We start from the raw sequence: 55,161 nt of genomic DNA on the forward strand, positions 1-55,161 counted from the left end.
GGTTTGTTTTTTTTTTTTAATAACCATATTATCGGTAACTTAAAAAAAAAAAATATGGTGGCGCGCGCGCGCCGGCGGGGGGGCGGCCCCCCCCCCCCGCGCTTGGTATTATCGCACCAGCAGAACCGGGATCTTGCAGGCGCGCAGCACCGCCGTCGTGGTCGAGCCGATCACCAGCGTGCGGATGCGCGAATGGCCGTAGGCGCCCATGACCAGCAGATCGGTCTTTTCCTCCGCCGCGACCTCCTCGATCACCTTTTCGGCGTGGCCGGGCCGGATGACAAGCCGGGCGGCGACATTGGCGGCCTCAAGGCGCTTGACGGCATCCGCCGCCTTTTGCGCCAACTGGTCGTTTTCCTTGCAAACCGCAAGCAGCGTGACGTCGGTCTTTTCCAGGATGGGGCTCGAGGTCACCCGCTCCACTGCCTTTTCAGCGCTGGCCCCGCCATCATAGGCGATCAGCACCTTGTGGATCGGCTTGAACGCGCGGGCGGCAACGAAGACCGGACGCCTGGCGGTGCGCACCGCCCGCTCCAGATTTGAGCCGAGATGGCCGGAGGCGAAATCCGCGCCTTCGCCGCGCTTGCCGATCACGATCAGCCGCGAATCCGCGCCGACGTCTTCGATCGCCTCGACGAAATCGCCATTGCGCATCTTGGTGGTGACGGCGGTGACGCCTTCCACCGAGAGCCGCTCGACGGCGGCTTCCAGCAATAGCCGGCCGCGTTTTTGCGCAAGCTTGGCATTTTGCGCATCGGCCTCCGCAAGCTCCTCCAGAAGCGCCGTACGCGCGCCAAGGCCGATCGAGCCGGAGAGGTTGGCGTGCGCCTGGCTATCGCGGGTGCGCCCCAGGACATGCACAAGCTCGACGGAGATGCCCAGTTGCCCGGCAATCCACGCGGCATGGTCGCACACGCTTTCGGCATAATTCGAGGCATCGATGAAAGCTGTCAGCTTTTCCATTTCCGTATCCTCCTAGTGGCCCTGTTGCTTCATGAATTCTTCGAGCGCGTCCGGCTTGTCGTGAACGGCGAGACGGTCGACGATGGTGGCGCTCGCCTCGTTGAGGCCGACGACTTCCACATCCGCGCCTTCACGGCGGAATTTCATCACAACCATGTCCAGCGCCGCAACACTTGAAATATCCCAGATATGGGCGCGGGTCAGGTCGATGACCACTTCCTCAAGCACTTCGCGGAAATCGAAGGCGGCGTTGAAATCCTCCACCGAGGCGAAGAACAACTGTCCCTCGACATGATAGGTGCGGGTCTTGCCGTCCGCCGAAAGTTCGGAGCGCACGCCGAAGAACTGGGCGATCTTCCAGGCAAAGAAGATGCCGGAGAGCAGCACGCCGACGAGCACGCCGATCGCGAGATTATGGGTGGCGACGACAACCGCGACCACCGCGACCATGACGATCGAGGAGGAGCGCGGATGATCCTTGAGGTTCTTGATCGAGGACCAGGAGAAGGTGCCGATCGAGACCATGATCATCACGGCGACCAGCGCCGGCATCGGGATCTGGCGCACCCATTGGTCGAGCACGACCACCAGGATCAGCAGCACGACGCCGGCAACGAAGGTGGAAAGCCGGCCTCGGCCTCCGGATTTGATGTTGATCATCGACTGGCCGATCATGGCGCAGCCCGCCATGCCGCCGATGAAGCCGGTGCAGAAATTGGCGATGCCCTGGCCGGCGCATTCCTGATTGCGGTTGGAGCGGGTGTCGGTGAGGTCATCGATCAGCTGCGCGGTCATCAGGCTTTCCAAGAGGCCGACCACGGCGACGGCGAGCGAATAGGGCAGGATGATCAGCAGCGTTTCAAGCGTCAGCGGCACCATCGGCAGATGGAAGAACGGGAAGCTTTCCGGCAATTCGCCCATATCGCCGACATTGCGGACATCGAGGCCGAAAGCCACTGCGACAATCGTGATCAGCACGATCGCGACCAGCGGCGAGGGGACGGCCTTGGTGACGTAAGGCAGAAGGTAGATGATCGCCAGCGCGGCCGCGACCAGAACATAGGTCATCGGCGTCACGTCGATCAGCTCCGGCAATTGCGCCATGAAGATCAGGATCGCCAGCGCATTGACGAAGCCGGTCATCACCGAGCGCGAGACGAACCGCATCAGCGCGCCGAGCTTCAATATGCCGAAGATCACCTGAATGACGCCGGCAAGCACGGTGGCGGCCAGCAGATATTCCAGCCCGTGGCCGGCGACCAGCGGCGTCATCAACACGGCGGTGGCCGCCGTGGCGGCCGAGATCATGCCCGGACGACCGCCGACGAAGGCGATGATGACCGCGATCGAGAACGAGGCGAACAGGCCGACCTTGGGGTCGACGCCGGCGATGATGGAAAAGGCGATGGCTTCCGGAATGAGCGCCATCGCCACGACGAGGCCGGAGAGAATATCGGCACGCGGCGTGCCGAACCACTCGCGGCGGTACGTGGAGAGCGAGAATGACATGTATGGTCCCTGAAATACTGTTTGCGGCGGGCAGCGCCCGGCTTGGGAGGAAACAGGTTTCAACGGTTGTCCGGCGGATCGGCGGCCGGAAGAGCCACCCGGATTTTCACCGGGTCCGGGGTTCATTGCGGCTTTCAATAGCGGGGAGCCGGGCCGGGGGCAAGGTTCGGGCGCGCAAAATATGGCGGAAAAAAGTACGGTTACTTCGACAGCAGCGCTTCCAACACTTCAATAACAAGCTGCTTATCTGAACGTGTTAGCGACCTGACGGATTGAGCAAACGTGAACATCTCATGGATGATATCATCCGGCATTTCACCAAGAACTTCCGCTTGAAACAATTCCAGTCTCTCAGTGTTGTATCGCGCGACGCTGGTGAAGCTGACCGCAGTTTTCCCCGTTCTCGACGGAGGCAGAAATGGAATGCGGCTACAATCGATAGAGAGCGTGTCGCGGTAGTCAGGATCGGAGTTGAGATAAAGAAACTTCCCGGCCGTTTCGTTTTCGGGAATGCAAACGCAAAAGTGGTATTTATTATACCCGGCGACAGGCGCGTAGATTTTCACTACATCGCCCGCTTTCATCAATTATGCGTTTTCCGCAATGAACTTCACTTCCATTGCCTTTTCGATATCGGGCACGTCAAAAAGCATCATGTAGCTCATATCGAATGCCTTCTGATTTCCATCGTCCTCCCAAGCATCAATGTAAGCCGGATCCTCATGCGTGAGCTTCCTGATCTGGCTGAATCCCAGCGACTTTACGGTGATGAATGCCTCCTCAAGTGCTTCAAAGTCGCTTTGTGACAGGATGTCCGGATCTGCTTCGCGTTTGGCCGCGAAGTAATTCCAAACCTTGGGCCCCGCCTGTTCCCTCGACCAGGGAAGGTCCTCGGCGGCGGGATCCTTCTTCAGCAAATCGTATACATGAGAGGGAACCGGGCCGTGCTCCATGGCGACATACTTGTCAAAGGTTATGGGCCGGCCGTACTCGTTGAGGTGGCGCCTGTCCGCAAGGAACACAGATTTAACAATGTCATACTGCGAAGCATTCTTAGATAGTCTGTCGGCTTCGCAGACGAGGTAGACAACGGACTCCAGGATTTTGGGTCGGTTAGCCTTAAGCTCAATGATGGGGGCTTTCGTGCGCATCATATCGCCTCACAAGCAATGATCGCGGTCTTGCGCCAATTTCTTGGCACTAAAACCAATTTGCAATCTAGATAGCATAAGTTTCCAATTTTTCAATCAGCAGCTCGCTGGAACCAAACCCCCTGCCTCGCCGTTGCAATCGCGTAGAGAGTATTTGTATCCGGAGCGTGGAACATGGCTTCAAGAGCGATTTGGAAAGGGCAGATGCGGTTGTCGCTGGTGTCGATTGCCGTGGAGCTTCATTCGGCCACCAGCCGGGCGTCCAGCATTTCCTTCCGCCAGATTCACAAGCCGACGGGCAAAAGGGTGCGCTATGAGAAGGTGGTCGAGGGCGTCGGGCCGGTCGATGCGGACGAGATCGTCAAGGGCTACGAGCAGAACGACGAGTATATCCTGATCGACCCGGAAGAGATCGACGCGATCAAGCTCGAGACCAAGAAGACCTTCGAGCTGGTGCAGTTCGTCGGCTCCTGCGAAATTCCGCCGATCTATTACGACAAGCCCTATTATATCGTGCCTGCCGATGATCTGGCGGAGGATGCCTACCGGGTGATCCGCGATGCGCTGAGGCGTTCGGAGAAGACCGCGCTCGGCCAGCTCACCATGCGCGGCAAGGAATATCTCGCCGCCGTGCGCCCCTGCGGCGACGGGTTGCTCTTGGAAACGCTGCATTACGCCGACGAGATCCGCAATGCCGACCCGCTGTTCTCCTCGATCGAGGACGAGGCGAGCGATGATGATCTGCTGGAGGTCGCCACCTCGCTGATCGACCGCAAGACCGCGCCGTTCAAGGCTGAAAACTACCATGATCACTATCGCGAGGCGCTAACGGAGCTGTTGAAGGCCAAGCAGAAGAACCGCAAGACCCCGCGCGCCAGCGCCGACGAGAGGAACCGCGCCTCCGGCACCAGCGACAATGTGGTGGACCTGATGAGCGCGCTGAAGAAGAGCCTGGACGGCGCGAAATCCGGCAAATCCACCGCCAAGCGCGGTTCGGCGGCGAAGAAAACCCCCGGAACCAAGTCCACCACGAAATCCTCAGGCCGCAAGAAGGCGTCGTGATATGGCCGCCCCCGACAAGCTTGCCGAATACGAAACCCGCCGCGACTTTGAAAAGACCAAGGAGCCGAAACGCGGCCGCGCCCGCAAGAGCCGCGCGGGCGATCTCAAATTCGTCGTGCAGAAGCATGATGCCCGAAGGCTGCATTTCGATTTCCGGCTGGAGTGGGACGGCGTGCTTCTAAGCTGGGCCGTGACCCGCGGCCCGAGCGATGACCCCGGCGAGAAGCGGCTGGCGGTCAGAACCGAGGACCATCCGCTGGATTACGCCGATTTCGAGGGCACCATTCCCAAGGGGCAATATGGCGGCGGCACGGTGATGGTGTGGGACGCCGGAAGCTGGGAGCCGCTGCACGACCCGGAGGAGGGGCTGAAGGAAGGCAAGCTGCATTTCCGCCTGAAGGGCGAGCGGATGCAGGGCGGCTGGGCGCTGGTGAAGATGCGCGGCCGGCGCGGCGAGAAGCGCGAGAACTGGCTCCTGATCAAGGAGCGCGACGACAAGGCCGGCGAGGAGCCCGACCGGCTGACGGAGGACTTCGAGGAAAGCGTCACCACCGGCCGCTCCTTCAGCGAGATCGAGGCCGGCCATGATGTGTGGAAACGCCGCACCAAAAAGCCCACTGACAAGCAGCACCCGCAGAAGAAAAAGCCGCGCGGAAAGGCGAAATTCCCCGCCTTCCGCAAGCCCCAGCTCGCCACGCTCTACGACGAGGCGCCCGACGGCGAGGACTGGATCCACGAAACCAAGTTTGACGGCTACCGCTGCATCGCCGCCCTCAGCAATGGCCAGGCAAAGCTCTACACCCGCTCCGGCAAGGACTGGACGGAGAAATACGGCGATCTGGCCGAGGCCTTCGCGCCGCTTGAGGGCGAAAACCTGCTGATCGACGGCGAGATCATGGCGGCCTCCGTGCCGAAGGATGGCTCGGCCTTCTCCGCCCTGCAGGCCGCCCTTCAGGAGGGCGCGCCGCTGATCTTCTACGTCTTCGATATTCTGGAGCGCGACGACAAATCGCTGACCGACCTGCCGCTCAGCGAGCGCAAGCAGCAGCTTGAGGAGGCGCTGGCGCCGCTCGACACCGAAGCGGGCCCGATCCGGCTTTCCACCTTTGTCGAGGGCGATGGCGGCGATATCCTGACAAAAATCTGCAAGGCCGGCGGGGAGGGGATCGTGTCGAAGCGGGCGGATGCGCCCTATCGCCACACCCGCACCAGCGCCTGGCGCAAGATAAAATGCTCGCGCCGGCAGGAATTCGTAATCGGCGGCTATTCGCCGTCCGACAAGAAGGGCCGGCCCTTTGCCTCGCTCCTCATCGGCCAGTATGATGATGACGGGGTGTTCTGCTATCGCGGCCGCGTCGGCACGGGGTTTGACGAGAAGACGCTGGATGATCTCGGCGACCGGCTGAAGCGCCTTGCCCGCAAGACCGCGCCCTTTGCCGAGGTGCCGCGCGAGATCGCCCGCGATGCGCGCTGGGTGACGCCGAAACTGACGGCGGAGATCGATTTTGCCGAGTTCACCGCCGATGGCCATGTCCGCCACGGCGCGTTTCTGGGCTTGAGAGAGGACAAGGAGGCAGGCGCGGTGCAGGCGGAGAAAGCGAAGGGCGACACGGTCGCCGGCATCGAGATCACCCATCCGGACCGCCAGCTTTTCGGCAAGGCCGGCGTCACCAAGGCCGATGTCGCCCGCCATTACGCGGCTGTCGGTAGCCGCATGCTGGAAATCGCCGGCCACCGCCCGGTCTCGCTGTTTCGCTGCCCGTCGGGCATTGATGGCGAGAGTTTCTTCCAGAAACACGCCGGCAAGGGCTTTCCCGACGAACTCGCCCGCATCGATATCGAGGAGAAGGACGGCGACACCGGCGAATATCTCTATGCGAAGGATGTGGCGGGCTTCGTCGCCGCCGCGCAGATGGGCACGATCGAGTTTCACGGCTGGGGCGCGCGCGCCGACAGGATCGAGGCGCCCGACCGGCTGATCTTCGACCTCGACCCGGATGAGGGCCTCGGCTTTGCCGAGACGAAGAAGGCCGCCTTCGAGATGCGCGAAGCGCTTTCCGAGATCGGCCTCCAATCGACCGCCATGGTCACCGGCGGCAAGGGTATCCACGTCATCGTGCCGCTGAAACGGACGGTGCGCTGGGAGACGGTCAAGGCCTTCGCCAAGACCTTCGCCCATATGATGGCCGAGGAAGACCCCGCGCGCTACATCGCCACCATGTCGAAGGAAAAGCGCAAGAACCGCATCTTCATCGACTGGCTGCGCAACGAACGCGGCGCCACCGCCATCCTCCCCTATTCGCTGCGCGCCCGCCCCAACGCCCCCGTGGCAACCCCCGTGACCTGGGAGGAACTGGACGCCCTGAAAAGCGCTGCTGCGTTTACGATCGACGATATGGCAGGGCGGCTGAAGGGCAGGGACCCGGCACTGGCGGTGAAGCCGCAGACGCTGGGGAAGGCGGTGATTGGAAGGCTGGAGAAGCGGGTGGGGTGAGGGGGGGAGATGGCGTCAAGGATCCACTAGCAACCATACGAATCGACTGATCACTTCCGACCTGCTTGCCGCTGATCGAAGGTTATTCGGCGCATGCCGAGAGCTTCTCGCACCATGTGGCCAGAAGCAAATTAGATTAACGACAGTTGGTCGGTCGGGTCGCTAAAGGTTGCTTCCGTGAAGGTCATACCCTTGATAGTGCCGATGTCATGGACCACCCTCGTAATGTGGTGGGTCGTATTGATTTGACGCCACGTCGTTCCATTGCCCGGCCCGTCCCACCCCTTGGCAGTTTTGTAAATATAGTCATCCGCCGAACTGAAGCTTCGCCCGGCAAACTTGCCGCTCCTGAGGATACGTTCGCAGACAGCGCGCATGACGGCTCCGGTCTTTCCCTCTTTTGAACCCCTTACCACGAGCCAGCTGTCGGAGGTCGTGTATCGGTAGTGCCGGATCGGAATGGCACCGGAGGATTTCCTGAACTCAAATGTTGAGCAATCAGCTCCATAGTCGCCGAAAATTAAATGTTCGGGCGAGGTCCCGTCGAGCTTAATCGCTTCTTTCCAAGCCAGCCACTCGTTGCGGGGGATGGTCGCGTTGCCGTCAGCAACAGCGGGATTCTTCCCAGGGTAATTCGAGCCTTGGAAGACCACCTGACGCCAACGACCGATATCTTGCAAGTCCTCAAGTGCGGCTTGTGCGATCCCGGCTACTGCGAGCGCATCGGAAAAGTCGGCATCTGAAAAGTCTGCTAAGATCGCGCACGCTTCCGGGGATACGCCGAGCGCGGAGATCGCGCCTGCCAAACGACCGCCGAGGTCCCTGTCGATTTCGCCGGATTCCACCCGTAACGCGACTTTAGTTTCTGCTGCGGGCAAAATAGCTGAACGAAAGGCTGCTGCGCGAGACCCGAGGGCGTCTGATAGCCCTATCACAGGTGTCAATTGGGCATGGGCCTGGCGTGCAACCTCGAACATCCTAGGCAACCATTCGACGCACTCCGCCTCGCCGAACTCCGAAAACAAGAAGCGCACATCAAGTAAGGCGTCGCGCATTTTCCAGTGATCAGCGATGCGGCGCCCCGTTTCGTATACAATCTCGTCCTTAGTGAGGAGTCGTTGCTTTTCCGGGTCGTGCTCCTTTGGTGGAGGAACTACAAGTTGGGGAACGATCTTATCTGCCACATCGGGAGCGAGCCCTTGCAGCCCTCGGTACTCGCCCTGCTTCAGGCGAAGTGTCGGAATGTAGATGGGGCGATTGCGAGTCATGGTCCTAAGTTCCTTTCGAAGACTCGATCAGGTGCTTTCTAACCGCGCCTCTACCGATCAAGTTGGAGAAGATTGCGAAGTTTCGCCTCTCTTTTTGGATCCTGCCGAAGACGATGGCGGGGTTTATCCCCAATTCTTTTGCGAATTTCTCGACCACCGCAGGAGATTTGGTGATGCGGGCTGGCGAGCGCTTCCATCGCTCTTCAGGGATCAATACGTTCGAGGCGAAGTCGTTGGCTTCCTGCTCGATCTCGTCAACGCTGGTTGTGTCGGTATCGTCGAAGAAGCCAGTGCGGAGGCCAGTGCGGTAATGGAGAATGACATGCCCGACCTCGTGCAGCAGTGTGAACCAAAAGTTGTCGACAGTATCTCGCCGCAACGTCAAGCCAATAACCGGCACGCCTTCTAACAGGAAAGCAGCGCCATCAACCTTCATTCCAGGTATTTGCGGCTCGGCTACCAGCACGATCCCTTTACTCAGCAGAAAATCGCGCGCACGCGCCGGTCCGTCTTTGTGCTGGCTGAGTCTCGCTAATTCCATGATCCAAGCTATGTCGAGAGGCCGATAGGCCACGGCGTAGGTGGAGATGATCTGCTCGGCGCGCCGAGTCACCCGAGCTTTCCAGGCCAGTAGCAAAAGGTCCTCTGAGTGGTCCTCCACATTCAACCCAGTTCGCAGCAAAGAAGGGCTACCGTATTTCAGTATGTGATCTGACACGTAGCGCTGAAGATAATTGAAGCTTTCTTCGGTAGCTAGAACTGCTGTATCTTCATTCCCGAACCAGCCGTTGGCGCGAGCATGTTTCAATATTTTCTTAACTTCAGCCGCAGAGACGTCATGCGCGATGTTCCAGCCGCCTCCGAACCACTGGGATAAGCCCATTCTCCAATCAACGCCCAAGAATCTCGCAATACGTCGAAAGTTGGCGAGGCTAATGGAATTATATCTGTCGGCTTCGTATCTTTGAACCTGCTGCTCTTTTAGGCCCAGTTTTCTTGCTAATTCCTTTTGTGTTAGCCCACGAGCTATACGAGCTACTATTAGCGTGAGACCAGGATCGTTCTCGGTCCTCCGTTCAAGCTCTCCAAAGTCCCCGGCCTTCGCTGCCTCGTACGCCTTAACGAGGGCTTCAAGTTCTTTTCTCTCGGTTTTTATTGCGTTTCTGAAGCCTGCAACTACCTGAGGAGGAAGGCCAGCGACTACGGGCTGAAACGCCTGTGCCGATGACAACAGTTCATCAAGCTCCGAAGCTATTGCTCGTGCTTCTCGCGCTTCCCGCTCGTTAAGAATCAACAAAAAATCGGACATGCCCCATAATACACAACAAAAATGTTGTGTGCAATGTGGCCGGAATTTTCGGCGTTCTCACCCTTGTTATTCGTCTTAGCTATCCCCCCCAAGCGCCGCCCCCACCAGCGCCTTGGCATCCGCGCTATCCCACTCCGCCGGGCCGTTCATCGCGCCGAGCAAACACCCGTTCTCGTCGATCAGCACCGTTGACGGCAGGCCGAAGGCCAGGCCTTCCTTTTTCAGGGTGTTGAAGGTCGTCATGGTTTCGTCGCGGTAGAAGGCGAGCGCGTTTATGCCGATGTCTTCGAGGAAGCGGAGCGGTTTTTCGTCGGTGCCTGTGTCGATGTTGACGGCGACGACCTCGAAGTTTTCGCCGCCCATATCGGCTTCCAGCCGGTCGAGCGCCGGCATTTCCTCGCGGCAGGGAATGCACCATGTGGCCCAGAGGTTCATCAGCACGGTCTTGCCGGAAAGGTCTGCAAGCGTGGTTTCGCCGTCGCTGTCGCGAAAGGCGAGGTTCGGGAGCTTTTGCGGCTTTTCGGCGGGGATGAAGGCGGCGACCTCGCCTATTGCGAGCGGCTTCAGGCGTTCGGCGGTCTCGACGGCGGGTTTGCACTGGCTTTCGGCGAGATCGCCCATGCCATTGCCAGTCACGGCGTTTTTCACGTATACCGCGACGGCGCCGGCAATCAGGCCAGCGGCAAGCGCGATTAGAACCAGTTTGGCGGAGACCGGGCTTTTGCGGCTCTTCTTCTCTGTCATGTCATTCTCCAGATAGGCACTTCATGGCTTCCGACAACAGCACCTCGAACAAGATGTGGGGCGGACGTTTCGCCTCCGGTCCCGATGCGATCATGGAGGAGATAAATGCCTCCATCGATTTCGACAAGGCGCTCTATAGCGAGGATATCGACGGCTCGATTGCGCACGCCACGATGCTTGCCGAAAAAGGCATCGTTTCGAAAGAGGACAGCGCCTCAATTATCGAGGGTCTCAATACAATTCGCCGTGAGATCGAGGCTGGCGATTTCGCCTTTTCGCGCCAGCTCGAGGATATTCACATGAATATCGAGGCGCGGCTGCGCGAGCTGATCGGCCCTGCCGCCGGTCGCCTCCATACCGCCCGCTCGCGCAACGACCAGGTCGCGCTCGACTTTCGCCTGTGGGTGAAGAAGGAGCTGCAGCGCACGGAAGCCGCGCTCACCCGACTGATCGGCGTGTTTTTGACGCGCGCGGAAGAGCATGCCGGAACCGTGATGCCGGGCTTCACCCATCTGCAGACAGCCCAGCCCGTCACCTTCGGCCATCACTGCATGGCCTATGTCGAGATGTTCGGCCGCGACCGCGCCCGCGTGCGCCACGCCATCGAGCATCTGGACGAAAGCCCGATTGGTGCTGCGGCGCTGGCAGGCACCGGCTTTGCCATCGACCGGCACATGACGGCGGAAGCGCTCGGCTTTTCCGGCGGGCCGACGCGCAATTCCATCGACACGGTGTCGGACCGCGATTTCGCGCTGGAGTTTCTGTCGCTCGCCTCGATCTGCGCCACGCACCTTTCTCGATTGGCAGAGGAAATCGTGATCTGGTCGACGCCGCAGTTCAATTTCGTGCGACTGTCGGATAGTTTTTCCACCGGCTCCTCGATCATGCCGCAGAAGAAGAACCCGGATGCCGCGGAACTCGTGCGCGCCAAGACCGGCCGCATCAACGGCGCGCTGGTGGCGCTTCTGACGGTGATGAAGGGCCTGCCGCTCGCCTATTCCAAGGACATGCAGGAAGACAAGGAACAGGTGTTCGACGCCGCCCGCAGCCTCGATCTGGCAATCGCCGCGATGACCGGCATGGTCGGCGACCTGACCGTCAATGTCGATGCGATGAAGGCCGCCGCCGGCTCCGGCTTTTCCACCGCCACCGACCTTGCCGACTGGCTGGTGCGCGAGGCGGGCCTGCCCTTCCGCGACGCCCACCACGCAACCGGCGCCGCCGTGGCGCTGGCGGAGAAGAAGGGCTGCGATCTGGCGAAACTCTCGCTGGAAGAATTGCAGGGCATCAACCCGGCGATCACCGGGGGCATTTTCGACGTGCTGACCGTGGAAGCCTCCGTCGCCAGCCGCAAGAGCTTCGGCGGCACGGCCCCGGACGAGGTGAGAAAGCAGATCGCCTGGTGGCGCGAGCGCGTCTGAGGGAGGCCGCATAGCCCCCCAGTCTTCTCGCCCCGGAGGGGAGAGATGTCGCGAAAGCGACAGTGAGGGGGGAGTCTATCCCCGCGAGCGCTCTCACGTTTCGAAATGCTGCATCACCCTCACTCCCCCTTTCGGGGGTATCTCTCCCGCAAGCGGGAGAGAATATTGGGAGCGAGCTTCGACTGCTCTATGCTCAGAAGCGTTCGCCCGCGCGGGTTTGACACGGTCCCGTGGGCGGCGACTTTCTTTCAGTCGCGCAATTTGGGGTGCACAAAGCGGTTCTGATCGGTTATCAGGGTGGCCAGGGCGTTTGCGTTTGCGGGGCCCGTATCCGGTTCGGGGCTCTTGATGAAGACGATCACGATTGCAGTTGTTGCGCTGATGGCGCTTTCCCTTGCTTCCTGCGGGCGACGCGGGCCGCTGGAAGTGCCGCCGCCCACGCCCGAGCAGCAGGCGCGCGCCGCCAAAACCCAGTCCGAGCCAACCATCCGGCTTGCGCCCAACGACAAGCCGATCGTGTTTGACGGCTCGGGCGACGATGTCGTCAATGACGGGCCGGATGCCGCCGTCGATGGCGAGCCCTTCCTTCTCGATCCACTGCTTAACTGACGCAGGCCAGACGTGAACCATTTCGAATATCGCGACGGCGTTCTCCATGCCGAGGGCGTTTCCATTCCGGCGATCGCGGCGGCCGTCGGCACGCCGTTCTATTGCTATTCCACCGCCACCTTCACCCGCCACTACAAGGTCTTCGCCGAGGCTTTCGCGGGTACGGACGCGCTGGTCTGCTACGCGGTCAAGGCCAATTCCAATCAGGCGGTGCTGAAGACGCTCGCCAATCTCGGCGCGGGCATGGATGTGGTTTCGGAAGGCGAATTGCGCCGGGCGCTGGCCGCTGGCGTCCCGGCCGAAAGAATCGTGTTTTCCGGCGTCGGCAAGACCGTGCGCGAGATCGATTTCGCGCTCGATGCCGGCATCTACTGCTTCAATGTCGAGTCCGAGCCGGAACTGGAGGTGCTGAACGCGCGCGCCGTGGCGAAGGGCGTCGTCGCCCCGGTCTCCTTCCGCATCAATCCGGATGTGGATGCGAAGACACATGCCAAGATTTCGACCGGCAAGAAGGAAAACAAGTTCGGCATCGCGTTTTCGCGCGCGCATGCAGTCTATGCCCATGCGGCCAGCCTGCCGGGCATTCGGATCACCGGCATCGACATGCATATCGGCAGCCAGATCACCGAGCTTTCCCCGTTCCGCGACGCCTTCCGGCTGATGCGCGAACTGGTCACGGAGCTGCGCGCCGCCGGCCACGCGATCGACCATGTCGATGTCGGCGGCGGGCTCGGCATTCCCTATCAGTTTGACAACAACCCGCCGCCGGAGCCGCTCGCCTATGCCGCCGTCATCCGCGAGGAACTGGCGGGTCTCGATTGCCGGATCGTGGCGGAGCCGGGGCGGATGATCGCCGGCAATGCCGGCATCTTCGTTACCGAGGTGATCTATGTGAAGGATGCCGAGGCCAAGAGCTTCGTCATCGTCGACGGCGCGATGAACGATCTGATCCGCCCGACGCTTTACGACGCCTGGCACGATATCCGCCCTGTGGCCCTGAAGCCCGGGGCGGAGCGGATCACCGCTGATGTCGTCGGCCCGGTCTGCGAAACCGGCGATTATCTGGCGCTTGCCCGTGAAATGCCGCGCCCCGCGCCCGGCGATCTGTTCGCGGTGATGACGGCGGGCGCCTATGGCGCGGTTCAGGCCGGCACCTATAATACCCGCCTTCTGGTGCCGGAAGTGCTGGTCGATGGCGACCGCTTCCACGTGGTGCGCCCGCGCGGCAGCTATGACGAGCTGATCGGCCTCGATTCGCTGCCGGATTGGCTTTAGGCCGGTCGCGGGAATGTGAACCGGGAATTTCCCGGCCTCACCTCGCTATCGACACAAAGCGTGCTATTCTGAAGCCACAACGCCGCGCGACCACAGGGGCTCATGACCGGGCAGAAACACACTGCGGGAAAACGCAAGGATGCAGTGGATGACGCGCTGACGCGCCGCATCCGCCGCAAGCGCGCGCTCACGCGCTTCAACCTCTTCGTCGAACAGCTCGCGCCGCTTCTGCTGTGGCCGGTCGCAGTGGTGGCGCTTTACGTCGCGCTGTCATGGCTCGGCGTGTTTCTGCTGCTGCCGTTCGCGGTCAGGATCGCGCTGCTGTTTTTCCTTGTCATCGGTTTCGTCGTCAGCCTGTGGCCGCTGCGCCATCTGCGCATTCCCTCGGCCCATGCCGCCGAGTGGCGGCTGGAGGCGCATAACGCGCTTGCCCATCAGGCGATTTCGGTGCGGCTCGATCGCCCGGCGCGGGAAACGCCGGAGGCGATGGCGCTGTGGCAGGCCCATCAGCGCCGCATGGCCGAGCGTCTCAGCGCAATCGACAGCTCCCCGCCGAAGCCGGATCTTTCCGCCGTCGACCCGTACGCCCTGCGCGCAATCCCCGTGCTGCTGCTGTTCGTCGCCTGGTTTTATTCCGGTCCCGACAGCGCGTCGCGGCTGGCCGATGCCTTCGCCCCGCCAGCAGGCGAGGGGGAGACGCAGGTGGCGCTCCGCTTCGACGCCTGGATTTCGCCGCCCGGCTATACCCGCAAGGCCCCGGTCTATCTTCAGGCCGATGGCGGGGAGGCGATCACTGGCATTCCCGAAGGGTCGGTGCTCACCGTCCGGCTTTCCGGTGAGGGCGCGGACCAGCCGATTACCTTCACGCCCGACGGCAATGACGAGGCGCAAGCACCTGCCGAGGCCGAACAGGGCGCGCTCGCCAACAGCGCCAGCTTCTCGCTCTCCTCCGGCGGCCGGCTGGACGCGGCCGGGCGAAGCTGGGAGATCACGGTCGATCCCGATGAAGCGCCGGTGATCGCCTTCAAGGGCACGCCGAAGGCGGCGGCGAACGGGGCACTGGAACTCGAATATACCTTGACCGACGATTACGGCGTCACCCGCGCTTATGCCGAGATCGCGCCGGCGGGCGATGTCGATCCGCATGCCGAGCCGGTCTATCCGCTGCCGGAATTTCCGCTCAACATGCCGGCGCGCTCGTCGAAGGATCATTCCGCCTTCACCAGCCGCAATCTGACGGAACATCCGCTGTCCGGCACGCCGGTCACGATCACGCTGGTGGCCGAGGACGCGGCCGGCCATGTCGGCAGAAGCCCGGCGCTGGAAATGGTGCTGCCGGAGCGCACCTTCCGCAATCTGCTTGCCGGTTCGGTTGCCGAGCAGCGCCAGATTTTTGCGCTCGACACGCGCCGCATGCCGGAGGCGCTGCAATATAGCGCGGCGATCACGCTCAGGCCGGAGGAGACGATCCCGGACCTCACGCAATTCCTGCTGATCAAGTCGGCGCAGACCCGGATGACGCTTGCTCACGATGAAGACAGCTATCGCGATACCGCCGACTACATGTGGGATATTGCCACCGGCATCGAGGACGGCGCGCTGTCGGATGCCGAGCGGCGTCTGCGCGAGGCGCAGGACGCGCTGAGCGAGGCGCTGGAAAATGGCGCATCGGACGCCGAGATCGCGAAGCTGATGCAGGAATTGCGCGAGGCAATGCAGCAATTCATGTCCGAGATGGCGCAGCGCATGCAGCCCTCCGAGCAGATGCCGGGCGATCAGCAGACGCTGCGCCAGCGCGATCTCGACAATCTCCTCAATCAGCTCGAAAACCTCGCCCGCTCGGGCAATCGCGATGCCGCCCAGCAGTTGCTGTCGGAGCTGCAGCGGATGATGAACAATCTCCAGCCGCCGTCCTCCACCGCCCAGCAGCAGGGCGGGCAACAGAATTCCGAGATGCGCCAGCAGATCGACAAGCTCGGCGAACTGATCCAGGAACAGCAGCGGCTGATGAACGAGACCTTCGACCTCGACCAGCAATTGCAGGACCGGGAACGCTGGGGCGATCCGCAGCCTTCGCCCGGGGAGCAGGGTGAGAACGGCGAGAAAGCGCCGCGCGACATGACGGCGGAAGAGTTGCGCGAGGCGCTGAAACAGCTTCAGGAGCAGCAGCAGGGGCTCGCCGAACAGCTCTCGGAAATGCAGCAGAAGCTTTCAGAACTCGGCATGCCGCCGGCGGAAGGCTTCGATCAGGCCGGCGAGGCCATGGAAGGGGCGGCCGGCGCGCTCGGCGAGGGCGAGGGTTCCGCGGCTGTCGAAGGGCAGGGCAACGCGCTGGAGGCGCTGCGCCAGGGCGCCCAGCAGATGATGAATTCGATGATGGCGCAGGGGCAGGGCCAGCAGGGACAGGGCCCGGGCGGCCAGACCGGCTGGGGCAACCAGGCCGGACGCGATCCGCTGGGCCGCAACCAGGGCGCCGACGGGCCCGACTTCGGCGACAATGTCGACGTGCCCGACGAGATCACCGTCCAGCGCGCCCGCGAGATTCTTGACGCCATCCGCGAGCGGCTGAACGAACAGGCCCCGCTGCCCTCCGAACCGCCCTATCTGGAACGGCTTCTGGAGCCCCAGTCACAGAACTGATTTTTGCTTCGATATGCCTTTAAAACGCACCCTTTCGGCGCCACTTGAATCAATGGCGCCCACACGGAAGCGCCGGCATCAAGGAGTATCGTCATGTCCCAGAGATTCGAAAACAAGACCGTCATCGTGACCGGGGGCGCTTCCGGTATCGGCGAGGCCTGCGTCCAGCTTCTGGCGCGCGAAGGTGCCAACGTCGTTGTGGCCGATCTCAATGAGGATCATGCGAAGAAAGCCGCCGCCGAGGTCGAGAAATCCGGCGGCAAGGCCGCCGCTTTCGCCGTTGACGTGAGCGACCCGAAGGCCGTGGAAGCCATGGTGGATTTCGCCGTCAAGACATATGGCGGGCTTTATGGCGCGGTCAACAATGCCGGCATCGGCGGTCCGTCGGAGCCGATCGGCGATTACGATATCGATACCTGGCACAAGGTGCTCAATGTCGACCTGCACTCCGTCTTCTATTGCATGAAATATGAGCTTGCCGCGATCGAGGCTTCGGGCGGCGGATCGATCGTCAACATGTCTTCGATCCTCGGGACCAACGGTTTTGCCACCGCGCCGGCCTATGTCGCCTCGAAACATGCGCTGGTCGGCATGACCAAGTCCGCGGCGCTGGAATATTCCAAGCGCGGCATCCGCATCAATGCCGTCGGCCCCGGCTTCATCCGCACGCCGCTGCTTGATGAAAACCTTGAGCCGGAGGCTATCGAAGGCCTCGTCGCGCTCCATCCGATCGGCCGGCTCGGCAAATCCGAAGAAGTCGCCGCCCTGACGGCCTTCCTGCTTTCCGAAGATGCCTCCTTCGTCACCGGCAGCTATCATCTGGTGGATGGCGGCTATTCCGCGCAGTAAGACAAGCAAAAGGCCGTTGCCCTCGGCGGGCAGCGGCCTTTTCAAAACTGCAGCGGCTTTAGCCCGACCCTATGCCGCCAGCGCGCGGGCCACGGCCTTGCGGATATCCGGCAGCGCGAAAGGCTTGGAGACCACGTCGACGATCTTTTCCATCAGGTCATCGGCGCGTTCGCGCTGCTCGGCAAAGCCGGTCATCAGCAGGATCTTGGTGCGCGGATGGTCGGTTGCGGTGGCGTGGGCCAACGCAATGCCGTCCATGATCGGCATGCGCACGTCGGAGAGAAGAAGATCGTAGTGGCTTTCGCTGAGAAGCTCGAGCCCCTCGGCACCATCGCAGGCCTCCACCGTTTCGTGGCCGTCAAGCCGCAATGCGCGGGCGACAAACATACGCAGCGATGCCTCGTCTTCGGTGATCAGAATCCTCGCCATGGCGCTATCCAGTTCTCTCTGTCTTTCAAAACCCGTCTTGCAAGCCTGTTGTTCCAGGCTTTGTTGCAATGGAGATGACCAGAACTTTCCTAGCGAGAGGTAAACATCGAAATGTGGCGGTTTATGTAGTTAACAAGCTGTTCGGACTGTCTTTATGCTTGATTAAGCATCCCCGGTCACCACGCCGACGAAAGGAAGCTCGCGGAAGGCATAGGCAACGTCCATACCGTAGCCGACAACGAACTTGTCCGGGCAGCGGAAGCCGGCATAATCGGCGTCGAGCGCTTCCTCGCGCTTGTTCTGCTTGTCCAAAAGAACCGCGACCGAAACATTGGCAGCGCCGCGTTCCAGCATCAGCTCACGGGCGAAACGCAGCGTGCGGCCCGATTCGAGAATGTCATCGATCAGCAGGACATCGCGGCCCTCGACCTCGCTGTCGATATCCTTGACCATCCGCACGGACTTGCCGACGGTGCCGGTGCCATAGCTCGACAGCGTCATGAATTCCACTTCCGGCGCGAGGCCGACCTTGTGCAGCGCGCGGATCAAATCGGCGGCGAACACGAAGGAGCCCTTCAGGATCGCGATCACGAGAAGGTCTTTCGACGGGCCGCTGGCGATCTCGCGGGCGAGTTCCTCATTGCGCGCGGCAATTTCCTCGGGCGAAAACAGGACTTCGATCTTTTTGCCGCGGACGACATGCATGGCGCGCTCCCTTGCCTCCAGCGCCGAGCCTTCAGGCCGGAAACGCCGTATATGTTTGAAGATGGCCGGTTTTACTGGGTTTGGCCGGGCTGGGCAATCGCAAGGCCGGGCGCAACCGCGCCTTGAGGCCAAAACGCCGTGGATATCCGCCAAAATCGCATAACTTGCGGCCTGTTCACGACCTGTTATTCATAATCGCGGATAATGGAGGGGATCGAACGACGAGGACAGTATCAGGGCATGGCACTGATTCAGTTTGAAAATGTTGGCTTGCGCTATGGAATGGGCCCGGAAGTCCTGCGCGACTTGACTTTCGACATTCCCAGGAACTCCTTCCAGTTCCTGACCGGCCCTTCCGGCGCGGGCAAGACGACGCTGCTCAGGCTGATGCTGATGGCGCTGCAGCCGACGCGTGGCCTGATCCGCCTGTTCGGCCGCGACGTCGCCGTTATCCCGCACAAGGAACTGCCGATGCTGCGCCGCCGGGTCGGCATCGTGTTTCAGGACTTCCGGCTGCTTGACCACATGACCACCTATGAGAACGTCGCCCTGCCGCTGAGGGTGCGCGGCAAGGATGAGGTCTCCTACCGCAACGACGTGATCGAACTTTTGAAATGGGTCGGGCTCGGCGAACGGCTCCACGCCCGCCCGCCGGTGCTTTCCGGCGGCGAGAAGCAGCGCGTGGCGATCGCCCGCGCGCTGATCGACCAGCCGGAAGTGCTGCTTGCCGACGAGCCGACGGGCAATGTCGATCCGCCGATGGCGCGGCGCATTTTGAGCCTGCTGGTGGAGCTCAACCGGCTGGGCACGGCCGTTGTCATCGCAACCCATGATATCGCGCTGATGGACCGCTACAATGCGCGCCGGATGATCCTTTCGGAAGGAAGGCTCGATATTCATGACTAGGCCGCCCCGCTCGCTCCGCGATCCGCGTCTGGAGGAAAGAGAACGCGCCGAACGACGCCTTGCCGAACAGCGCGCCGAGGAAGAGCGCCTGCTCGAGGCGCGGCGTCTGGAGGAGATCCGCCAGCAGCAGGAGGAAGCGGCCCGACGCCAGGCGGAGCAGCAGCGCCAGCTTGCGCAGCGCCGCGCCGAGGAACTGGAGGAGCGCCGGGCGAAGGAGCGTGAGGCCGCGCGACGACGAGAGGCCCAGCGGATAGAAGCTCAGCGGGCCGAAGAGGCCCGACAGGCGGCGCAGGCGCGGCAGAGGCCAACAAGCCCACCGCCGACCTTCCGGTCGCGGGCCAATCCCGTACCGCAAGGCCAGGAGACGCCGGTTGCGCAGCGCGCCGAGCCGCCTCGTCCGAGGGTTGCTCCATCCGCGGAACCCGCGCCGAAAACGCGGACCCAGCGTCCGACACCGGGCTCCAAGTCTGGCCCCAAGCTCGGCGTCAAGACCCGTTTCCGGCCCGAGCGTCAGGCACCGCGCAAGCCGACGCCGATCGTGCCGCCCTCCAATGTCCAGACGCGGGCGCTGATGGCCGTGGTGACGATCATGGCGTTTCTCGCCTGCCTGACGCTCGGCGCCGTCTCGATGGTGCGCGCGACCGCTGAAAGCTGGCAGGGCGGCATCTCGCGCGAGGTCACGATCCAGATCAAGCCGCGCGAGGGGCGCGACATGAACCAGGCGCTGCTGAACGCGCGCGATGTGGCGCTGCAATTCGTCGGAACGCTCGACGGGCGGGTGGTCGATGAGGCGGCAACCGAGCGGCTCCTGGAGCCATGGCTTGGCTCCGGGCTTGATTTCGACATGCTGCCCGTGCCGCGGCTGGTGATCGTGACCATCGACGAAAACAATCCGCCCGATTTCGCGGCCATGGCCGCGGCGCTGCAAAAGGCGGTGCCCGGCGCATCGCTTGATGATCACCGCGCCTGGGTGAGCCGGTTGTCGGCGATGGCGGATGCCACGACGACCATCGGCGTTTCGATCATGGCTCTGGTGTTTTCGGCGATGGTGCTGACGGTGGTGTTTGCAACGCGCGGCGCGCTCGCCGGCAGCCGCGACATCGTCGAGGTGCTGCATTTCGTCGGCGCGGAAGCCTCGTTCGTCGCCCGTCAGTTCCAGCGCCATTTCCTCAACGTCGCGCTCAAGGGCGCGTTCCTCGGCGGCGCGCTGGCCTGCCTGTTTTTCGTGCTGGCGCGGGTCTGGCAGCGGCGCTATCTCGCGACCCCCGGCGCGGATCAGACGACAGCGCTGTTCGGCACGATCTCGATAGGCTGGGGCGCCTATTTCGGCATCCTGCTCACCATCGTCGCGATTGCCGGGCTGACGGCGCTGACGACGCGGCTGACGGTGATCCGCACCATACGCGAGATCGACATTGTGCGCTCCGATCCGGAGCGGACCGATACGGTCTGATTTTTCAGAATCCTACCGCCGATCCGCCGCCTGAATTTCAACTCTATTTCCTGTGTTGTATAGGTTGGCGGGTCAGCCGTCTGATTCGGACGGTTTCACAAGCATTCAGATGGTGACCCCGCGAACCGGGCGCAAAACTGGAAATGGATCGGGCATGGCGGAAAGGGTGCGCAAGCCGCATGAAAAAGGCGGCAGCGAACACGGGACGCGGCGGCGTTCTGCCGCCGGCCGTCTCGCGCGCCTTGTCGGCTTCCTTCTGCTGGCCATCGTGCTGGTGTTCGGCGGCGGTTTTGTGGCGTTCTGCTACAACGCGCTCACCGCGAGGCCGCCGCAGATTTACGAAACCGATGCGATCGTGGTCCTCACCGGCGGCTCCCGCCGGATCGAGGAAGCGTTTGCGCTGCTGGAGGCCGGCGCGGGCGAGCGGTTGCTGATCTCCGGCGTCAATCCCTCGACCACGCCCGAGAGCATCCTCAATGTGATCGGCGGCGACAGCCAGCTTTTCGAATGCTGCGTCGATGTCGGTTACGAGGCGCTGGACACCTACGGCAATGCCGTGGAAACCCGCAAATGGATCGAGGAGCACGACTACCGCCGCATCCTCGTCGTCACCAGCGCCTACCACCTGCCGCGCGGACTGTTCGAACTCAGGCATATCGATCCGGATACCGTGTTCGTCGGCTATCCCGTGCCGTTCAGCGACCAGGATGCGTCGTGGCGGCAGAGCCTTCGCTATCTGAAGATTCTGGGCTCTGAATATATGAAATTCATCGGCGCTCACCTGCGCGCCGAGACCGGGCTCTCGGCGCTTGCCCCGGCCGGGGAGGAGAACTGATAGGCATGATCCGCTCCGCCGCCTTCAACATCGCCTTCTATCTCGGCACCGCGGTGCTGATGATCGTGCAGTCGCCCTATTATTTCCTGGCCTCGCGCAAGAACGCCTATCGGGTGGTGGTGCAGGGCTGGGGCCGGTTCGTGAACGCGCAGATGCGGCTCTGGGCCGGAGCGACGTTTACCATCGAGGGACTGGAAAACCTGCCGGACGGGCCGTGCATCATCGTCCCTAAGCATCAGTCCGCCTGGGACACGATCATGCTTTTGCCATGGATCCCGGATTCGGTGTTCATGCTCAAGCGCGAACTGATCCAGATGCCGCTGTTCGGCTGGTATCTCAAGAAGCAGCGCCAGATCGCCGTCGATCGCGCACAGACCGGCCGCGCCATGGCCGACGCGATTGCGCGCACCAAGGCCGAGGTCGAGACCGGGCGCCAACTCGTGATCTTTCCGGAGGGAACGCGCCGGCCGCCGGGGGCAGCCCCCGATTACAAGCGCGGCATCCAGCGGCTCTACCGCGATCTCGGCGTGCCGGTCATTCCGGTGGTCATGCATCCCGGCCTGTTCTGGCCGCGCGGCAGTTTCCGCCGCCAAAGCGGGCATTTCAAGGTCCGCATCCTGCCGGCGATTGCGCCCGGAAAGGAGCCGCGGCAGTTTTTCGATCAGCTTGTCGCGACCATGGAGCGCGAAAGCGATCGTCTGCTGATCGAAACCGTCGACGCCAATCCGCATCTCGACCTGCCGGAGGTGACCCGCAAGCGCGTTGCCGAGCTGCGGGCATCAGCCGGAGCTTAGAGCGCGTCTCGCCGCACCGGGCGCGGCTGTTCGTTTTTCAGCAGTCCCGCGATCGTTTCCAGCGCTGCGTCATTGATCTGCATCTCGCGCAGATGGTCTACGGTGTTCAGGAGGTAATCGCGATTGGGGCCCGACTGGCCGTGGCCGCCCCGCACCAGTTCGGCAGCGTGATCAAGATCGAGCTTGCCGGCATATTGCTCGTGCGCATGATCGACGACATAGGTGATGGCGGGCACATTCTCGCCCGATGACAGGCGGACAGGCAGCACCAGTTCGCGGTAAACGCGGGTGACCAGTTCGCGGCCGCGCAGATAGGCGAGGATTTCCTCCTCGTCCTTGACCCTGGCGGCGAGCGCCACGCCCTCGCAGAAACCGCCCCGGTCGAGGCCGAGCACCAGGCCCGGCTTGTGGGCGGTGCCGCGGTGGACATGGGAATAGACGCAGAGGCTGCGGTGATAACCCGCAAGCCGGGCGGGCATGCGTCTGTGGGTCGCAAAACCCGGGTTCCACATCAGCGAGCCGTAGCCAAATATCCAGAATTCGTCCATATGCTATTGCCTGACACCGTTGAGTTCCGAAATTACAATGAGGCCCATGATGGCGAGATCAACCCGAACGCGCAAGTTTCTGAAATGGACGCTCATCGTTCTGATCGCGGTGATCGTCGCCTATGCCCTCGGCTGGTTCTATATCGCCCGCACCGTCAAGGCCCGGATTTTCACGCTGCTTCAGGGCCAGGATCAGCAAAACGTCGTCGTGAACTGCGAGGACATCGGCTATAACGGCTTTCCCGCCAAATTCGGTTTTTTCTGTGACAGCCTGCATGTGCGCGACCGGACGTCGGATTCGGTTTTCGACGCACCGCAACTTATGGCCGAGGCGCCGGTCTATTCGCCGTGGTCGGTTCTGGCGACGCTCACCGGCCCCGCCACGCTGCAAAACGACGCCGGCATGCTGTTGCGCGCGGAGTGGCAGGATTTCGGCGGCAAGCTGATCTACAGGGGCGGCGCGCCGCGTCTCGTCTCCTTCGATTTCGAGGCCGTGACCGCCCGTTTCGCCGATCCCCAGGGTCGACAGGGAACGCTGACGGCGGAGCAGGGGCAGGGGCTGGTGCGCAATGACAACGGCGATCTCGATGTCGCGCTGAACCTGAACGAGGCGGTGCTGCGCCCGCAAAACAATGCCGAGGCCTTGCCCGCCGTGTCGCTCAACCTTCTGGCGACCGTCGATGATGGCGGTGCGTTGCTCGAAACCGATTTCCATCCGCAAATGCTGCGCGGCAAGAGCGGGATCGTCAACCAGGCGGCGCTCGCGATCGGCGAAAGTCAGTCGATGATGGCGGTCTCGGGCCGCTTTGCCTTCGACAAGGACGGCTATCTCGATGGTCGCTTCAGCTTCGAGCTGACCGGCATAGATGGCGTGGCCCAGCTTGCCGCGCTCAGCTTCCCCGGCGCTGCCGGCGTCATCAATTCCGTCACCGGCCTGGTCAAGAATTTCACCGGCGGCCAGCGCACGGTGACGCTCGATGTGCGCGTCGAACACGGCAGAGCCGTGCTCGGTTTCATCCCGCTCGGCAAGATACCGCCTCTTTGACGTGATGCGCTAATCTTTGTCGTCGAGCGCGTGGCGGCCGAAGTCGGCGGCTTCGACATCCTGTCCGGCCTCGATGATAGAGCGACGGATGTCGCGGGTGCGGCTGAAGAGCTCGAACAGCTTGTCGCCCTCGCCCCAGCGGATCGCGCGCTGGAGATAGGCGAGGTCTTCCGAAAAACGCGCCAGCATTTCGAGAATGGCATCGCGGTTGTGCAGGCAGACGTCGCGCCACATGGTGGGGTCCGAGGCGGCAAGACGGGTGAAGTCGCGGAAGCCGGAGGCGGAATACTGGATTACTTCCGATTCGGTCACCGTCTCCAGATCATCGGCGGTGCCGACGATATTGTAGGCGATGATATGCGGCAGGTGCGAGACGATCGCCAGCACCTTGTCGTGGTGATCGGCAGCCATGGTGTCGACCTTGGAGCCGATCGCCTGCCAGAACCGGGTGAGCTTGTCGACGGCTGCCGGATCGGCGTCGTCCGCAGGCGTCAGGATGCACCAGCGGCCCTTGAAAAGACCGGTGAAGCCGGCATCCGGCCCGGATTTCTCCGTGCCCGCGATCGGGTGGCCGGGGATGAAATGCACGTTCTCGGGCACGAAGGGCGACATCTGGGCGATGACGGAGGCCTTGGTGGAGCCGACATCGGTCAGGATCGCGCCGGGCTTCAGATTGGGCGCGATGCGCTCTGCCACCGCGCCGGACGCGCCGACGGGCACCGAAACGATCACCAGATCCGCGCCGCGCACCGCGTCTTCGGCGGACGCGGTGTAGCGGTCGCCCAGCCCCAGTTCCTCCGCCCGCCGCAGCGTCTCCGGCGAGCGCGTCGAGACGATGATCTCGCGCGCAAGCCCCTTGGCGCGGATATCGCGGGCAAGCGAGGAGCCGATCAGGCCGATGCCGATCAGCGCTATGCGTTCGAATGCAATCATGCCTTTTCCGTTTCGGGCGCGGCGGCGAGAAACGCCTTCAGCGCCTCGATGACGCCGAGATTGGCCTCTTCGGTGCCGACGCTCATGCGCAGCGCATTCGGGAAGCCGTAGCCGGCGACGGCCCGCAGGATATAGCCCCGCGCGCTGAGATAGCGGTCGGCGTCGGCCGCGCGCTTGCCATCCTCATCGGGGAAATGAATCAGCACGAAATTGGCGACCGACGGCGTGACCGTCAGGCCGAGCGCGTTGAGTTCATCGGTCAGCCGCTCGATCCATTTCAGATTGTAATCGATCGCCGCCCGGGTAAAGGCGTCGTCCCTGATCGCCGCCGTCGCAGCCGCGATCGCCGGCGCGTTGAGGTTGAACGGCCCGCGCACCCGCTCCAGCGCCGCGATGATATCGGACGGGCCGTAAAGCCAGCCGACCCTGAGTGCGGCAAGTCCATAGATCTTCGAAAAGGTCCGGGTCATGACCACATTGTCATTCTCGGCGACCAGTTCCAGCCCGGCCTCGTAATCATTGCGGCGGACATATTCGGCATAAGCGGCGTCGAGCACCAGCACCACGTTTTTCGGCAGGCCGGCATGCAGCCGCCGGATTTCGGAGAACGGCACATAGGTGCCGGTCGGGTTGGCCGGGTTGGCGATGAAGACGACGCGGGTCCTCTCGGTGACGGCCGCGAGAATCGCGTCGACATCGACCCGCGCCTCCTTTTCCTTCACCGTGACGGGTGTCGCGCCATTCGCCAGAATCTGGATCTTGTAGACCAGGAAGCCGTGCTCGGTGATGATCGCCTCGTCGCCCTCGCCAAGATAGACATGGGCGATCAGGCCGAGCAGTTCGTCGGAACCATTGCCGCAGATGATATTGCCGGTGTTGAGGCCGTATTTGGCGGCAATCGCCTCGCGCAGCGCGCTTGACTGGCCGTCGGGATAGAGCGCGAGGTGTTCGCCGACGGACTGCATGGCGGCGATCGCCTTCGGGCTCGGCCCGAGCGGGGTCTCGTTCGATGACAGCTTGTGAACCTTGCCAGTGCCCTCGCCATGGGACTTGCCGGGCACATAGGCGGCAATCTCCATAATGCCGGGACGCGGCGTTGGCTTGATCATCTGTTCGGTCATCGGAAACCTCGAAAAATTGTCGGCCTTTTCCGGCCGGTTTTTAGCGTCAGCAGCAATAATTGCGATTGGGGTCTTTGTCGAGTGTCAGCCGCGATGTCGCGCGCGGGTTGTCGGCACGCCCTGGGGCGCAAGTGCGGGCACCAGAACCTTGCGCGCGGCGCGGGCGGCGACGGGAAGGCCCTGATAGAGCCGCTTCTGCGCCTCGATAATGTTGACGCCGGCAAAGGCGGGCCAGAAGGTGCGGCCCGACCGCTCGAAACTGGAGCGAAGCTTCAGCACCGCGCGGCTTTTCGACGGCGGAAAGAACAGCGCCTCGGCAAAGGCCGCGGGGGTGAAATTGGTCTCCCGCAGCAATTCGATGATCTGCCCCTTGGAATAGGGCCGGCCATTGCCGAAGGGCGTATGTTCAAGGCGCGCCCAGACGCCGCGCCGATTGGGGGCCACGATCACGACCCTGCCGCCGGGCGCCAGCACCCGCCATAATTCGCGCATGGTCTCGCGCGGCGCCTCGGCGAATTCGAGCGCGTGCACCAGCAGGATGCGATCAATGGACGCATCCGGCAGCGGCAGTTCCTCTTCGTGGACGAGCACGGTTGCCGACGGTCCGAGCGGCGGCCAGTTGATCGCGCCCTGCGAGGCCGGCATCAGCGCCATGGTTCTTTCGGCTTCGCCCGCGAAGCGGTCGAGATAGGGCAGGCAGTAGCCGAGCCCCGCCAGCCGCTCGTCCGGCAGCGACTGCCAGATCGGCGTAAGCGCCATCGCAATCGAATGGGCGGCGAGCCTTCCGAGTTCGGTGTGATAAAACGCGCGCAGGTCTACGATATCGGCATTCATGAGGTGAGGTTGACCCGGCTGATGGTTGGACTTCAATGTCCACCGTACTACATTGAACTCCATTGAGTAAGCAATTGCGAGGCCTGATATGCGTTCACTGGAAATTGCCGTCTTCATGTGCCGCTCCGACAATTACGGCGTACTGGTGCACGAGCCGGAAAGCGGCAAGACCGTCAGCATCGACGCGCCCGATGGCGAAAAGGTGATTGCCGAGGCAGAACAGCGCGGCTGGACGATCACCGATATCTTCACCACCCATCATCACAAGGACCATGTCGACGGCAATCTTCTCATCAAGGAGAAATATGACTGCCGCATCGTCGGCCCGATCGAGGAGGCGGTGGTAATCCCGGGGCTCGACCTTGCCGTGTTCGAGGGTGACGAACTCGAATTTGCCGGCCACAAGGTGGAGGTGATCGAAACCCCCGGCCACACCGCCGGCCACATCTGCTATCATTTCGTCGAGGACGGCCTGCTGTTTGCCGCAGACACGCTGTTTGCCATGGGCTGCGGCCGTCTGTTCGAGCGCCCGGCCTCCGACATGTGGCCGTCTCTGCAGAAACTGATGGCGCTGCCGGACGAGACCGAGGTCTATTTCGGCCACGAATATACGCTCGCAAACGCCAAATTCGCGCTGACCGTCGATCCCGACAATGCGGTGCTGAAGGAGCGGGCCGAGGCGGTGGCGGAACTGAGGGAGGCCGGCGGCTTCACTATTCCGACCACGATCGGACTTGAGAAGAAGACCAACCCCTATTTCAGGGTGGCCGACCCGGCAATCCGCAAGGGGCTCGGCATGGAAGCGGCGAGCGATGCCGAGGTTCTGGCCGAAATCCGCAAGCGCAAGGACAATTTCTGATGACCGCGGACGCGATCATCGAAGCCCTCGGGCTCCAGCCTCACCCCGAAGGCGGATGGTTTGCGGAGACGTTTCGCGATCCGGCCGGCGGTGGGCGCGGGGCCTCGACGCTGATCTACTTCCTGCTGAAGGCGGGCGAGCGGTCGCACTGGCACCGCCTGCACAGCGCTGCCGAAGTCTGGCACTATTATGCCGGCGCGCCCCTGAAGCTGATGCGATCCGCCGACGGCAAAGCAGTGGAAACGCAGATGCTCGGCCCGAACATCCTGAAAGGCGAGCGCCCGCAAGCGGTGATTCCCGCCGGATGCTGGCAGGCGGCCAAAACCACCGGCGATTTCACGCTGGTCGGCTGCACCGTCGCCCCGGGCTTCACCTTCGAGGATTTCGAACTCGCCGAACCGGAGTGGGCGCCGGGCGGGTGAGGGCAGTGGTTCTGGAGCGTAGGCATTTCAGTTTCACGAACTTCAGCCGATGAACACTCCCTGAGGCAGCGATCTTGTGTGGCCGTGAGGCTTGCTCCCAATACTCTCTCCCGCTGGCGGGAGAGATGCCCCGAAAGGGCAGTGAGGGTGGAGCGGCATATCCATTCGTGAGGGCGCTCGCGGTGATAGACTCCCCCCTCACTGTCGCTTTCGCGACATCTCTCCCCTCCGGGGCGAGAAGATTTGGGGGCTGTGCGGTGAAATCCCGCATGACAGCCGGGCGTTAAATAAAGGGTCGGAGGGTGGTTTCCCGCCTAGGATTTCTTTCCTCTGATCATGTCGCGGGCGGCGATCACCGCGCCGCCGGTGATCAGCAGGCAGGCGGCGATCACGCGCCAGCCGGGTTCGCCGAAGCGGGCGATGATCAGGATGATGGTCGAGAGCAGTGGCGCGGCATAGCTTGCCGCCCCCAGCACCTGGATATTGCCGTGCTTGACGCCATAGTCCCAGGCGTAGAAGGCGAGGCCGACCGGCAGTAGGCCGAGGCCCGCCACCGCCAGCCATTGCCCGAAATTCTCGGGCCAGACCGTGGTCTCCAGCCCGATATGGCAGACAAGCGAGAGCAGGGCGGTCGCAAGGCAGAAGCCGGTGACGACATCGGTCGAGACCTTGGAGAAGGAGCGGGAGGCCAGCGAATAACCCGACCAGGTGAAGGCGCAGAGGAAGGCGGCGAAATAGCCGAGGGCGTATTCGCCGCTGAACGCCAGCCCGCCGCCGCGGGTCACCAGAATGGCGGTGCCCGCAAAGCCGGCAAGCGCGCCGATGATGTGATGGGCTCTCAGCCGCTCGCCCGGCAGCAGCGCCGAACCGACCACGATAAAAAGCGGCCACAGATAGGCGATCAGGCCGGCATCGACCGCCGGCGCGTTTCTGAGCGCGGTGAAATACAGGAAATGATAGCCGAACAGGCCGGCAATGCCGACGATCCAGACCTTCGCCGGCTGGCGCAGCCGCTTCAGCCGTTCCGGCCGCGCGATCAGCACCGCGATGCCCGGCAGGCTGGCGATGGCAAAGGCGATCGCCGAAAGCTGGAACGGCGGCACACTGCCCGAGGCGGCTGTAAACAGCGCCAACAACGCCCACATCAGCACGGCTGAAAAGCCGATCAGAGTTGCACGCATGCTCATGATGTTAGCGCGGAAGGCCGAATTTGGAGGCGTAGATCGTCAGCCGCCCGATCTTCAGCGGGATATGGGCCATGACCGGCGCGAACACGTTCAGTTCCTCATTATAGGCGAACCAGACGACGAGTTCGCGAGAATTGGCGAGATATTCGATATCCTCATCCTTGCGCTCGTAGCCGGCCACCGGCTTGAACCGGATGGCGCAGCCGATCGCGCGCCCGGAAAAGCCTTTCGTGGAAAACGGACGGCTTCCCGCCGACGCCATTTCGAGCTCCAGCCGGGTTTCGCCGTCGAAGATCGAAACCGTGGTGGCGCAGGGGTTCTTGGAAGGCGGCAGCAGCAGCGCGGAGACCGGGTCGATCACATTGCGCAGATGTTTCGACTTGACCTCGACCCAGTTATCCCCGCGCGGGCCCGGATCGGGCTCGATGGTCGATTTCGTCACCCGCTTGTTGGAAAAGGTGGCTGCGTAATCGCGGGCATAGTCGCCATCGCGGTAGATGAGCTGGAATTCCCGCGTTTCCGGCTTGCCGCTGCGCCAGACCCCATCGGCATCGACCTTGACGGCGATCGAAGTGAACAGATTGCCGATTCCCGCCGCTTCGATATCGGCATTGATGTTGTACTTGCCGTCGGCAACCGTGGTGTTGAATACCGCGTCGGCGATCTTGATTCCGGAAAAAGACAGCGTGTAGACGGTCTGCTGCTTGATATCCTCGGCTTGCGCGGCGGGCGCGGCAAGGAGCGCCGCGACGAGCCCGAGCGATTGAAGAAGTTTAGCTGCCATATCCCGCATCCGTCCATTGAAGTTCGATTACCCCCCGTTTATGTCGTAGCTGACGGCAAAAAAACAGCCGTAAATTTTTCGTCTGCCGCGAAAAACCGGCAAATCGCCTTGACCTTTGGCGAGGGCGAGATTATAGAACCGCAACTTTCCAATGAGCCGCCAATTGGATCGCGGGGCATGGCTGTCCCGTTGAAAGCCTTGGCTAAAGAAGAATAAGTAGGTGTTACCATGTCCCGCATGTGTGAATTGACTGGCAAGGGCGTGCTGTCCGGCAACAATGTTAGCCATGCCAACAACAAGACCCGTCGCAAGTTTCTTCCCAATCTTTGCCGGGTAACCCTGATGTCGGAAGCAACCGGCATGAGCTATCGTCTGCGCGTTTCGGCGGCGGCGCTCCGCTCCGTTGAGCACCGCGGCGGTCTCGACGCATTCCTGCTGAAGTCCGGCGAGCGCGATCTTTCGCCGCGCGCCCGCCTTCTGCGCAAGGAAATCATCAAGAAGACGGCCGAACAGGCCGCCGCCTGATTACAGGCATTCTGACTAAACTGGAGAGCCTTGCCGCCAGCCGGTAAGGCTCTCTTTATTCGTTCTCCAGCTGGTGGCATCACCCAGGGTAAAAAAATGCGACAGACGCAATCCGTGCTTATCTACAGCCTGCTGATGGCAGGCGTCGTGCTTCTTTCCAACATTCTCGTCCAGTATCCGGTTTCCGGCACGCTGTATGGCATCTCGCTCGCCGATCTTTTGACCTGGGGCGCGTTCACCTATCCGCTCGCCTTCCTGGTCAACGACCTGACGAATCGCCAGTTCGGCCCCTCGGCCGCGCGCAAGGTGGTGATCGCCGGTTTCGTCGTCGGCGTCGCCTTTTCCTTCTACGCCTCTGTGCCGCGGATCGCGATCGCCTCGGGCACGGCATTTCTGGTCGGTCAGCTTCTCGATATCTCGGTATTCAACCGCCTGCGCCGGCAAACATGGTGGAAGGCGCCGCTGGCGGGCTCGCTGTTCGGCTCCGTGCTCGACACGGTGTTGTTCTTCTCGATCAGCTTCGCCGCGGTCTTCGCCTTCATCGGCCCAAATGATGAGTTCGCGCTCGGCATGGCGCCGCTCTTCGGCGTGTTTTCGCTCGAAGTGCCGCGCTGGATTTCCTGGGCGCTTGGCGATCTTTCGGTCAAGCTCGCCTTCAGCCTGATCATGCTCCTGCCTTATGCGGCGCTGATTTCCTGGCTCAGGCCGATGCGCAGCGTCAACGCATAGCGGCGGCGACCGCCTCGCGAGGGCCGTTTTCGACAATGCTTTCATAGGCCTTGAGGATCGCGGCGCGGAAGGCGGGATGCGTCGCCAGATCGGCCTCGAAGATCGTGTCGATGGCGATGAGGCCATCGACCAGCGCCGCGCCGTCGCGGTCCCGCGCGATTGCCATCAACGTCTCGGAAAGCGGGTCGGTCAGCGTGCCGCCCTTATCCACCGCAAGCTTCACAAATCGCATCCAGCCGGCCAGGGCGAGCGCCTGAAGCGGCCAGGGTCTGCCGGCCTCGATATTCTCCTCGACCGAATGAAGCAGGCGCTGCGGCAGTTTCTGGCTGGTATCCCAGGCGATCTGGCCGGTGCGGTGTTTCAGCTTCGGATTGGCGAATCGGGCGATCAGGTCGTCGGCATAGGCCTCGATATCGACGCCCTCGATGGCGGGCAGCGTCGGGCGCTGTTCGTCGAGCATCAGGCTGCGGGCGGCCTTGCGGAACACCGGATCGGCCATGCAGGCATCGACCGTCTCGATCCCTGAAAGGCTGCCAAGCATTGCCAGAAACGTATGCGCGCCGTTCAGCATTCTGAGCTTCATCATCTCGAACGGGCGCACGTCGTCGGTCAGCATCGCCCCGCCCTCGGCATAGGGCGGACGGCCGGCGGCGAAATCGTCCTCGATCACCCACTGGCGGAACGGCTCGCAGACGATGCCGTTGTCGTCGGCCGCGCCGCCATTGATGTCCTTCAGCAGCGCGCGCCCTTCATCGTCAAGCGCCGGCACGACGCGGTCGACCATGGTGCCGGGGAAGGTGACGTGGGCGTCGATCCAGTCGGCCAGCCGGCCATCGTGTTGATGGGCGAAGGCGAGCACCGCAGCGCGCACCAGCCGGCCATTGTCGGGCTGGTTGTCGCAGGAAAGCACGGTGAGGCCGGAAAGCCCGGCCGCGCGGCGGCGCGCAAGGCCTGCGACGATGACGCCGATCGCGGTTTTGGGGTTTTCGGGGTTTTCCAGATCGGCGCGGATGCCCTTATGGTCGATGTCGAGCTGACCGTTGCGGCAGCAATAGCCCTTTTCCGTGATCGTCAGGCTGATGACGGAGAGCGGCTCGGAGGCGATCAGGTCGAGCAGCGAGTCGATGCCGTCGCGCCCGGGATGGCGGGTGCCGACGACCACGGCGATCTCGCGCGCGGTCACGCCGTCGCCGTCGACCTCGGCCACCAGATAGCGACGTCCCGCGTCATCGAGCGCGGACAGCTCTTCCGCGCCGGAGTTCAGCCGGCAGGCCACCACGCCCCAGTCGCCGCCGGCGGCGTTCAGGCCCTCCTGCAGATAGACCATCAGATGGGCGCGGGCGAAGGCGCCGAAGCCGATATGGAGGATGCGCGGGCGGAGCGAGGCCGGATCGAATTTGGCGCGGATGACGGTTTCTGGCATCGGAACTCCTCGTGAATGCCTGACGGGATCGCAGGCACCTTATCGCGGCGGGCGGCGGCCGCGGTCAAGCAAAGTTTGCATGTCATCGGCCTGAGCGCCAGAATGCGGCCTCACTCGAAGGGTGCGGAACTTTACCCGGTGCGAACCGTTTCTGAGCGCTATCCATCCCAATCCAGCGAGGGCAATGTGGCCGGACGCGTTCTTCTTCAGTTTTTCCATTGGTATTATCCAGACGGCGGCAGGCTCTGGAACGAGGTCGCGGAAAAGGCCGCTGACCTTGCGGAGATCGGCGTGACCGACGTCTGGCTACCGCCGGCCTACAAGGGCGCCGCTGGCGGCTATTCGGTGGGCTACGACACCTACGACCTGTTCGACCTCGGCGAGTTCGACCAGAAGGGCACTGTCCCCACCAAATATGGCGATCGCGGCGCGCTGGAGGCGGCCTGCGGGGCGCTCGCGGAACACGGGATCGGGGCGATCCACGATGTCGTTTTCAACCACAAGATGGGCGGCGACGAGCGCGAGGCGGTCAAGGTGCGCCGCGCCAATCCGGACGACCGCACCGAGATCGAGGACGAGGCCTTCGATACCCACGCCTATACTCGGTTCACCTTTCCGGGTCGGCAGGGCAGGCATTCCGAATTTGTCTGGACCCAGAAGTGCTTTACCGGCGTCGACTATATCGAGGACCCGACCGACAACGGCGTCTTCCGCCTCGTCAACGAATATGGCGAGGGCGAATGGAATGACGAGGTGGACGAGGAGCTTGGCAATTACGACTACCTGATCGGCTCCGATGTCGAGTTCCGCAACCGCGCGGTCTATGAGGAACTGAAATACTGGGGCCGCTGGTTTTCCGAGCAGGTGCCGGTCGCCGGCTTCCGGCTCGATGCCGCCAAGCACATCCCCGCATGGTTCTTCCGCGACTGGATCGGTCATATGCGCGGAACCGTGAAGGAAGACCTGTTCGTGGTCGCCGAATACTGGCATCCCGATATCGGCGCGCTGGAGAACTATCTGGAACTTGTCGACCGCCAGCTCCTGCTGTTCGATGTCGGCCTGCACCACCGCTTCCATGACGCCGCGAAGGGCGGCGGTGATTTCGACATGCGCACGATATTCGACGGATCGCTGCTTTCGGCGCAGCCGGAGCACGCCGTCACACTGGTGGAAAACCACGATACCCAGCCGCTGCAATCGCTCGAGGCCGCCGTTGAACCGTGGTTCAAGCCGCTCGCTTATGCGCTGATCCTGATGCGCGAGCAGGGCGTGCCGAGTGTCTTCTATGCCGATCTCTACGGCGCGGACTATCGCGACAAGGGCAGCGATGGCGAAGAGTACGATATCGCGATGTCGAAGGTCGAATGCCTGCCGACGCTGATTTCCGCTCGCAAGCGATTCGCCAATGGCGGCCAGACCGACATGTTCGACGACCCGAACTGCCTGGCGATCGTTCGCCACGGAACCGATGAGGCGCCGGGCTCGGTCACGGTGCTTACCAATGGCGAGGAAGCCAGCAAGCATGTCGAACTCGGCGAGGGGCATGCCGGGGCGAGCTTCCGCGATTTCCTTGGTCACCGTGAGGATACGGTGACGGCGGATGAGCAGGGCAATGCCGATTTCCCGGTGAATGGCGGCAGCGTCAGCGTCTGGGTGCGCGAGGATGCGCTCTGAATGTCTATCCGCGCGGCAGCGTGCGGAAGGCCTTCTTCGCGGGCGAGCCCTGCCATTCGGGATGCTCGGCTTCCGCCTGTTTCCAGGCTTGCGCCGAGCGCCGGTAGGCCATGGGCGAGGCGATTTTCGGGATATGCGCCAGTTCCCAATGGATGCCGTTGATGGGATCGTCGAAAAACACGCCGTAATAGCCGGGCGCATAGACCGGATATTCCGCCGGTGCCTCCGTCACCGGAACGTCGTTAGGAACGAGGAAATCGCTATGGAAGCGGTCGACCTCTTTCCGGTTCTTCGCCCACAGAGCAATGTGATGAATCCCTGTGGCGCGCGCCGCGTGGTCAAGCTTGCTGCCGGTCTTGGCCGGCTGGATGCCGATATAGCTGTGGGGAAACGGGAACCGCGCCATGTAATAGGTCGAGTGGTAGCCGATATCCATGGTCCAGAAACTCTTGTATCCCAGCCAGCCGAACATCCGGTCGTAAAACGCCACTGAGTTCTCGTAGTCGATGACCGAGAATTCAACATGATTGACACCGCGCCAGCGCATTGTGCATCTCCTGTTTTGCGGCGGAATTGGACCTCGCCGCGATTTCGTGTATTCACGTTTAGACCACTGGTCTAAAATGTCAATGAAGGCGGGTTGATGGCTGCGGAAGACAAGAGAAAGCCGATGGCGGAGGGCGATACGGCGCTTGCAAGGCTCGAAGCGCTGGCGCCGGATCGTCGCGCGCGCCTGCTGGACGCGGCCGAGGCGGCTTTCGCAGAAGCCGGCTTTGCCGGCGCGTCGATGAATGCCATCCTGGCCGCGGCCGCCATGAGCAAGGGGCAGGCCTATTACTATGTTCACGACAAGGGCGACCTCTATTCCGCCGTGATCGAACGCGCGCTCGGCGAACTGGTCGGCCGGATGGACTTTGCCGCGCCGCTCCAGGCCGAAACGATCGATTTCTTCTGGGATGGTATTTACGCGGCGTTCGAGCGCCTCAGCGGGGCTCTTGTCGCCGATCCCGTTATGGCGGCGCTTGGCCGGACGATGTATGAGGGCCCGCAGACGGAAAAGGCGCTTGAAGCGCCGCTTGCTCGGATCAGGCGCGCTCTGGAGCAGCTTGTGGAAAAGGGGCAGGGGCTGGGCGCCGTCCGCTCCGACATGCCGCGCGCGCTGATCGTCGACATGGTGCTTTCCGCCGCCCGCGCGCTTGACCGCTGGTTTGCGCATAACTGGGAGGATTTGGTGCCGGAAGAGGCGGCGCGCCTCAATCTTGAGGGGCTGAAGATGATCCGGGCGATGGTCGCGCCCGCCAGTTGACCCGAATTCAGCCCGCCAGTCTGAATTCCAGCATCAACGTCTGCTGCAGCACGGAATCATTGTCGTCCGAGATGAGGATCAGATGCAGGCTGCCGTCGGGCATCGCAATCACGTCGAGGCCTTCCATGTTGTCGATCCGGTTCAAGCCGCTTGCCTGCATGATGACTGGACCGTCGACCACAGCGCCGGCGCGGATCGTATCGGCGGGTATGCGGCGGATGCGCATGCCGATCCCACCCAGAAGCGAAAACCGCCGCTCCAGCAGCAGCAGGTCGCCGTCCGGCAGAAAGGCAGCGTCGGTGACGTCGAATTCCTGGCTCTTGGCGACCTTGAAAATGCCCTTGCCGGGACCGGAAATGATGGCGGCAAACAGGTTTCCGTCGCTGTCAATGCTCTTTTCCGCCACCACCACGGTCCGGCCTTCGGCATTGGTCGCCATCGCCTCGAGGCCGCCATTGGCGCGCAATTCGTTGCGGGGAATCAGGAAATCGGGGCCGGGCTTTGCCGTCGCGTCGTCGTGACCCTTCAGCGGGTATTGATCGATCCGGTGCTTGTTTTCGAAACCGACCAGGACCCGACCGTCCTTGATCGTCATGCTCTCGGCGTCCATGTCGACCTTTTTCGCATGCACGCCATCGGCGTTCTTCATCGGCGTGACCGTCACGTGGGCGACACCGGAAAGTCGTCCCCTGCCATCGCGGGTAATCTCGCCATCGACCCATTCGCCATAATCGGCAATCGCGATGAAGCGCTCGCCGCCGGGCAGGAAGCGGATCGCGGAGAGCCCATGCAGCCCGGACAGCTTGAGCCCGCCGACGAATTGCAGCTCGCCGAAGCGGGTAACGCTCGGGTCGCTGGCGAAACTTTCGATCCGCGTGGAAGAGACATCCGCCGCCGAAGCCTGCGCGCTGACGAGCGCAAGCGCAAGAAGAAGGGCGCGTATCATCTGGCGCGTCGACGCGTCGGCGCCTCGACGCCCTGTTCCTCGAACAGGGCTGCAAGCTGGTCGGTCATCGCGCCGGCCAGTTCGTCGGCATCGACGATGGTGACCGCGCGGCGATAGTAGCGGGTGACGTCATGGCCGATGCCGATCGCAAGCAGCTCCACCGGCGAGCGCGTCTCGATATGCTCGATCACCGCGCGCAGATGCTTTTCGAGGAAGTTTCCGGGATTGACCGACAGCGTGGAGTCATCCACCGGCGCGCCGTCTGAGATCATCATCAGGATGCGGCGCTGCTCGGGCCGGCCCATCAGCCGGTCATGGGCCCAGATCAGCGCCTCGCCGTCGATGTTTTCCTTCAGCAGGCCCTCGCGCATCATCAGGCCGAGATTGGCGCGCGAGCGCCGCCACGGCTGGTCGGCGGATTTGTAGATGATATGGCGCAGATCGTTGAGCCGGCCGGGGGCCGCGGGCTTGCCCGCTTCCAGCCACTTCTCGCGCGATTGCCCGCCCTTCCACGCCTTGGTGGTGAAGCCGAGGATCTCGACCTTCACGCCGCAACGCTCGAGCGTGCGCGCCAGAATGTCGCCGCAGGTGGCCGCGACCGTGATTGGGCGGCCGCGCATCGAGCCGGAATTGTCGATCAGGAGCGACACCACGGTGTCGCGGAACTGGGTGTCGCGCTCCATCTTGAAGGAAAGCGGCTGCATCGGGTCGATCACCATGCGCACCAGCCGGGCGGTATCGAGATAACCTTCCTCGAGATCGAAATCCCAGGACCGGTTCTGCTTGGCCATCAGCCGGCGCTGCATGCGGTTGGCAAGCCGGCCGACCGCGCCCTGAAGGTGGGCGAGCTGCTTGTCGAGATGGGCGCGCAGGCGCTGCAACTCCTCCTGGTCGCACAGCTCCTCAGCGGTGATTTCCTCATCGAACTCGGTCGAGAACACGCGGTAATCGACCTTTTCGTTGAAATCGTCGAAGGCGGTGTTGGGGCGCTTGGTCTCGCCGGCGACCTCGGAATCCGGATCGGCCTCGTCGTCGAGATCGGTGTCGGCCACTTCCGCGCCGTCGAGCTCGCCCTGGTCCATCTCCTCGTCGGCGCTGTCGCTGTCGTCGGCGGAGGCCGAATCCTCGCCGGCCTGCTCCTCGACCTGTTCGTCGTTCTCGCGTTCGGAACGCGGTTGTTCCTCGTCGGAGAGGTTTTCCTCCTCGTCGTCGTTTTCGAGGTCGTCGCCGGCGTAGTCATCGGCCATTTCCATCGATGACAGCATCGAACGGACAACGCGGGCGAAGGCGTCCTGATCGTCGATCGAGCCTGCCAGCCGGTCGAGATCGACGGCGGCCTTGTCCTCGATGAAATCGCGCCAGTAATCGAGCACCTTTCCGGCCGATTCCGGTGGCTTTTCGCCGGTCAGCTTTTCGCGCACCAGCATCGCGACGGCTTCGGAAACCGGCGCGTCTTCCTTGCGGTCGATGGCGGCGAAATTGGCCTTTTCGTATTTTTCCGCATGCATGGCGGCAAGGTTTCTCGCCATGCCCGGCATGCGCTTGGCCCCGATCGAATCGATCCGGGCCTGCTCAACCGCGTCGAAGATCGACTGCGCCTCGGTGCCTCCGGGCGACATATGGGCGTGGGTCACGGGATTGTGGCAGGCCATGCGCAGCGCCATGGAATCGCCAAGCCCGCGCACGACGGCCAGTTCTTCCGGCGACGGACGCTTGGAAAATTCCGGCAACCGGATCTGGTGGCCGCTCATGCCCGGCCGGTCGCGCGAAAACACGACCTCCGCCTCCCGCTCGCCGGAAATCGCGCGCACGCAGCCGGAAACGGCCCGGTGCAGCGGCTCCAGGTCTACGGGCGCATAGGGATTGGATTTTCGATTGTCGCCGGGACCGGCCATGAAAATTTCCTCAGGCGCTGATCACGACGTTGGCGGCGCTTTCCTTCAGTTCCTCGCCGAAGGCGCGCTGATACTGCTCGGCCACCAGCGTCCGCTCCAGCTCGTCGCACTTGTTGAGGAAGGTGACGCGGAACGCAAAACCGACATCGCCGAAAATCTCGGTGTTCTCGGCCCAGTTGATCACCGTGCGCGGGCTCATCACCGTCGAAAGATCGCCATTGACGAAGGCCGAACGGGTGAGGTCGGCGACGCGCACCATGTTGGAGACGGTTTCGCGGCCCTCAGCCGTCGCGGCAAAGCTCTTCACCTTGGCGAGAATGATGTTCACCTCCTGCTCGTGCGGCAGGTAGTTGAGCGTGGTCACCAGCGACCAGCGGTCCATCTGGGCCTGGTTGATCTGCTGCGTGCCGTGGTAAAGCCCGGTCGTGTCGCCGAGGCCGACCGTGTTGGCGGTCGCGAACAGGCGGAAGGCCGGGTGAGGGCTGATCACGCGGCTCTGGTCGAGCAGCGTCAGACGACCGGAACTTTCCAGCACGCGCTGGATCACGAACATCACGTCAGGGCGGCCCGCGTCGTATTCGTCGAACACCAGCGCGACATTGTGCTGATAGGCCCAGGGCAGGATGCCATCCTTAAACTCGGTGACCTGCAGCCCGTCCTTGACCACGATCGCATCCTTGCCGACGAGGTCGATACGGCTGACATGGCTGTCGAGGTTGACGCGCACGCACGGCCATTTCAGCCGCGCGGCGACCTGCTCGATATGGGTCGACTTGCCGGTGCCGTGATAGCCGGAGACCATGACGCGGCGGTTATGGGCAAAGCCCGCGAGAATGGCGAGGGTGGTGTCGCGATCGAACAGGTAGTCGGGATCGAGGTCGGGCACATAGGGGTCGTCGGTCGAATAGGCCGGGACTTTCAGGTCGACATCGAGGCCGAAGGTTTCACGAACCGAGACGGTGGTGTCGGGGAGGTTCGAATAGTCCAGATCGATCTTGCTCATCATTTCTCCAGCACGGCCTCCTGGGAAAAGGCCGCTCAACGGTCTTTTATCTGCTTTTGATAATAGCGTCCTAGCAGAAGCCGGACTGCTTTAACAATTGGTATGCCTGCACCACGGCGCGAAAAGTTTCTTCCGAGCCGCGATCGCCGCCATTGGCGTCAGGGTGGTGTTTCTTGACCAGCAGTTTGTATTGCTTCTTGATGTCGTCGGAGGTCGCCGCGGCGGTCAGCCCCAGCGTGTCGAAGGCCTTGGCCTCGAGCGTCTTCAGCTTGCGCTCGCGCTTCGGGCGTTGCGGCCGGCCATCCCTGCCGTCATGGACAAAGCCGAACGGATCGCGCATGCGCGCCCCCGATGCGGCATTGCCGGCCTTCCTGGAGCCGTTGAGCGGCGTCTTGCGGGTATCGCCGTTGACGCCGACGGTCCAGGTCGGACGATGGCCGGTGAGCGCTTCCTTCTGGTAGCGCGCGATCTCGCTGTCCGACAGGCCCTCGAAATAATTATAGCCCTTGTTGTAGGCCTTCACATGCTCGAAGCAGAACAGGAAAAACTGCCCCTCGGCATTGCGGCCGACAGGGGCCTTGTGCTTTCCGGGCTTGTGACAGCCGTCCCACTGGCACTCGGGCACAGCGGTCTCCGCATCGGCGGGTTTTGCCGCGGCGGGGCCCTTGCGCTTGGTGCGGAGGCGGTCGAAATATTTGGAATCTAGATTCATGGCGCGTGATTATGACCTTCCAAGCCCGCCACAACAAGAATTGACAACGGGATTTCTTACTGGCTTTCTGCCCTGTTAACGCGTTGACCACGGCGCGGGGTTCGCGAAAGCCGGTTTTTAACCTTTCCGTTCGACGCGCCACGCGCGACAAGGAGTGAAACGATGGCAATGGCCACAGCAATCGAAGACCGGCTGAATACCCTGTTCAATCCCGAACGGCTGATTTTGAAAGACGAGAGCGCGCAACATGCCGGCCACTACAATGATCCGGACGCTCCCGAAATCACCCATTTAAGGATCAGGATCGTATCCGGCAAGTTCAAAGGGATGAGTCGCATCGCACGACATCGTGCCGTCAATGAGGCACTGGGCCCGGAATTCGCCGGCGGCCTTCATGCGCTTGCGATCGAAGCCGCAGCACCCGACGAGCCGACGCGGTGGTAAATGGGACGGGTTGAAATCGCCGAAGCGCTCGGATTTGTTGGCAAAGCCTACCCACTCTCCGCCGTCATGCTCGGGCCTGTCCCGAGCATCTAAGCACGTCTCAATGCGACAAGCGTCTCGGACGAAAAGTCGAGTCAATACAATCCGTTACGAAACGCCACCTCCGCTCGTGCGGAACCGTGGATAGATCCTCGGGACAAGCCCGAGGATGACGTCCGTGGAAGGGATAGATTTCTCGTCAATCCTGCCCTCGGCCTTTTTCCGCCCATCGAAAGCGCGCTAAATCGCGACCCCGAAATGCCTGAGGCCCTCGATCACGCCGTCGGCGATTTCGCCGCAGGCCTGATAGATGCGGTCATTGCCCTTAACCAAGCTCCGCAGGTCGTCATGGCCGTTGGCCGGGATGATGCCGCGCACATCCGGCACCGTAAACATCGCGCTGTCATTGCCGGTGTCGCCGGCCACCACGACGTCGTCATGGGCGATGTCGAGTTTCTGGCACAGCCATGAAAGGCAGGCGCCCTTGTCGGCATTCTTCGGCAGAATGTCGAGATCGCGCTTCGATGAGTAGATCAGCTTGACCTCGAGCCCCTTCGACGTCAACGCTTCCTCGATGGCCTGCAACCGGCCCTTCTTGGCGTTTTGCAGATACCAGCTCGATTTGTAGCCGTGCTGAAAGCGCTCAGGCTGGCGGGTCACGTCGGGAATATTGGACATGATCCGCTCGACCTTCTCGACATCAAAGGCGGTGCCGATGAAATCATCGAAGCCGCCGATGGGCAATCCGTTGCGGTGGTCATGGGCCATGGTGCCGACGCCGCCGATCAGGAAATCGGGTTCGGGCAGGCCGACCATGCCGATCAGGTCGCGGATATCGTCGACGAGCCGCCCGCTGTTATAGACCAAGAGCGGGCGCTCGGCCTCGGGCACGGCCTCGAAGGCCCGGCGGAAGCGTTCCGTCGAGCCGTTGTCGCCGACAAGCGTGCCGTCGAGATCGGAGGAGAAAAGTCTGACTGCCATCGCCTCAGTCGCCGTCATTCCAGGGTTCGGCCCAGTCGCTGTCCTGCAGCGACTGCCGCATCGGACGGCCCTCGACCAGTGAGATCAGCTGCTGGGCGATGCCGGTCCAGGTGAACAGGCTGCGGGCCTTGTGCGCGCCCATGCGAGCCAGGCGATTATAGAGCCGCTGGTGCTTGAACGGCTTCATCATCATGATGCCGAGATCGTATTTGTCGAACGTGTCGGCAAACAGCGCGTGACGCCCGAAGCTGATCGCGCGGTAAAGACCGCCATTGGTGGTGACTACCGTCGGCGTGCCCGAGGCCATCGCCTCGATTGCGGTCATGCCGAAGGGCTCGTAGCGGCTTGAAAGCACGAACATGTCGGCCGCGCGATAGATATCCGGCAGATCCTCGTCGGAGACATAGCCGGAGAAATGGACCTTGTCCTCGAGATCGAGCTCCTTCACCAGCGCCTTGAGTTCGTTCAGGATTTTGGTTTCGAGTTCGTCCATGTCCGTGCCGCCGACGGCAAGCTGAAGCTCGGCGTCGGGCACTCGCTCGGCCATAACCGAGAATGCCTGGATCAAGAGGTCATACCCCTTGTTGGTGGCGAGCCGGCCGAGCGCCAGCACGGTCTTGCCCTTGAAGCCGAACTGCTCGCGCAGCATGTTCCGGGTGGCGCCGGAAACCGGATAGAAGCGGTTGTCGTCATAGCCCGGCGGGATCATGTAGACCCGGTCCTCGCGGATGCCGTAATCCTCCACCAGCATGTCGACCTGGAGCGGCGTCGTCGCGATCACGCTGTCGCAGGCGCGGTAGATCTTGTTTTCGTGCTTGATCCGCTCGGTGAAGTTGAAGTCCTTTTCGAACTGCTCCTTCTTGTCGGGATAATCGGTCTCCATGGTCCGCTTCTTCCACAGGCCGATCGAATGCGGGGTGTGGAGGTGCGGGATGTGGAGCGCTTCGGCAAGCCTGAGGCCCGCATAGCCGGCGTCCCAGTAATGGGAGTTGATGAAGGTATATTTCAAATCGTGTTCGCGCATATAGCGCAGTGCATTCTCGCTCCACTCCAGCAGGTGCTTGTAGAGATATTCCTTGGGAATGAATTCCTTGCCGCCGCAGGGAATGCGCACGACCCGGACGCGTTCGTCGACCTCGTCGATTTCCGGCTGATCCTCGAACCGGCGGGTATAGATATCGACCGAGAAGCCGAGCTGGGCGAGTTTTTTCGAGAGTTCCAGAATGTAGACGACCTGTCCGCCGGTATCGGCGGCGCCAAGCGGTGGATCGGCGGCAACATATCCATGCGTGGAAACAAGCGCGATATTTGGATATTTATCGGACCCGTTCTTGTCTGCCATCTTCAATCCTTCCTTGCAAAACAAAGCGTGGCGTGTCGGCGCGGATTCGGTTCTGTATAATTGCCGGGAGGAGGCGAAAAGAATCGAACGGGCGCACGTCCCGCCTTTCTCCGAACGCGCAATCCGCGCGAAGTGTTCCACGCAAACTTGAGCAATCCGGGGTTATGTGGAACATAGGGGAACAGTCCCATAAGGAAAACCCCTATGAATTCCTCCGCCAGCTTCCAGGACAACCCCGACGCGTTTCTGCGCAGGCTTTTCGATGTTGCCGTGGCCGCCGCCGATCCAATGAAACAGCTTGCGCGGTATCTGCCGGAGCCGCCGAAGGGTCGCACGGTCGTGGTCGGGGCCGGCAAGGGATCGGCGCGTATGGCGGAGGCGCTGGAGGCCTGCTGGGACGGGCCGCTCGAAGGCGTCGTCGTCACCCGCTACGGGCATGAAGCGCCATGTAAACATATCGAAATTCTCTCGGCCTCCCATCCGGTACCGGATGAGGCCGGCGAGAGGGCGGCCAAGCGCATCCTGGAGACCGTTTCGGATCTGACGGAGGACGATCTTGTGATCGTGCTGATCTCCGGGGGCGGTTCGGCGCTCTTGTCGCTGCCGCCGGAGGGCGTGACGCTCGCTGACAAGATCGCCGTCAACAAGGCGCTGTTGCGCTGCGGGGCGGCGATCGACGAGGTCAATTGCGTGCGCAAGCACCTCTCGGCGATCAAGGGCGGCAGGCTGGCCGCCGCGATCCACCCCGCCCGCTGCCACACGCTGCTGATTTCCGATGTCCCGGGCGACGACCCGGCGATCATCGCCTCGGGCCCGACGGTCGGCGAGACCACCACGGTCGAGGATGCAAAGGCGATCCTGAAGCGCTACGAGATCGATCTGCCCGACCATGTCGCTCGCCATCTCGACACCGAGGCCGCGCGCTGCGTGGCGCCTGACGATCCGCGGCTGGCGCGGGCGGAGAACCACATCATCGCAACGCCGTTCATGTCGCTGGAGGCGGCCGCCGACGCGGCGCGCGAGGCCGGTCTTGACGTGCTGGTGCTCGGCGACACGATCGAGGGCGAGGCCAAGGATGTCGGCATCGTCCATGCCGGGATCGCCGGCTCCGTCGTCCATCACGGCGTGCCAGCCAAACGGCCCGCAATCATCCTTTCCGGCGGCGAAACCAGCGTGACAGTGAAGGGCGAGGGAAGGGGCGGCCGCAATGTCGAATTCCTGCTCTCGCTCGCGGTCGAACTCAACGGGCTTGAAGGAGTTCATGCCCTTGCTGGCGATACCGACGGCGTCGATGGCCGCGAAGAGGTGGCCGGCGCCGTGATCGGGCCGGATACGCTTGAACGCGCGCGCTCCCTTGGCATTGATGCCCGGACTTCACTCGCCGATAATGACGGGCACAGCTTTTTCGAGGCGCTCGGCGATCAGGTCATCACCGGCCCGACGCTGACCAATGTCAACGATTTCCGGGCAATCCTGATTCTCTGAGTTGCACGCCTCATCGCGGAACCGGCGCGCTAACCGCGCAACGGCGGCTCGTGCGCGCGAAATCTCGGCGCGGCCGGCTGAATGTTCGCTCCATTTTACGCTTTGGTAACCATATTCGCACATTTTTTGCGAGAGCCCGCGCGGCGAATCCCGCGATGCGCGTCCGGCATCTGGTTGGTTGAAGTGGATTACCAATGCGTCGTTTTGTAACCGGTCTTGCAGGCCTTTGCGTTCTCGCGCTCGCCTCATGCGCCTCCAACGGGGAGCGCGATACCACGATCCTCAAGACCGCGCTGCTGCCGGCTCCGGCGCGCGTTCTTTCCGAGGCGCCAAATGCGATCGAGGTCATCACCACGGGGTCGATCGGAGACATCGTGCCGATAGAGGAAGCGCCGCTGCAGCTTGGGTCTATCCATTCGCGCGTCGTGGACGGGGCCGATCGCGGCGCTCAGGTCATGACCATCAGTCTTGGCGAGGACGGCCGCCCGGAACGCCATCCGCTGACGGGCCGCACGATCTATCTGGACGAGACACGCGATATCACGCTGGCGCCGCTCGAAGTGGTGCTGACTTTCGACGACGGCCCGGTGCCCGGCCGCACCAATGTGGTGCTGGATGCGCTCGATGCCTACGGCGTCAAGGGCCTGTTCTTCATGGTCGGCCAGATGGCGCATTATTATCCGGAGACGGCGGCGATGGTCTCCGCAGCCGGCCACACGATCGCCACCCACACATATTCGCATCCCTATCTGCCCGCGCTCGGCCATGACGCGGCGGTCGCCAATATCGACAAGGGCAGGGCTGTCGTGGAAGAGACGACCGGCATGACGCCGCATTTCTTCCGCTTTCCCTATCTGGCAGAAAACGAATGGCTCGACCGCGCGCTCGCCAACCGCGGCCTGATCCCGATCGGCGCTGATGTCGATTCCCTCGACTACCGCGAGGCGACCACCGAGCAACTTGTGGAGCGGGTGATGCACGGGCTCGAGGCCCGCGGCGGCGGCATCGTGCTGATGCATGACCTGCAGGGCCGCACGGCCCGCGCCATCGGCCCGCTGCTCGCGCGGCTGGAAGAGGGCGGTTACAAGGTGGTGCAGCTCAAATATGGCGCGCCGCCACAGAAGGACGATACGCTGGTCGCCCGGCTTGCTACAAATTCTCGCTGATGGGTTTCGCTCAAACACGTACCGCAACAGCGCTCAACCGCCTTGAAATGCGCGTTTGCGCGGTCTAGAACCGCCTCGGCCCGCCAGAGGCGCCGACATTCCGGATGGCGCGCGGCCAGCAAGCTCCGAGGGAGGCATCATGAGCCATCGTAAACTCTTTCTTCTGCCCGGCGACGGCATCGGCCCGGAAATCACCGAGGAATTCGTCAAGGTCATCAGCCTTTTGAACGACAAGGCCAGCGCGGGTTTTGAAATCGAGCGCGGACTTGTCGGCGGCGCGGCCTATGACGCCCATGGCAAGGCGATCTCCGACGATGACATGGCGCGGGCGATGGCGGCCGATGCTGTCATGTTCGCCGCCGTCGGCGGTCCCAAATGGGACAATGTCGCCTATGATGTGCGCCCGGAAGCAGGCCTGCTGCGCCTGCGCAAGGATCTGGAACTGTTCGCCAATCTGCGCCCGGCGATCTGCTACGCCGCGCTTGCAGCCTCTTCCTCGCTGAAGCCGGAACTCGTCGAAGGCCTCGATATCCTGATCGTGCGCGAGCTCACCGGTGGCGTCTATTTCGGCGAGCCCAAGGAAATCATCGATCTCGAAAACGGCCAGCAGCGCGCGATCGACACCCAGGTCTACGACACCTACGAGATCGAGCGTATCGCCGCCGTCGCCTTCGAGCTGGCGCGCACCCGCGGCAACCGCGTCTGCTCGATGGAAAAGCGCAATGTGATGAAGTCCGGCCTGTTCTGGAACCAGGTCGTGACCAGGGTTCATCAGGAAAAATTCGCCGATGTCGAGCTGTCGCACATGCTGGCGGATGCCGGCGGGATGCAGCTGGTGCGCGCGCCCAAGCAGTTCGATGTGATCGTCACCGACAATCTGTTCGGGGACATGCTGTCGGATGTCGCGGCCATGCTCACCGGTTCGCTCGGCATGTTGCCGTCGGCCTCGCTCGGCGCGGAAGATGCCGTCACCGGCAAGCGCAAGGCGATGTATGAGCCTGTCCACGGCTCAGCGCCAGATATCGCGGGTCAGGGCGTTGCCAATCCGCTCGCCATGCTGGCCTCCTTTGCCATGTGCCTGCGCTATTCGTTCAACATGATCGAAGAGGCGGAAGCGCTCGACGCCGCGATTTCCAAGGTGCTCGATGACGGGCTGCGTACCGGCGACATCATGGCGCCCGGCTGCCGCAAGGTCGGCACCAGCGAAATGGGCGATGCCGTGGTCGCCGCCTTCGCCGCCACGCTCGGCGTTTGAAGATCAAGGCCGGCGGCGGGGTTTATAACCGCCGCCGCCGCGCTATCTTGTCGGGATGAACGAGACCCGAGACGACCTCCCACAATCCGGTATCCGCATGCCGCCGCTTTTCTGGAAGCGGCGCGTTGCGCACGAGACTTTCCGCCTTTCCGCCACCTGCTGGCCGTGGTTTCTTCTGCCTGCCGCGACGCTGGCGCTGTTATGCATGGCGACGCTTGACGGCCCTGTGGCCTCGGCGCGCGACGCCATGTCATCGCGGTTTCAGGATTTCGCCGCGCGGCTGACCGACGTCACCACCGCGCCGTGGATATTGGGTGCCAGCGGGACTGTGACCGTCCTCGCCTATGTCGCTATCGCCTGCCTTGCCAGCCCGCGGGCGAAATTCCGCGCCGCGCTGGTGCTGCATCAGGGCTTTTATCTGTTCTGTTCCGTGGCGCTCGCCAGCGCCACGGTCAATGTTGTCAAGCGCCTGATCGGCCGGGCGCGTCCGACGCTGTTCGATACCGTCGGCGACCTGCACTTCAATGTCGGCGTCTGGGCCTATGATTACGCGAGCTTCCCCTCGGGCCATTCGACGACATCGGGCGCGATCTTCGCTGGGCTTGCGCTGCTTTATCCACGGCTCGGGCCGTTCTTCGCCGCCATCGCCATCTTCTTCGGCTTCGCCCGCATCGCCGTTGGCGCGCATTATCCGAGCGATGTCTCGGCGGGTCTGTTCTACGGCGCCTGGATTTCGGTGCTCGTGGCCTGCGTTTTCGCCCGCTATCGGCTGCTGTTCGCCGTGCCGGAAAGAGGGTTGCCGGTGCGTCGACCGCGACCGCGCCTGCGCGACCGGCTGCGGTCGTAATTTTTCTGTGATGAACGGAGAGTAGAAAGGCGACGCTCGCCGGCCTCGGCGGCTGGGCGTTGAAGTGGTATGTCGATTAGTGTATCTTCCACTATAGGCCGAGCAAGTAGATAATATTACAAAAAATACGGCTTTGCGGTGGACTGCAGGGGGTGGAATGTCGGAGCGCTATCGCTGGTTTTGTAAGCGCAGAAAACTGAAAGATCAGCCTTGGCCCTGCACACACTGGCGTGGCTTTATGGTCGGCGTTGCGGGGTTGTTGTTTGTGGCCTTCGCAGTTCTCGATTATCCGGTCGGTTTGATGGCCAATGACCTTCCCCGTCAGATTGTGGATTTTGGTGAATTCATTACCCATTTCGGCCAATCGGAATGGATTCTGATCGCCAGTTTTGTGGTGTTCTGCCTTGGCATGGCGGCGGCCGGAACGGCTGATATTGGCGATTTGCGGGCGCGCGCGAAAGGCGTATTCCTGGCGCAGGCGGCGAGCTTCATGTTCCTGTCCGTCGCCTTTTCGGGACTTGCGGTGAATGTTCTGAAGGGTCTTATCGGCAGGCCGCGGCCGAACATGCTGATCTACCATCAGATCGGCCCGTTCTCATTCGACCCGCTGAGCTTCGCCACTCGATTCTCGAGCTTCCCATCCGGACATGCCACCACGGTCGCGGCGATCTTCACGGCAGCGGCGTTTTTCATGCCGCGTCATCGCGTGCTGTTTTTCAGCCTTGCGGTCTGCATCGCCATGAGTCGCACCATCGTTGGCGCGCATTATCCGAGCGATGTCATTGCGGGGCTGGCCTTTGGCAGTTGGTGTACCTATCTGACAGCAATCGTCTTTTCGCGCTATCGCATGGTGTTCAACATCGATCCCCACGGCTGGCCGGTACCGCGCAACTGCTTTTCCGCGCTGAAGCCGGAATTCATGCGCAAGCATCCGCATCATGCCGCACGCCAAACAGACCTTGACTTGACCACGCAAAAGGGCCATTAGCCTTCGCGGTAGAAGGAAAAGCCGAATATGCCGCTCTTTGCGCGTCACATTGCTGCTGATGTTGCCCTGGCGCCTAGCGCCGGCGGCCGGATTTCGCCTTCCCGCAGTTTCATGAAAACAGCCAAGAAAACGACGACGAAAACCGTCTGACGTTCCTGGCCTACCGCTCTCTCCCCGGTTCGGCCGGGGACGGGAAGATGCCGTTTCGGCCGCTCTTCCACTCCCGCGATTTTCGAGGAGAGAAACGAAAGAGAGCTTATCATCATGGGTTTCAAGATTGCAGTCGTGGGCGCCACCGGCAATGTCGGGCGCGAAATGCTGTCCATCCTCGAAGAGCGCGGCTTTCCCGCCGATGAGGTCGTGGCGCTTGCCTCCAGCCGTTCCGTCGGCACGGAAGTCTCCTATGGCGACAAGACGCTGAAGGTGAAAAACCTCGAAAACCATGATTTTTCCGACACCGATATCTGCCTGATGTCGGCCGGCGGTTCGATCTCGCAGAAGTGGTCGCCGAAGATCGGCGCTGCCGGCTGCGTCGTCATCGACAATTCCTCGGCCTGGCGCTACGACGCCGACGTGCCGCTGATCGTGCCGGAGGTCAATCCCGATGCGATCGAGGGCTTCCGCAAGCGCAACATCATCGCCAATCCGAACTGCTCGACCGCCCAGCTCGTCGTCGCGCTGAAGCCGCTGCATGACCGCGCCACGATCAAGCGTCTGGTGGTCTCGACCTATCAGTCCGTTTCGGGCGCCGGCAAGGAGGGCATGGATGAGCTGTTCAACCAGACCCGCGCCGTGTTCGTGGCCGATCCGATCGAGAACAAGAAGTTCACCAAGCGGATCGCCTTCAACGTGATCCCGCACATCGACAGCTTCATGGAAGACGGCTACACCAAGGAAGAATGGAAGGTGCTGGCCGAGACCAAGAAGATGCTCGACCCGAAGATCAAGGTCACCTGCACCGCCGTGCGCGTGCCGGTGTTCATCGGTCATTCGGAATCGGTCAATATCGAGTTCGAAAAGGAAATCACCGCCGAGGAAGCCCGCGATATTCTGCGCGAGGCGCCGGGCTGCCAGGTGATCGACAAGCATGAGGACGGCGGTTACATGACCCCGGTCGAATGCGCCGGCGAGGACTCCACCTTCATCTCGCGCATCCGCGAGGACGCGACCGTGGAAAACGGGCTGGCCATGTGGGTCGTTTCCGACAACCTGCGCAAGGGCGCGGCGTTGAACACGGTGCAGATCGCCGAACTGCTGTTGGAGCGCAACCTGGTCAAGCCGCGCGCCATGGCGTGAGGCCTCAGGGATGAATTGCCAGCGGCGTCGGGACACCCCGGCGCCGTTTGTGTTTTGAGGGACGGCCAGCGCGCCTTTCGATCGCCGATCAGTCCTTCTTCAGGCCCGCGAGAACCTCGGCGGTATGTTGGCCGAGCGTTGGCGGCGGTCGCACGGGGCAGCGTTCGCCGTCGATGCGCCAGGGCGGGGCGGTGAAGGCGACATCCTGTCCTTGCGAGTTTCGGCGCGTGACCACCATCTCGGATGCTGCGGTGCGCGGGTGCGTCAAGGCTTCGTAAAGGCCCAGGACCTCGCCGCCCGGTATGCCGGCAGCCGACAGCGTCTTCAGCAGGTCCGCGCGGTTGTGTTTGCGCAGTTCGCGCTCCAGTTCCGGGATCAGCGCGGCACGGTGCTGCGAGCGCAGGATGTTCGTGGCATAGCGTGGATCATCGGCCATATCCGCGCGTCCGAGCGCGTCGTTGCACAACGACCTGAACTGCCGGTTGTTGCCGACCGCGATGACGAGCGGTCCGTCGGCCGCATCGAACACGCCATAGGGCACGATCGAGGGGTGCGCGTTGCCGTAGCGCGGCGGGTCGGATTTCATCACCAGGGCATCGAGCCCGTAATAGGCGCTGAGCGTGACGCCGCAATCATAAAGCGAGAGATCGATGCGGCGTCCCTGTCCGGTCCGTTGCACCTGCACCAGCGCCGCGAGTATCGCCTGGGCCGCATACATGCCGGTAAACATGTCGACGACGGCGACGCCGAATTTCAGCGGCGGACGCCCGGCCTCGCCATTGATCGCCATCAGGCCGCTCTCGCCCTGGACCACGAGATCGTATCCCGAACGCTTCGCCTCTTCGCTGGAGCGGTCATAGCCGGCGATCGAGCAATAGATGATCCGGGGATTGATCTTCAGCAGGTCCTCGAAACCGAGGCCGAAGCGCTCCATCCCGCCCTGCTTGAAGTTTTCGACCACGACATCGGCATCTGCGACCAGCGCGCGCGCAGCCTCGACCATGTCCGGATCGGAGAGATCGAGCGCGACCGAGCGCTTGTTGCGGTTGAAGGCGTAGTAATAGGTCGTCTCGGTTTCGCCGAGGCGGATCCCCCAGTCGCGCGTGTCGTCGCCGCGCTCGGGATGCTCGATCTTGATCACGTCGGCGCCGAGATCGCCGAGAACCTGGGTGCCGAGCGGGCCGGCGAGTACCCGTGAAAAATCGACAACCTTTATTCCTTCCAGGGGTAGAGCCGGCATTCCAGGACCTCCGATCGACGCATTTTCCGTCAGCTATTGACTTATTTACCGTCTAGCCGGAAATAAATTCGAATGGCTGTCTTGTCAAATCCGCGCTTCGCATGTTGTGACAAGGAAAAGGGGGAGGCCGCAATGGAAAAAATGTCGAATACCCGTCAGCTCCCGGCCCGGGGTGACAGCCGCCATCTGCAGGCCCGGCGCGACGGCGTGGGAAGATGATCCGATACCTGCCTTGCGGCATACGGCTTCTGTTCATCTTTACGGTTGCCGGGGCGGGCGCCTGGGGCGCGGTCGCCGCCGGGCTGCCCTTGCCCTGGATGCTCGGACCGCTTTTTGCGGCGGCGGCGGTTGCGATGGCGAAACCGATGGTTTTCGGCGCGATCCCGGTGATGCCGATCCCCTTGCGCAATGTCTTCATTCCCATCATCGGCCTGATGATCGGGTCGCAGGTAACGCCCCAGACGATCAGGCATATGGGTGAATGGTGGCCGTCGCTGCTTCTTGTCATTCCGTTCGCGCTCGTGACGCAGATGATCAGGTATGTGCTTCTGAAACGGCTGGGCGGCTATGATCGCGCGACGGCCTTCTTCGCCTCCTCGCCGGGCGGCGTCGTGGAGGCGGTGATCATCAGCGAGCGGTTCAACGGCGATCCGACGCTCACGGTGGTGCAGCATCTGGCGCGGATTTCCCTTGCGGTCACCATTATTCCGCTGCTGCTGACCTTTTATGTCGGCCATCCCGTCGGCAGCGCAAGCGGGGCTACAGCATCGGGGGCAGCGAACCCGATCGGGGTGCTGGATACCCTGCTGATGGCCGCGGCGGCATTCGTCGGCGCCTATGTCGCCCGCAAGATCCACCTGCCGGCAGCCAATATGATCGGTCCGATGATCGCGAGCGCCGCGCTGCATTCGACAGGCCTCACATTCGCCCTGATCCCGGCATCGCTCATCCAGATCACCCAGCTCGTCATCGGCGCGAGCCTTGGCGGACGGTTCGCGGCGGTCGACATGCGCACGCTCTACAAGTCGGTATTGCTGTCGCTCCCGCTGATCGTCGTTTCCCTGTCGGTGGCCTTGGCGGCGGGCCTGACAGTTTCGATGCTCGGATATAATTCCGTGATCGTCGGTTTCATTGCCTTCGCGCCGGGCGGTGTGACGGAAATGGGCCTGATCGCGGTTTCGATCGACGCCGACCCGGTCTACGTCGCCTGCCACCATATCGTCCGCATATTCACGGCCGTCCTGTTCCTGCCCCTGATCTACCGCTTCCTGATTGCGCGAAGATCCAATATTCACGATTTCAAAGGGAGCGGATGACTTTTCTGAAGGTCAGAGAAACCCGGCGCGATCTTTCAATTCTATTTCTGCCGACCATATCTGATTTTCGAGCTGGGATTTCGTGGGTCCATGCATAGCGAGCGGCGCCCTTCATGATGATCACCGACCGAGGTTCAAGCAACGTGGCAAGCTTTGTACCAGTGCGCTTTTCTCGGAAAACCATTTCGCACTGGGAAAGCAAACTTAGCGAAACAATCGTATCATCGAAACACGGTTCGCAATCAACATGCGCGCTGATCCCCTGTCCCGGCAGGTATTCATTCGCAATAACCTGATCCGGCGGTTCGTCGAAATAACCAGCAGTCACCAGGCGACTTCCCAGTTGTTGAAGCCACTGGGGCAATTCTCCCATATAGGCATCCGACGTGACAGCACGCGCTTTGTAGTTGTAGCGATATCCAAAATGCTGAACACGGCGCCTCAGCTCGCCACTCCAAACGCCGGCGTCGAGCCATTTTTCAAACTCGTCCTCTTCGGCCTGCGAAATAAAGTCGGCAGCATAGCGAGCGCCCGGTGGCAGACGTGATCCTGTCTTGTTCAACGCAGCATCCATTTCCGCCCCGCTCGCGTTTTCCGATCGAAAGCATAAGTAACGGGAATTTCGTACTCGGTACGGCAGAACAACAGATACTTTGTCGTTCCGGATCAAACCATACCACGACAAGTAGCAAGAGGCGTAGTAAACTGCATATAGCTTAACGATCAAAGATTTTTTGGTAGCGGAGGAGGGATTTGAACCCCCGACACAAGGATTATGATTCCTCTGCTCTAACCTACTGAGCTACTCCGCCAACCTGCGCACCGTCGGGCGGTGACAAGGGGTCCGGCGCTTTGCGCGGGACGGGGCGTTATTAGGGCCTGCGGCAGGGGGTGTCAAGCGTCAAGGGCGGGATTTCCGATCGGTTTGCGGACGACATTTTCGCGCCCGGCGCGCCAAGTCGATCCGGCGCGGCGATGCCGGCATAATCTTTGCTCGAAATCTCCGGCGAAAAGGCCTATATGGGCCGGACGAAGGAGCTCATATGGCGATTGAAAACAAAAGCGAGGACTGGCAGGGGCGCTATTCGCCCAGTCTCGAGAGCGTGGAGTCGCTTGCGATCGAGGCCTATGCCAGATTGCCCGAGGCGTTTCGGGCGCTGACCGGCGACCTCGTGATCGAGATCGCCGATTTTCCGAGCGACGAGATCTTCGAGGACATGGCGCTGGAAACCCCGTTCGATCTGCTCGGCCTGTTCGAAGGCCGCGGCGTTTCGGAGCGTTTCACCATGGAAACCGGCGAGATGGTCAACCGGATCACGCTCTATCGCCGGCCGATCCTCGATTACTGGGCCGAAAACGAGGAGACGCTGGGCGATATCGTCAGCCATGTTCTGATCCACGAGATCGGCCACCATTTCGGCCTGTCGGATGACGACATGGAGCGGATCGAGGCAAGCGTCGACGACGACGCGGACGACGCCCGGCGCTGATGCGCCGGACGCTCTCTCATCAATCCGGGCGGATGAAATCGCCGGTCTTGTTGTCCATCACCCACAATTCGCCCGATGAAATGTCGAACCAGGCGCCGTAGAGCTTCAGCTTGCCCTGTTTCTCGGCCTCCTTCACATTCGGGAAGGAACGCAGATTGGCGAGCGAGTTGCGGATCGAAATCCGCTCCAGCGCGGTCTGGCGCTCGCCTTCCGTCATGATCGAGTTGGAATTGATCTGGGCGGCGGCGGGCTTCAGCAGATTGGTCCACTTGCCGATGAAGTCTCCCGGCGACAGCGGATCGGCGTTGGGTGAAAGCGCTGCATGAATGCCGCCGCAGCGGCCATGGCCGAGCACCACGATATTCTTGACCTTCAGCCCCTCGACCGCGAATTCGAGCGCGGCGGACGTGCCGTGATACTGGCCGTCCGGCTCATAGGGCGGCACCATATTGGCGACATTGCGCACCACGAACAGCTCGCCCGGGCTGGCATCGAAGATCATCTCGGGTGCTGCGCGGGAATCGCAGCAGGCGATGAACAGGGTCTGCGGCTTCTGCCCTTCCTCGGCTAGCTGGCGATAGCGCGTGCGCTCCTCGACATAGCGTCCGGACATGAAGTGCTTGTAGCCGTCGAGAAGGGGTTTCGGGAAAGAGTCCGTCATTCTGCCGTCCTTATTTTCGGGCGCCGTGCCAGCGCGTCAGTTTCTTTTACGTCGCCGCGAGGGATGCATCAATTGACGGAGGCCAATTTTCGCGAAGGGCGCCCTCAGGCTTTGCGCGTCCTTTTCGGGCATCAACTCGTCAGCGCCTTCGCGCATCGCGCGCGTCAGGGTCTCGAAGACGGATGCGGTCGATTTTTCAAGCGCCTCGGCCGGCGGCTTGCCGGCGAGCCTTGCGGCCAGAAATAGCGC

Annotated in this window: 55 protein-coding genes, 1 tRNA gene and 1 other annotated feature (1 of these 57 cut by a window edge); of the genes, 28 read left to right on the forward strand and 28 right to left on the reverse strand. The window is 62.3% G+C overall.

Translation table 11 applies throughout. The features are described 5' to 3' along the window. Nucleotides 1–108: 108 nt before the first annotated feature. The 4 genes from V6767_RS12010 to V6767_RS12025 form a co-directional block, all read right to left on the reverse strand. The gene (locus V6767_RS12010) at nucleotides 109–963 is read right to left on the reverse strand and encodes a universal stress protein (RefSeq protein ID WP_448473711.1); all 855 of its coding nucleotides are present in this window, start codon (nucleotides 961–963) and stop codon (nucleotides 109–111) included. A 12-nt stretch (nucleotides 964–975) separates the two neighbouring features. Next, complete coding sequence (locus V6767_RS12015) at nucleotides 976–2,472, reverse strand: SulP family inorganic anion transporter (protein WP_448473712.1); 1,497 nt, start codon at nucleotides 2,470–2,472, stop codon at nucleotides 976–978. Between the two features lie 64 nt (nucleotides 2,473–2,536). After that, nucleotides 2,537–2,592, reverse strand: a sequence feature (sul1 is cis-regulatory element that is thought to sense ions involved in sulfur or methionine metabolism; They are found in Alphaproteobacteria). A gap of 80 nt (nucleotides 2,593–2,672) precedes the next feature. Beyond that, nucleotides 2,673–3,056 carry a hypothetical protein gene (locus tag V6767_RS12020; RefSeq protein ID WP_448473713.1) on the reverse strand — a complete coding sequence of 128 codons (384 nt, stop codon included), beginning with the start codon at nucleotides 3,054–3,056 and terminating at the stop codon, nucleotides 2,673–2,675. A gap of 3 nt (nucleotides 3,057–3,059) precedes the next feature. Then, a complete protein-coding gene (locus tag V6767_RS12025) occupies nucleotides 3,060–3,626 on the reverse strand; it encodes a Panacea domain-containing protein (protein ID WP_448473714.1) in 567 nt (188 codons plus the stop codon). A gap of 201 nt (nucleotides 3,627–3,827) precedes the next feature. Between V6767_RS12025 and ku the strand changes: the two genes are divergently transcribed. Both ku and ligD read left to right on the forward strand, forming a co-directional pair. Next, nucleotides 3,828–4,685: a non-homologous end joining protein Ku gene (gene ku, locus V6767_RS12030; RefSeq protein ID WP_448473715.1), complete on the forward strand. Its 858-nt coding sequence runs from the start codon at nucleotides 3,828–3,830 to the stop codon at nucleotides 4,683–4,685. A gap of 1 nt (nucleotide 4,686) precedes the next feature. After that, entirely contained in the window at nucleotides 4,687–7,179 is a 2,493-nt protein-coding gene (gene ligD, locus V6767_RS12035; RefSeq protein ID WP_448473716.1) for a DNA ligase D, read from the forward strand. Nucleotides 7,180–7,310: 131 nt separating this feature from the next. Here the strand turns inward: ligD and V6767_RS12040 are convergent, their stop codons facing one another. The 3 genes from V6767_RS12040 to tlpA all read right to left on the reverse strand — a co-directional run bounded on the left by V6767_RS12040 (nucleotide 7,311) and on the right by tlpA (nucleotide 10,500). Further along, the gene (locus V6767_RS12040) at nucleotides 7,311–8,447 is read right to left on the reverse strand and encodes a beta family protein (RefSeq protein ID WP_448473717.1); all 1,137 of its coding nucleotides are present in this window, start codon (nucleotides 8,445–8,447) and stop codon (nucleotides 7,311–7,313) included. Between the two features lie 4 nt (nucleotides 8,448–8,451). After that, nucleotides 8,452–9,756, reverse strand: a complete 1,305-nt coding sequence (locus tag V6767_RS12045) for a helix-turn-helix domain-containing protein (RefSeq protein ID WP_448473718.1) — start codon at nucleotides 9,754–9,756, stop codon at nucleotides 8,452–8,454. A gap of 75 nt (nucleotides 9,757–9,831) precedes the next feature. After that, on the reverse strand, nucleotides 9,832–10,500 hold the full coding sequence (gene tlpA / locus V6767_RS12050; RefSeq protein WP_448473719.1) for a thiol:disulfide interchange protein TlpA: 669 nt from the start codon (nucleotides 10,498–10,500) through the stop codon (nucleotides 9,832–9,834). Nucleotides 10,501–10,523: 23 nt separating this feature from the next. Between tlpA and argH the strand changes: the two genes are divergently transcribed. The 5 genes from argH (at nucleotide 10,524) to V6767_RS12075 (ending at nucleotide 17,294) form a co-directional block, all read left to right on the forward strand. Continuing rightward, a complete protein-coding gene (argH, locus tag V6767_RS12055; RefSeq protein ID WP_448473720.1) occupies nucleotides 10,524–11,921 on the forward strand; it encodes an argininosuccinate lyase in 1,398 nt (465 codons plus the stop codon). Nucleotides 11,922–12,269: 348 nt separating this feature from the next. Further along, nucleotides 12,270–12,530 (forward strand): LPS translocon maturation chaperone LptM, encoded by a 261-nt coding sequence (gene lptM / locus V6767_RS12060; RefSeq protein ID WP_448473721.1) that lies wholly within the window; start codon nucleotides 12,270–12,272, stop codon nucleotides 12,528–12,530. Nucleotides 12,531–12,542: 12 nt separating this feature from the next. Further along, nucleotides 12,543–13,805, forward strand: coding sequence for a diaminopimelate decarboxylase (lysA, locus tag V6767_RS12065; RefSeq protein WP_448473722.1), 1,263 nt, complete (start codon nucleotides 12,543–12,545; stop codon nucleotides 13,803–13,805). A 102-nt stretch (nucleotides 13,806–13,907) separates the two neighbouring features. After that, the gene (locus tag V6767_RS12070; RefSeq protein WP_448473723.1) at nucleotides 13,908–16,445 is read left to right on the forward strand and encodes a TIGR02302 family protein; all 2,538 of its coding nucleotides are present in this window, start codon (nucleotides 13,908–13,910) and stop codon (nucleotides 16,443–16,445) included. Between the two features lie 93 nt (nucleotides 16,446–16,538). Continuing rightward, on the forward strand, nucleotides 16,539–17,294 hold the full coding sequence (locus V6767_RS12075) for an SDR family NAD(P)-dependent oxidoreductase (protein ID WP_448473724.1): 756 nt from the start codon (nucleotides 16,539–16,541) through the stop codon (nucleotides 17,292–17,294). A gap of 69 nt (nucleotides 17,295–17,363) precedes the next feature. On the opposite strand, the gene V6767_RS12080 is transcribed toward V6767_RS12075, so the two are convergent. Further along, nucleotides 17,364–17,723 carry a response regulator gene (locus V6767_RS12080; RefSeq protein WP_448473725.1) on the reverse strand — a complete coding sequence of 120 codons (360 nt, stop codon included), beginning with the start codon at nucleotides 17,721–17,723 and terminating at the stop codon, nucleotides 17,364–17,366. Between the two features lie 162 nt (nucleotides 17,724–17,885). Next, nucleotides 17,886–18,428, reverse strand: coding sequence for a hypoxanthine phosphoribosyltransferase (gene hpt / locus V6767_RS12085; RefSeq protein ID WP_448473726.1), 543 nt, complete (start codon nucleotides 18,426–18,428; stop codon nucleotides 17,886–17,888). Nucleotides 18,429–18,674: 246 nt separating this feature from the next. On the opposite strand from hpt, the gene ftsE reads away from it, so the two are divergent. The 4 genes from ftsE (at nucleotide 18,675) to V6767_RS12105 (ending at nucleotide 22,416) form a co-directional block, all read left to right on the forward strand. Further along, a complete protein-coding gene (ftsE, locus tag V6767_RS12090) occupies nucleotides 18,675–19,334 on the forward strand; it encodes a cell division ATP-binding protein FtsE (RefSeq protein ID WP_448433110.1) in 660 nt (219 codons plus the stop codon). 571 nt (nucleotides 19,335–19,905) lie between these two features. Then, nucleotides 19,906–20,787 (forward strand): cell division protein FtsX, encoded by an 882-nt coding sequence (locus V6767_RS12095; protein WP_448473785.1) that lies wholly within the window; start codon nucleotides 19,906–19,908, stop codon nucleotides 20,785–20,787. A gap of 154 nt (nucleotides 20,788–20,941) precedes the next feature. Further along, nucleotides 20,942–21,622 carry a YdcF family protein gene (locus tag V6767_RS12100; RefSeq protein ID WP_448473727.1) on the forward strand — a complete coding sequence of 227 codons (681 nt, stop codon included), beginning with the start codon at nucleotides 20,942–20,944 and terminating at the stop codon, nucleotides 21,620–21,622. 5 nt (nucleotides 21,623–21,627) lie between these two features. Beyond that, the gene (locus V6767_RS12105; protein ID WP_448473728.1) at nucleotides 21,628–22,416 is read left to right on the forward strand and encodes a lysophospholipid acyltransferase family protein; all 789 of its coding nucleotides are present in this window, start codon (nucleotides 21,628–21,630) and stop codon (nucleotides 22,414–22,416) included. Here the strand turns inward: V6767_RS12105 and V6767_RS12110 are convergent. Then, nucleotides 22,413–22,964, reverse strand: a complete 552-nt coding sequence (locus V6767_RS12110) for a gamma-glutamylcyclotransferase (RefSeq protein WP_448473729.1) — start codon at nucleotides 22,962–22,964, stop codon at nucleotides 22,413–22,415. The two genes, V6767_RS12105 and V6767_RS12110, sit on opposite strands and share 4 nt — an antisense overlap. A 49-nt stretch (nucleotides 22,965–23,013) precedes the next feature. Between V6767_RS12110 and V6767_RS12115 the strand changes: the two genes are divergently transcribed. Next, nucleotides 23,014–24,009: a DUF2125 domain-containing protein gene (locus V6767_RS12115; RefSeq protein ID WP_448473730.1), complete on the forward strand. Its 996-nt coding sequence runs from the start codon at nucleotides 23,014–23,016 to the stop codon at nucleotides 24,007–24,009. 9 nt (nucleotides 24,010–24,018) lie between these two features. Here V6767_RS12115 and V6767_RS12120 read toward each other — a convergent pair whose 3' ends face one another. From V6767_RS12120 to V6767_RS12130, 3 genes are all read right to left on the reverse strand, one after another. After that, nucleotides 24,019–24,942, reverse strand: coding sequence for a prephenate/arogenate dehydrogenase family protein (locus V6767_RS12120; RefSeq protein ID WP_448473731.1), 924 nt, complete (start codon nucleotides 24,940–24,942; stop codon nucleotides 24,019–24,021). After that, nucleotides 24,939–26,063: a histidinol-phosphate transaminase gene (gene hisC, locus V6767_RS12125; protein ID WP_448473732.1), complete on the reverse strand. Its 1,125-nt coding sequence runs from the start codon at nucleotides 26,061–26,063 to the stop codon at nucleotides 24,939–24,941. The genes V6767_RS12120 and hisC overlap by 4 nt, the downstream gene beginning before the upstream one ends. Before the next feature lie 84 nt (nucleotides 26,064–26,147). Beyond that, on the reverse strand, nucleotides 26,148–26,897 hold the full coding sequence (locus tag V6767_RS12130; protein ID WP_448433106.1) for a class I SAM-dependent methyltransferase: 750 nt from the start codon (nucleotides 26,895–26,897) through the stop codon (nucleotides 26,148–26,150). Between the two features lie 88 nt (nucleotides 26,898–26,985). On the opposite strand from V6767_RS12130, the gene gloB reads away from it, so the two are divergent. After that, on the forward strand, nucleotides 26,986–27,756 hold the full coding sequence (gloB, locus tag V6767_RS12135) for a hydroxyacylglutathione hydrolase (protein WP_448473733.1): 771 nt from the start codon (nucleotides 26,986–26,988) through the stop codon (nucleotides 27,754–27,756). After that, a complete protein-coding gene (locus V6767_RS12140) occupies nucleotides 27,756–28,178 on the forward strand; it encodes a cupin domain-containing protein (protein ID WP_448473734.1) in 423 nt (140 codons plus the stop codon). The genes gloB and V6767_RS12140 overlap by 1 nt, the downstream gene beginning before the upstream one ends. A gap of 314 nt (nucleotides 28,179–28,492) precedes the next feature. On the opposite strand, the gene yddG is transcribed toward V6767_RS12140, so the two are convergent. Beyond that, nucleotides 28,493–29,365 (reverse strand): aromatic amino acid exporter YddG, encoded by an 873-nt coding sequence (gene yddG, locus V6767_RS12145; protein ID WP_448473735.1) that lies wholly within the window; start codon nucleotides 29,363–29,365, stop codon nucleotides 28,493–28,495. A 4-nt stretch (nucleotides 29,366–29,369) separates the two neighbouring features. Beyond that, a complete protein-coding gene (locus V6767_RS12150; RefSeq protein ID WP_448473736.1) occupies nucleotides 29,370–30,149 on the reverse strand; it encodes a DUF3108 domain-containing protein in 780 nt (259 codons plus the stop codon). Here V6767_RS12150 and V6767_RS12155 point away from each other — a divergent pair. From V6767_RS12155 to V6767_RS12165, 3 genes are all read left to right on the forward strand, one after another. Further along, entirely contained in the window at nucleotides 30,129–30,365 is a 237-nt protein-coding gene (locus tag V6767_RS12155) for a hypothetical protein (protein WP_448473737.1), read from the forward strand. The two genes, V6767_RS12150 and V6767_RS12155, sit on opposite strands and share 21 nt — an antisense overlap. 12 nt (nucleotides 30,366–30,377) lie before the next feature. Continuing rightward, entirely contained in the window at nucleotides 30,378–30,674 is a 297-nt protein-coding gene (rpmB, locus tag V6767_RS12160; RefSeq protein WP_448431497.1) for a 50S ribosomal protein L28, read from the forward strand. Nucleotides 30,675–30,770: 96 nt separating this feature from the next. Further along, on the forward strand, nucleotides 30,771–31,403 hold the full coding sequence (locus V6767_RS12165) for a VUT family protein (RefSeq protein WP_448473738.1): 633 nt from the start codon (nucleotides 30,771–30,773) through the stop codon (nucleotides 31,401–31,403). Here V6767_RS12165 and V6767_RS12170 read toward each other — a convergent pair. After that, entirely contained in the window at nucleotides 31,393–32,826 is a 1,434-nt protein-coding gene (locus V6767_RS12170) for a mannitol dehydrogenase family protein (protein WP_448473739.1), read from the reverse strand. The genes V6767_RS12165 and V6767_RS12170 overlap by 11 nt on opposite strands. 186 nt (nucleotides 32,827–33,012) lie before the next feature. Between V6767_RS12170 and amyA the strand changes: the two genes are divergently transcribed. Beyond that, nucleotides 33,013–34,500 carry an alpha-amylase gene (amyA, locus tag V6767_RS12175; RefSeq protein WP_448473786.1) on the forward strand — a complete coding sequence of 496 codons (1,488 nt, stop codon included), beginning with the start codon at nucleotides 33,013–33,015 and terminating at the stop codon, nucleotides 34,498–34,500. Nucleotides 34,501–34,504: 4 nt separating this feature from the next. Here amyA and V6767_RS12180 read toward each other — a convergent pair whose 3' ends face one another. Then, nucleotides 34,505–35,047, reverse strand: a complete 543-nt coding sequence (locus V6767_RS12180; protein WP_448473740.1) for a VOC family protein — start codon at nucleotides 35,045–35,047, stop codon at nucleotides 34,505–34,507. Between the two features lie 96 nt (nucleotides 35,048–35,143). Between V6767_RS12180 and V6767_RS12185 the strand changes: the two genes are divergently transcribed. Continuing rightward, nucleotides 35,144–35,806, forward strand: coding sequence for a TetR/AcrR family transcriptional regulator (locus V6767_RS12185; protein WP_448473741.1), 663 nt, complete (start codon nucleotides 35,144–35,146; stop codon nucleotides 35,804–35,806). A gap of 7 nt (nucleotides 35,807–35,813) precedes the next feature. Here V6767_RS12185 and V6767_RS12190 read toward each other — a convergent pair whose 3' ends face one another. From V6767_RS12190 to V6767_RS12205, 4 genes are all read right to left on the reverse strand, one after another. Beyond that, the gene (locus V6767_RS12190) at nucleotides 35,814–36,752 is read right to left on the reverse strand and encodes an esterase-like activity of phytase family protein (RefSeq protein ID WP_448473742.1); all 939 of its coding nucleotides are present in this window, start codon (nucleotides 36,750–36,752) and stop codon (nucleotides 35,814–35,816) included. Next, entirely contained in the window at nucleotides 36,749–38,647 is a 1,899-nt protein-coding gene (cobT, locus tag V6767_RS12195; RefSeq protein ID WP_448473743.1) for a cobaltochelatase subunit CobT, read from the reverse strand. The genes V6767_RS12190 and cobT overlap by 4 nt, the downstream gene beginning before the upstream one ends. 10 nt (nucleotides 38,648–38,657) lie before the next feature. Then, nucleotides 38,658–39,650, reverse strand: coding sequence for a cobaltochelatase subunit CobS (gene cobS / locus V6767_RS12200; RefSeq protein WP_448464321.1), 993 nt, complete (start codon nucleotides 39,648–39,650; stop codon nucleotides 38,658–38,660). A gap of 70 nt (nucleotides 39,651–39,720) precedes the next feature. Next, a complete protein-coding gene (locus tag V6767_RS12205; protein WP_448473744.1) occupies nucleotides 39,721–40,362 on the reverse strand; it encodes a DnaJ domain-containing protein in 642 nt (213 codons plus the stop codon). Nucleotides 40,363–40,524: 162 nt separating this feature from the next. On the opposite strand from V6767_RS12205, the gene V6767_RS12210 reads away from it, so the two are divergent. Further along, nucleotides 40,525–40,806: a BolA family protein gene (locus tag V6767_RS12210; RefSeq protein ID WP_448473745.1), complete on the forward strand. Its 282-nt coding sequence runs from the start codon at nucleotides 40,525–40,527 to the stop codon at nucleotides 40,804–40,806. A 279-nt stretch (nucleotides 40,807–41,085) separates the two neighbouring features. Here the strand turns inward: V6767_RS12210 and V6767_RS12215 are convergent, their stop codons facing one another. Continuing rightward, the gene (locus tag V6767_RS12215; RefSeq protein ID WP_448473746.1) at nucleotides 41,086–41,826 is read right to left on the reverse strand and encodes an HAD-IIB family hydrolase; all 741 of its coding nucleotides are present in this window, start codon (nucleotides 41,824–41,826) and stop codon (nucleotides 41,086–41,088) included. A gap of 4 nt (nucleotides 41,827–41,830) precedes the next feature. Next, nucleotides 41,831–43,168: a glycosyltransferase family 4 protein gene (locus V6767_RS12220; RefSeq protein WP_448473747.1), complete on the reverse strand. Its 1,338-nt coding sequence runs from the start codon at nucleotides 43,166–43,168 to the stop codon at nucleotides 41,831–41,833. Nucleotides 43,169–43,372: 204 nt separating this feature from the next. Here V6767_RS12220 and V6767_RS12225 point away from each other — a divergent pair, with 204 nt between their 5' ends. The 6 genes from V6767_RS12225 to V6767_RS12250 all read left to right on the forward strand — a co-directional run bounded on the left by V6767_RS12225 (nucleotide 43,373) and on the right by V6767_RS12250 (nucleotide 50,205). Next, the gene (locus V6767_RS12225) at nucleotides 43,373–44,653 is read left to right on the forward strand and encodes a glycerate kinase type-2 family protein (RefSeq protein ID WP_448473748.1); all 1,281 of its coding nucleotides are present in this window, start codon (nucleotides 43,373–43,375) and stop codon (nucleotides 44,651–44,653) included. A gap of 194 nt (nucleotides 44,654–44,847) precedes the next feature. Next, the gene (locus V6767_RS12230) at nucleotides 44,848–45,819 is read left to right on the forward strand and encodes a polysaccharide deacetylase family protein (protein WP_448473749.1); all 972 of its coding nucleotides are present in this window, start codon (nucleotides 44,848–44,850) and stop codon (nucleotides 45,817–45,819) included. Between the two features lie 139 nt (nucleotides 45,820–45,958). Continuing rightward, a complete protein-coding gene (leuB, locus tag V6767_RS12235) occupies nucleotides 45,959–47,074 on the forward strand; it encodes a 3-isopropylmalate dehydrogenase (RefSeq protein WP_448473750.1) in 1,116 nt (371 codons plus the stop codon). A gap of 97 nt (nucleotides 47,075–47,171) precedes the next feature. Continuing rightward, nucleotides 47,172–47,921 carry a phosphatase PAP2 family protein gene (locus tag V6767_RS12240; protein WP_448473751.1) on the forward strand — a complete coding sequence of 250 codons (750 nt, stop codon included), beginning with the start codon at nucleotides 47,172–47,174 and terminating at the stop codon, nucleotides 47,919–47,921. A 157-nt stretch (nucleotides 47,922–48,078) separates the two neighbouring features. After that, entirely contained in the window at nucleotides 48,079–48,909 is an 831-nt protein-coding gene (locus V6767_RS12245; RefSeq protein ID WP_448473752.1) for a phosphatase PAP2 family protein, read from the forward strand. A gap of 264 nt (nucleotides 48,910–49,173) precedes the next feature. Continuing rightward, nucleotides 49,174–50,205 carry an aspartate-semialdehyde dehydrogenase gene (locus V6767_RS12250; RefSeq protein WP_448473753.1) on the forward strand — a complete coding sequence of 344 codons (1,032 nt, stop codon included), beginning with the start codon at nucleotides 49,174–49,176 and terminating at the stop codon, nucleotides 50,203–50,205. An 88-nt stretch (nucleotides 50,206–50,293) separates the two neighbouring features. Here the strand turns inward: V6767_RS12250 and V6767_RS12255 are convergent, their stop codons facing one another. Then, nucleotides 50,294–51,445: a CaiB/BaiF CoA transferase family protein gene (locus tag V6767_RS12255; protein ID WP_448473754.1), complete on the reverse strand. Its 1,152-nt coding sequence runs from the start codon at nucleotides 51,443–51,445 to the stop codon at nucleotides 50,294–50,296. A gap of 215 nt (nucleotides 51,446–51,660) precedes the next feature. On the opposite strand from V6767_RS12255, the gene V6767_RS12260 reads away from it, so the two are divergent. Beyond that, nucleotides 51,661–52,761 carry an AbrB family transcriptional regulator gene (locus V6767_RS12260; protein WP_448473755.1) on the forward strand — a complete coding sequence of 367 codons (1,101 nt, stop codon included), beginning with the start codon at nucleotides 51,661–51,663 and terminating at the stop codon, nucleotides 52,759–52,761. On the opposite strand, the gene V6767_RS12265 is transcribed toward V6767_RS12260, so the two are convergent. Next, entirely contained in the window at nucleotides 52,745–53,323 is a 579-nt protein-coding gene (locus V6767_RS12265; protein WP_448473756.1) for an alpha-ketoglutarate-dependent dioxygenase AlkB, read from the reverse strand. The genes V6767_RS12260 and V6767_RS12265 overlap by 17 nt on opposite strands. A 173-nt stretch (nucleotides 53,324–53,496) precedes the next feature. Next, nucleotides 53,497–53,573, reverse strand: a tRNA-Met gene (locus V6767_RS12270). 231 nt (nucleotides 53,574–53,804) lie between these two features. Between V6767_RS12270 and V6767_RS12275 the strand changes: the two genes are divergently transcribed. Continuing rightward, nucleotides 53,805–54,251, forward strand: a complete 447-nt coding sequence (locus V6767_RS12275; protein WP_448431452.1) for a metallopeptidase family protein — start codon at nucleotides 53,805–53,807, stop codon at nucleotides 54,249–54,251. A gap of 19 nt (nucleotides 54,252–54,270) precedes the next feature. Here the strand turns inward: V6767_RS12275 and V6767_RS12280 are convergent, their stop codons facing one another. Then, complete coding sequence (locus V6767_RS12280; protein WP_448473757.1) at nucleotides 54,271–54,912, reverse strand: carbonic anhydrase; 642 nt, start codon at nucleotides 54,910–54,912, stop codon at nucleotides 54,271–54,273. Nucleotides 54,913–54,948: 36 nt separating this feature from the next. Continuing rightward, nucleotides 54,949–55,161 carry the 3' portion of a pyridoxal kinase PdxY gene (gene pdxY, locus V6767_RS12285; protein WP_448473758.1) on the reverse strand. Its footprint extends 669 nt past the window's final position, so only the last 213 of its 882 coding nucleotides appear in the window; its start codon lies beyond the right edge, outside the window; the stop codon is at nucleotides 54,949–54,951.

This window comes from Martelella sp. FLE1502 (genome assembly GCF_053484255.1).

What these genes read in the sequence shown, in the direction of transcription:
- V6767_RS12010 (WP_448473711.1), bottom strand. Translation starts at nt 963, where the DNA reads ATGGAAAAGCTGACAGCTTTCATCGATGCCTCGAATTATGCCGAAAGC.
- V6767_RS12015 (WP_448473712.1), bottom strand. Translation starts at nt 2,472, where the DNA reads ATGTCATTCTCGCTCTCCACGTACCGCCGCGAGTGGTTCGGCACGCCG.
- V6767_RS12020 (WP_448473713.1), bottom strand. Translation starts at nt 3,056, where the DNA reads ATGAAAGCGGGCGATGTAGTGAAAATCTACGCGCCTGTCGCCGGGTAT.
- V6767_RS12025 (WP_448473714.1), bottom strand. Translation starts at nt 3,626, where the DNA reads ATGATGCGCACGAAAGCCCCCATCATTGAGCTTAAGGCTAACCGACCC.
- ku (WP_448473715.1), top strand. Translation starts at nt 3,828, where the DNA reads ATGCGGTTGTCGCTGGTGTCGATTGCCGTGGAGCTTCATTCGGCCACC.
- ligD (WP_448473716.1), top strand. Translation starts at nt 4,687, where the DNA reads ATGGCCGCCCCCGACAAGCTTGCCGAATACGAAACCCGCCGCGACTTT.
- V6767_RS12040 (WP_448473717.1), bottom strand. Translation starts at nt 8,447, where the DNA reads ATGACTCGCAATCGCCCCATCTACATTCCGACACTTCGCCTGAAGCAG.
- V6767_RS12045 (WP_448473718.1), bottom strand. Translation starts at nt 9,756, where the DNA reads ATGTCCGATTTTTTGTTGATTCTTAACGAGCGGGAAGCGCGAGAAGCA.
- tlpA (WP_448473719.1), bottom strand. Translation starts at nt 10,500, where the DNA reads ATGACAGAGAAGAAGAGCCGCAAAAGCCCGGTCTCCGCCAAACTGGTT.
- argH (WP_448473720.1), top strand. Translation starts at nt 10,524, where the DNA reads ATGGCTTCCGACAACAGCACCTCGAACAAGATGTGGGGCGGACGTTTC.
- lptM (WP_448473721.1), top strand. Translation starts at nt 12,270, where the DNA reads ATGAAGACGATCACGATTGCAGTTGTTGCGCTGATGGCGCTTTCCCTT.
- V6767_RS12070 (WP_448473723.1), top strand. Translation starts at nt 13,908, where the DNA reads ATGACCGGGCAGAAACACACTGCGGGAAAACGCAAGGATGCAGTGGAT.
- V6767_RS12075 (WP_448473724.1), top strand. Translation starts at nt 16,539, where the DNA reads ATGTCCCAGAGATTCGAAAACAAGACCGTCATCGTGACCGGGGGCGCT.
- V6767_RS12080 (WP_448473725.1), bottom strand. Translation starts at nt 17,723, where the DNA reads ATGGCGAGGATTCTGATCACCGAAGACGAGGCATCGCTGCGTATGTTT.
- hpt (WP_448473726.1), bottom strand. Translation starts at nt 18,428, where the DNA reads ATGCATGTCGTCCGCGGCAAAAAGATCGAAGTCCTGTTTTCGCCCGAG.
- V6767_RS12095 (WP_448473785.1), top strand. Translation starts at nt 19,906, where the DNA reads ATGGCCGTGGTGACGATCATGGCGTTTCTCGCCTGCCTGACGCTCGGC.
- V6767_RS12100 (WP_448473727.1), top strand. Translation starts at nt 20,942, where the DNA reads ATGGCGGAAAGGGTGCGCAAGCCGCATGAAAAAGGCGGCAGCGAACAC.
- V6767_RS12105 (WP_448473728.1), top strand. Translation starts at nt 21,628, where the DNA reads ATGATCCGCTCCGCCGCCTTCAACATCGCCTTCTATCTCGGCACCGCG.
- V6767_RS12110 (WP_448473729.1), bottom strand. Translation starts at nt 22,964, where the DNA reads ATGGACGAATTCTGGATATTTGGCTACGGCTCGCTGATGTGGAACCCG.
- V6767_RS12115 (WP_448473730.1), top strand. Translation starts at nt 23,014, where the DNA reads ATGGCGAGATCAACCCGAACGCGCAAGTTTCTGAAATGGACGCTCATC.
- V6767_RS12120 (WP_448473731.1), bottom strand. Translation starts at nt 24,942, where the DNA reads ATGATTGCATTCGAACGCATAGCGCTGATCGGCATCGGCCTGATCGGC.
- hisC (WP_448473732.1), bottom strand. Translation starts at nt 26,063, where the DNA reads ATGACCGAACAGATGATCAAGCCAACGCCGCGTCCCGGCATTATGGAG.
- V6767_RS12130 (WP_448433106.1), bottom strand. Translation starts at nt 26,897, where the DNA reads ATGAATGCCGATATCGTAGACCTGCGCGCGTTTTATCACACCGAACTC.
- gloB (WP_448473733.1), top strand. Translation starts at nt 26,986, where the DNA reads ATGCGTTCACTGGAAATTGCCGTCTTCATGTGCCGCTCCGACAATTAC.
- V6767_RS12140 (WP_448473734.1), top strand. Translation starts at nt 27,756, where the DNA reads ATGACCGCGGACGCGATCATCGAAGCCCTCGGGCTCCAGCCTCACCCC.
- yddG (WP_448473735.1), bottom strand. Translation starts at nt 29,365, where the DNA reads ATGAGCATGCGTGCAACTCTGATCGGCTTTTCAGCCGTGCTGATGTGG.
- V6767_RS12150 (WP_448473736.1), bottom strand. Translation starts at nt 30,149, where the DNA reads ATGGCAGCTAAACTTCTTCAATCGCTCGGGCTCGTCGCGGCGCTCCTT.
- rpmB (WP_448431497.1), top strand. Translation starts at nt 30,378, where the DNA reads ATGTCCCGCATGTGTGAATTGACTGGCAAGGGCGTGCTGTCCGGCAAC.
- V6767_RS12165 (WP_448473738.1), top strand. Translation starts at nt 30,771, where the DNA reads ATGCGACAGACGCAATCCGTGCTTATCTACAGCCTGCTGATGGCAGGC.
- V6767_RS12170 (WP_448473739.1), bottom strand. Translation starts at nt 32,826, where the DNA reads ATGCCAGAAACCGTCATCCGCGCCAAATTCGATCCGGCCTCGCTCCGC.
- V6767_RS12180 (WP_448473740.1), bottom strand. Translation starts at nt 35,047, where the DNA reads ATGCGCTGGCGCGGTGTCAATCATGTTGAATTCTCGGTCATCGACTAC.
- V6767_RS12185 (WP_448473741.1), top strand. Translation starts at nt 35,144, where the DNA reads ATGGCTGCGGAAGACAAGAGAAAGCCGATGGCGGAGGGCGATACGGCG.
- V6767_RS12190 (WP_448473742.1), bottom strand. Translation starts at nt 36,752, where the DNA reads ATGATACGCGCCCTTCTTCTTGCGCTTGCGCTCGTCAGCGCGCAGGCT.
- cobT (WP_448473743.1), bottom strand. Translation starts at nt 38,647, where the DNA reads ATGGCCGGTCCCGGCGACAATCGAAAATCCAATCCCTATGCGCCCGTA.
- cobS (WP_448464321.1), bottom strand. Translation starts at nt 39,650, where the DNA reads ATGAGCAAGATCGATCTGGACTATTCGAACCTCCCCGACACCACCGTC.
- V6767_RS12205 (WP_448473744.1), bottom strand. Translation starts at nt 40,362, where the DNA reads ATGAATCTAGATTCCAAATATTTCGACCGCCTCCGCACCAAGCGCAAG.
- V6767_RS12210 (WP_448473745.1), top strand. Translation starts at nt 40,525, where the DNA reads ATGGCAATGGCCACAGCAATCGAAGACCGGCTGAATACCCTGTTCAAT.
- V6767_RS12215 (WP_448473746.1), bottom strand. Translation starts at nt 41,826, where the DNA reads ATGGCAGTCAGACTTTTCTCCTCCGATCTCGACGGCACGCTTGTCGGC.
- V6767_RS12220 (WP_448473747.1), bottom strand. Translation starts at nt 43,168, where the DNA reads ATGGCAGACAAGAACGGGTCCGATAAATATCCAAATATCGCGCTTGTT.
- V6767_RS12225 (WP_448473748.1), top strand. Translation starts at nt 43,373, where the DNA reads ATGAATTCCTCCGCCAGCTTCCAGGACAACCCCGACGCGTTTCTGCGC.
- V6767_RS12230 (WP_448473749.1), top strand. Translation starts at nt 44,848, where the DNA reads ATGCGTCGTTTTGTAACCGGTCTTGCAGGCCTTTGCGTTCTCGCGCTC.
- leuB (WP_448473750.1), top strand. Translation starts at nt 45,959, where the DNA reads ATGAGCCATCGTAAACTCTTTCTTCTGCCCGGCGACGGCATCGGCCCG.
- V6767_RS12240 (WP_448473751.1), top strand. Translation starts at nt 47,172, where the DNA reads ATGCCGCCGCTTTTCTGGAAGCGGCGCGTTGCGCACGAGACTTTCCGC.
- V6767_RS12245 (WP_448473752.1), top strand. Translation starts at nt 48,079, where the DNA reads ATGTCGGAGCGCTATCGCTGGTTTTGTAAGCGCAGAAAACTGAAAGAT.
- V6767_RS12250 (WP_448473753.1), top strand. Translation starts at nt 49,174, where the DNA reads ATGGGTTTCAAGATTGCAGTCGTGGGCGCCACCGGCAATGTCGGGCGC.
- V6767_RS12255 (WP_448473754.1), bottom strand. Translation starts at nt 51,445, where the DNA reads ATGCCGGCTCTACCCCTGGAAGGAATAAAGGTTGTCGATTTTTCACGG.
- V6767_RS12260 (WP_448473755.1), top strand. Translation starts at nt 51,661, where the DNA reads ATGATCCGATACCTGCCTTGCGGCATACGGCTTCTGTTCATCTTTACG.
- V6767_RS12275 (WP_448431452.1), top strand. Translation starts at nt 53,805, where the DNA reads ATGGCGATTGAAAACAAAAGCGAGGACTGGCAGGGGCGCTATTCGCCC.
- V6767_RS12280 (WP_448473757.1), bottom strand. Translation starts at nt 54,912, where the DNA reads ATGACGGACTCTTTCCCGAAACCCCTTCTCGACGGCTACAAGCACTTC.